Here is a 56,647-nt window from a genome sequence, read left to right as displayed (position 1 = left end):
GAGCGGTTTAGTAAAACTCTCGTGAACGAGAGAGCACTCCCCGAACGCACCTCCACCACGAACCCCTCACACGGAAAGCCGGGAGTCATGACCATGCGCAGGACCACAGCGGTATCCGCCATAGCCGTCGCCGCGACGCTGCTGGCGGGCTGCGGCGTCGGGAGCAAGTCCTCCTCCACGGACGCGAACAAGACGGTCTCCACGACCGCGGCGCTGTCCGGCTCGATCACCTTCCAGACCTGGTCGCTGAAGAACGACAAGTTCACGCCGTACTTCACGAAGCTGATCGCCGACTTCAAGGCGGCGCACCCGGGCACGGACATCAACTGGATCGACCAGCCCGGCGACGGCTACCCGACCAAGGTGGCCAGCCAGGTCTCGACCAACAGCCTGCCCGACGTGATCAACCTGCCGCCGGACATCGCGCACGCCGTGGCCAAGACCGGCAACCTGCTGGACCTGAAGCAGAACGTCCCGACGCTGCAGGCGGACTGGGTCAAGAGCGGTCTGAACGCCTACAACTACCAGGACATCTCCAGCGCCTCCCAGTTCTTCGGCTTCCCCTGGTACCTCGGCACCGACGTGAGCTACTGGAACAAGACGATGATGGCCAAGGACGGCCTGGACGCGGACAACCCGCCGAAGACCTTCGACGACCTGGTCGCGCAGGCGAAGACGATGCACGACAAGTCCGGCGGCAAGGACTACCTGATGTCGCGCGCCCCGGGGCTGTCCGACATCGCGAACACCGGCACCAAGCTGCTGTCCGACGACGGCACGAAGTTCGCCTTCAACACCGCGCCGGCCGAGGCGATGCTGGACAAGTACACCGCCGCCTACAAGGCCGGGTACCTGCCGTCGAACGTCCTGGACAACAGCTACGAGGGCAACTCCACGCTGTTCAGCAAGCAGCAGGTGGCCTGGACCACCGGCGGCGGCAACCTGATCACCAGCCTCCAGCAGGACAACCCGACCCTGGCCCCGAACGTGGTTCCGTCCCCGGCACTGGACACCGCGCCGCTGTACGTGCAGGGCCTGTCGGTGGCCAGCAAGAGCAAGAACCTCCCGTTGGCCCTGGCCTTCGCCGAGTACGTGACCGACGACGCGAACCAGCAGGCGTTCCTCAAGCTGGCACCGGGCTTCCTGCCGGGTTCCTCGGCCTCGGCCAACAACCCGATGTACAGCAAGAGCGACGGCACGCCGCAGGGCGACGCCGCGGTGATCGCGTACAAGGACATGCAGACCGCGGTGAACTTCACGCCGCCGATCTGGACCGACGCGATGAACACGATCCTGAACCAGGAGATCGCCAAGGCGATGACCGGCAAGGAGACCTCGAAGCAGGCCCTGGACAACACCGTCAACCAGGCGAACGCGCTGCTCACGCAGTGATGTGTGTCCCCCCCCGGCCTGAGTAGGAGTAGGAGTTAGAGGAAACCGATGAGGTCCCACCGGTTCTACACCCCATGGCTGCTGATGCTGCCGGCGCTGGTGTGGCTCGCGCTGTTCAGCGTGTGGCCGGCGATCAACACCGTCACGTTGTCGTTCACGAACGTGCACCAGCTCACCGGTGGGCACTTCATCGGTCTCAAGAACTACTGGCTTCTGTGGAACGACCCGCACATCCGGGACGCGGTGATCAACACCATCGTCTTCATGGTGATCTGCGTCCCGCTGCTCACGGTGCTTCCGCTGCTGCTGGCCATGCTGGTGCAGCGGAACATCCGGGGCATCGCCTTCTTCCGGACCGCGTTCTACTTCCCGGTCATCGCCTCGGCGGTGACGGTGGCGCTGATCTGGAAGTGGATGCTCGACGACCGCGGTCTGTTCAACAACCTGCTGCAGACCATGGGCGTCGTCCACAAGACGGTCCCGTTCCTCACCGACCGGTGGCTGCTGCTGCTCAGCGCCATCGCGCTGACGGTGTGGAAGGGTCTGGGCTACTACATGCTCCTGTACATGTCCGCGCTGGGCAGTGTGCGGCGGGAGCTGCATGAGGCCGCGGCCGTGGATGGCGCCGGGTCGGTGCGCCGGTTCTGGAGCGTCACCGTTCCCGGGGTGCGTGGCACCATGATCCTGATCTCGGTGCTGATCGCGGTGAACGCCATGCGGGTGTTCAGCGAGCTGTACATCCTCGGCGGCGCGACCGGCGGCGTCGGGGGCCAGGACGTGTCGATCGTGATGCTGGTGCAGCAGGCCGCCTCCGGCAGCGACGGCCGCCTCGGGTACGCCAGCGCGATCAGCGTGTTCCTGTTCTTCCTCACCGCCATCCCGCTGTTGTTCCTGACCCGCCTGAACAAGAACAGCCAGGAGGAGTCGTGACCGCGACCACCGCCGAGGACAGCCGCGAGTCGAAGACGCGCGGGAAGCGGCCGGCGCGCCGCGGCACCGCGGTCCGGCATCCGGACCGCAAGGGGCGCTCGCCCATCTTCGACGCGCCGACGCCGCACGGGCTGGTCCTGCGCTACACCGCGCTGATCGTCGTGCTGCTGGTCTCGGTCGGCCCGATGCTGTGGGAGCTGTCGACCTCGCTGAAGAGCAAGGCCGAGGATGTCTACACCCAGAACATCCAGCTGCTGCCGCACCATCCGACGCTCGGCAACTACGGCGAGGTGCAGAACACCATCCCGGTGTGGCACTTCGCACTGAACTCGCTGACCGTGGCCGTCATCAATGTCACCGGCAACGTCATCGGCGCCACGCTGGCCGGCTACGTGCTGGCCAGGCTGAAGTTCAAGGGCCGCAAGCTGCTGCTCGGGGTCTTCGTCGCGACGCTGATCCTGCCGGCCGAGGTGACGATCATCTCCAAGTTCCAGATGATCACCAGCATGGGCCTGGGCGACTCGATCCTCGGGGTCTGTCTGCCGGACATGATCGCCATGACCAACGTGCTGCTCATGCGCAACGCGTTCATGGCGCTGCCCAAGGAGGTGGAGGAGGCCGCGATCATCGACGGCGCCACCGTCCTGCAGCGGATGCGCTACGTCGGCCTGCCGTCGGTCAAGGGCACGCTGAGCGTGATCTCGATCTTCGCGTTCATCGGCGCCTGGGACGACTTCCTGTGGCCCCTGCTGGTGTTGCAGAGCCCGAACAAGCTCACCCTCACGGTCGGCCTGTCCTACCTGAACGGCCAGTGGTCGCACGACCCGCGCACCATCGCCGCCGGAACCATGATGGCGCTGCTGCCGATCCTCGCGCTGTTCCTGATCTTGCAACGGTACTTCTTCCGAGGCGTCGCCGAGGGCGCCATCAAGGGCTGATCCGCGCCCCGCGCGCATCCCGGCACCAGATCCACCCGAACACACACGAGGGAAGCCCACCCCCGCCATGACCGCAGCACCGCTGTCCGCCACGCAGCCCACGACGACGCAGCCCACGACGACGCCGGCAACCACGACGCCGACAACGCGACCCACGACGACACAAGCCTCGCCGGCGCGGCCCACACCGCGCACGCCCCGCTTCGGCGTCAACTACACCCCCAGCGCCGGCTGGTTCCACCACTGGCTCGACTTCGACCTGGACGCGGTGCGCGCCGATCTGGACTCGATCGCCGCGCTCGGCCTGGACCACGTGCGGGTCTTCCCGCTGTGGCCGGTGTTCCAGCCCAACCGCACCCTGATCCGCCCGCGCGCCGTCGAGCAGCTGGTGGCGCTGGCCGACGCCGCCGGCGAGCGCGGTCTGGACGTCAACGTCGACGGGCTGCAGGGGCACCTGTCCAGCTTCGACTTCCAGCCGTCCTGGGTCAGCACCTGGCACCGCCGGAACATGTTCACCGATCCCGACGTGGTCGCCGGGGAGGCCGAGTACCTGCGCACGCTCGCCGCGGCGCTGGCCGACCGGCCCAACTTCATCGGGATGACCCTGGGCAACGAGACCAACCAGTTCTCCGGCGACCCGCACCCGGACCCGGACCGCATCACCTCCGCGCAGGCGGCGGCGTGGTTGGACCGGCTGCTCGCGGCCTGCGAGCAGGGCGCGCCGGGCAAGTTCCACCTGCACTGCTCCTACGACGCGGCCTGGTACCTCGACGACCATCCCTTCACCCCGGCCCACTCCGCCCGCTACGGCGCCGCGACCGCGATCCACTCCTGGGTCTTCAACGGCACGCAGCAGCGCTACGGCACGGACTCCGCGGCCGTGGCGCACCACGCCGAGTACATGATCGAGCTGTCCAAGGCCTGGTCCGCCGAGCCGCACCGGCCGGTGTGGCTGCAGGAGGTCGGCGCGCCGCAGCCGCACATCCCGGCGGACAAGGCGGCCGACTTCACCCGCGCGACCGTCGCTAACGCGCTCGACTGTCCGGACCTGTGGGGCGTCACCTGGTGGTGCTCGCACGACGTGAGCAAGGACCTGGCTGACTTCCCCGAGCTGGAGTACAGCCTCGGGCTGCTGACCACCTCCGGCGAGCCCAAACCGGCCGGACTGGAGCTGGCCAAGATCGTCGGCGAGGTCCGCGAGACCTGGGAGCCGCCCGCGGCCCGGTCCGTCGGCCTGGTCCTGGACCTGCCCGAAGAGGTCACGGCGCGCGCCACGTGCGCCCCGGGGGGCCGTTTCTACGAAGCCTTCATGCACCTGTTGGAAGAAGGGGCCCGGCCAACAGCTGTACTCGCCGGGCTCGCGGGGGATAAGAATCACTTGACTGCGCGCGGCATCACCGAGGTGCTGGCCGTCGAGGACGTTTGGAGCTAAAGCGATGCACGATAACCGGTCCTTGGTGGAACACCGCCTGAAGCGCGTCCTGGAGGAGCGCATCGCTCCGGCGGTCTACCCGGAGTCGGTGCCGTTGACGGGTTCGATCTGGGTCGCGCCCGGCGAGCCGGTGCCGGTCGCCGAAGGCCTGGCCGCCCCGCGTGAGCCCGTCGCGGTCGGCGACCGGTGGGGCGCGCCGTGGGGGACGAGCTGGCTGACGGTCGCCGGGACGGTGCCCGCCGAGTGGGCGGGCAAGACCGTCGAGGCGATCATCGACCTCGGGTTCGACAAGAACATGCCCGGCTTCCAGTGCGAGGGTCTGGTCTACCGGCCCGACGGCTCGCCGGTGAAGGGTCTGAACCCGCGCAACCAGTGGGTGCGCGTGGCCGATCGCGCCGAGGGCGGCGAGGACGTGCTGCTGCACGTCGAGGCGGCCTCGAACCCGGTGATCCTGGACTACCACCCCTTCCTGCCGACGCTGCTCGGCGACAAGGAGACGGCCGGCGACGAGCCGCAGTACCAGTTGGAGAAGCTGGAGCTGGCGGTCTTCGACGAGACGGTCTGGAACCTGGTCGCCGACCTGGAGGTGCTCGGCGAGCTGATGGTCGAGCTGCCCGAGGACTCGGCGCGGCGCTATGACATCGTGCGCGCGGTGGAGAAGGCGCTGGACGCCGTCGACCTGCAGAACGTGAACGCTACGGCTGCCGCGGCGCGCGAGTGTCTGGCCTCGGTCCTGGCCAAGCCGGCCGTGCCCTCGGCGCACCAGATCTCCGCCATCGGCCACGCGCACATCGACTCGGCCTGGCTGTGGCCGCTGCGCGAGACGGTGCGCAAGGTCGCGCGCACCACGGCGAACATGACCAACCTGCTGGACTCCGAGCCGGAGTTCATCTACACGATGTCCCAGGCCGCGCAGTTCGACTTCATCAAGACCCACCGCCCCGAGGTCTACGAGAAGGTCAAGAAGGCCGTGGCCGAGGGCCGCTTCGTCCCGGCCGGCGGCATGTGGGTGGAGTCGGACACGAACATGCCCGGCTCGGAGGCCATGGCCCGGCAGTTCGTGCACGGCAAGCGCTTCTTCCTGGACGAGTTCGGCGTCGAGAACGACGAGGCCTGGCTGCCGGACACCTTCGGCTTCGCCGGCGGCCTGCCGCAGATCATCAAGGCGGCCGGCAGCAAGTGGCTGCTGACCCAGAAGATCAGCTGGAGCCAGGTCAACAAGTTCCCGCACCACACCTTCCTGTGGGAGGGCATCGACGGCACCCGGATCTTCACGCACTTCCCGCCGATCGACACCTACAACTGCTCGATGAAGGGCAGCGAGATCGCGCACGCCGCGCGCAACTTCAAGGACAAGGGCCGCGCCTCGGTGTCGCTGGCCCCGACCGGCTGGGGCGACGGCGGCGGCGGGACCACCCGCGAGATGGTCGCCAAGGCACGGCGGATGAAGGACCTGGAGGGGTCGGCGAAGGTCGCGTGGGAGAAGCCCGCGGACTTCTTCGCCAAGGCCGAGGCCGAGTATCAGAACCCGCCGGTGTGGGTGGGGGAGCTGTACCTGGAGCTGCACCGGGCCACGCTGACCAGCCAGGCCGGGACCAAGCAGGGGAACCGGCGCAGCGAGCACTTGCTGCGCGAGGCCGAGCTGTGGGCCGCCACGGCCGCGGTGCGGAACTCGTTCGAGTACCCGTACGCCGCGCTGGACCGGATCTGGAAGACGGTGCTGCTGCACCAGTTCCACGACATCCTGCCGGGTTCCTCGATCGCGTGGGTGCACCGCGAGGCCGAGAAGACCTACGCCGAGCTCGGCGCGGAGTTGACGACGCTGATCCTGGAGGCCCAGGGCCTGCTGGCCGGCGAGAGCACCGCCGAGGACGCGCCCCGCGTCGTCTTCAACGCGACCCCGCACACCCGCGAGGGCGTGCCGGCCGGCGGCGCGCGCGTGGCCGACCCGGGCCCTGGCCAGACCTCGGTCTCCGAGCGGGCCGGCGGCGGCCACGTGCTGGACAACGGGCTGCTGCGGGTCGAGATCGACAGCCGCGGCCTGGTCGTGTCGGCGTTCGACATCGAGGCCGGCCGCGAGACCGTCCCGGCCGGCGCCGCGGCGAACCTGCTGCAGATCCACCCGGACTTCCCGAACATGTGGGACGCCTGGGACGTCGACGAGTTCTACCGCAACACCGTGACCGACCTGACCGGCGTCGACAAGATCGAGGTCGAGCGCGACTTCGCGCCGGGCCAGATCCGGGTGTCGGTGTACCGCTCGTTCGGCGCGTCCAAGGTCGCGCAGCACCTGACCCTGCGGAGCGGCGCGAAGCGGCTGGAGATCGGCACCACGGTCGACTGGCACGAGACCGAGAAGTTCCTGAAGCTCTCCTTCCCGCTGGACATCCACGCCGACCGCTACGCCTCGGAGACCCAGTTCGGCCACATCTTCCGGCCGACGCACACCAACACCTCGTGGGAGGCCGCGAAGTTCGAGGCCTGCAACCACCGGTTCGTGCACTTCGAGGAGCCGGGCTGGGGCGTGGCGCTGGCCAGCGGCTCGACCTACGGCCACGACGTGACCCGGACGGTCCGCGAGGACGGCGGAACCACCACGACCGCGCGGATCTCGCTGCTGCGCGCGCCGCGGTTCCCGGACCCCGAGACCGACCAGGGCGTGCACCACTTCCAGCACACGCTGGTGCCCGGTGCCGGGATCGGCGACGCGGTGCGCGAGGGGTACTCGGTCAACCTGCCGGCCGAGCGGGTGGGCGGGACCTCGGCGGTCGAGCCGTTGTTCACCATCGACAACGACGCCGTCACCGCCTCGGCCGTCAAGCTCGCCGACGACGGCAGCGGCGATGTGGTGCTGCGCGTCTACGAGTCGCACGGCGGCCGGGCCTCGGCGGGCATCACCCCGAACTTCGGTTTCTCGGGCTTTGAGATCTGCGATTTGCTTGAGCGGCCGATCACCCGAGAAGGTGTGACCGTGGTCTCGGACAACGATGGACTCCGCCTGAGTCTGCGGCCGTTCCAGCTCGTCACACTCCGCTTCGCCCGCACCACCGGTTCGGAGGCCTGAACCCGATGAACGTCCTTCCTTCCTACGCCGCCGATCCGGCGCGCTACGACGACCGCATGCCGTACCGGCGCAGCGGTCAGAGCGGGCTGAAGCTGCCGCTGGTCTCGCTCGGGCTGTGGCACAACTTCGGCGACGGCAAGCCGCTGGAGGACCAGCGCGCCGTGCTGCGCCGGGCCTTCGACCTCGGCGTCACGCACTTCGACCTGGCGAACAACTACGGGCCGCCCTACGGCTCGGCCGAGATCAACTTCGGGCACGTGTACGCCCAGGACTTCCGGCCCTACCGGGACGAGCTGGTGATCTCCACCAAGGCCGGGTACGACATGTGGCCCGGGCCGTACGGCGAGTGGGGCTCGCGCAAGTACCTGCTGGCCTCGCTGGACCAGTCGCTGACCCGGATGGGCCTGGACTACGTCGACATCTTCTACTCGCACCGCTTCGACCCGGAGACTCCGCTGGAGGAGACGATGGGTGCGCTGGCCTCGGCGGTGCAGCAGGGCAAGGCGCTGTACGTCGGCATCTCCTCCTACAACTCCGAGAAGACGCGCGAGGCCGCGGCGCTGCTGCGCGACATGGGTGTGCGGGCGCTGATCCACCAGCCGTCGTACTCGATCCTGAACCGCTGGATCGAGGAGGACTCGCTGCTGGACGCCACCGCCGAGACCGGCATGGGCTGCATCGCCTTCAGCCCGCTGCAGCAGGGACTGCTGACCTCGCGGTACCTGGACGGGAACATCCCGGCCGGCTCGCGGGCCTCGGTCGGCCGCTTCCTGTCCAAGGACAACCTCACGCCGGAGGTGCTGGCCAAGCTGCGCGGGCTCAACGAGCTGGCCGGCAAGCGCGGGCAGTCGCTGGCGCAGATGGCCACGCAGTGGGTGGTCCGCGACCCGCGGATGACCTCGGCGCTGATCGGCGCCTCGTCGGTGGCGCAGCTGGAGGAGAACGTGGCCGCGGTGTCCGGGCCGGAGTTCACCGCCGAGGAGCTGGCCGCCATCGACGAACTGGCGCTCGGCTAGCCGTTCGGTCCACAAGGCCGGACGCAGTCTCGCAAACCGCCGCCGAGCCGGGGATCCTGAGCCCCCGGCTCGGCGGTTTCGCCCGTTCGTTGAGAACGTTCACAAGAGCACCCGGAGGAAGCGTGTACGCGGCCATCGACATCGGCGGCACCAAGATCGCAGCGGGTTTCGTCGATGCCGAGGGCGAGCTGCTCGCCCGCCACGAGCGGCCGACACCGGCCGTCGCGCCGGTCTCGGCAGTCGAGGACCTGCTGGCGGCCCTGATCGCCGACCCGCGCTGGGAGCAGGTGACGGCCGTGGGCATCGGCAGCGCCGGGCCCATCGACGCCTCCAAGGGCACCATCAGCCCGGTGAACATCCCCGCCTGGCGCGACTTCCCGCTGGTCGAGCGGGTCGCCGACATCACCGGCCGGCCGGTGACGCTGGCCGGCGACGGCGTCGCCATGGCCGCCGGCGAACACTGGCGCGGCGCCGCGAAGGGCCGCGAGAACGTGCTGTGCATGGTGGTCTCCACCGGCGTCGGCGGCGGCCTGATCCTCGGCGGCCGCCTGCGCCCCGGCCCGAGCGGCAACGCGGGGCACATCGGGCACATGTGCGTGGAGCTGGACGGCCCGCCGTGCCCCTGCGGCGCGCGCGGCTGCGTCGAGATCATCGCCAGCGGCACGGCCATCGCGGCGCGCGCCGTCCGCGAAGGCTGGCAGCGCCCCGGTGGCGGCCCCGCGACCGAGGCGACGGCCGCGGAGGTGGCGGCGTCGGCAGTGGCCGGCGACCCGATCGCGCTGGCCTCGTTCGACCTGTCGGCCAAGGCGCTCGCGGCGGCGATCGCCGGCACCGCGGCGCTGGTGGACATAGAGGCCGCGGTGATCGGCGGCGGCGTGGCGAAGTCGGGGGAGCTGCTGTTCGCCCCGCTGCGCGAGCACCTGAAGGAGTATGCGCGGCTGTCGTTCACACGGGATGTGACGGTGCACCCGGCGGCGCTCGGCGGCGATGCCGGGCTGATCGGGGCGGCGGCGCTGGTGGGGCACGCGGAGTCGATATAGCGGATAGATGAAGTGTGAGCGCGGCGGAGGCTTGCGTAGCGTGCGTGCATGCCTCCTCTCGCACATGCCTTGGTCGTGCCGGTTCAGGCGGATCGGGTGGACAGGCCACGCCTGGAGTATGTCGGCTTCGGAGCGATGCGAAGGGTAGGAACCAGGCCTGCGACGCGCTCTACTTCCCTTTGCCGTACGGCGAGGACGTCGGCCAGGGCCGGGTGACATTCGAGGGCTTGGACGCGGCGCGGGTGTGTCGCGGAGAGCACATGCCGTACCCGGGGGCAGCTCCGTATAGGCGGGGCGATTGGGTATACGAGATCTCCGATTCGCCGTGGCTGCTCGAACGCCATGAGTACGAGGTCGCGCACTATCGGACGCCGCTGTTGGAGACGTATCGGCACTACTTGTTCGTGTTCCACGGCGAGTTCGTCGAAGTCATCGCGCAGGGCATCTGGTTCGACCGGCCGGACCCGGCCGACCCGTCGGCGCTTCCCGTCGGCCATCCACTGCGCCGGCTCGACGGACGCGCCGCTCCGGAGATCCACACGTCGCCGACGGGCATCGTGTGGGAGCTGCGCCGCAATCCTGAGGCGGTGCCCGACCTCGTGGCGGGTTCGAGGCTCTGCTCGCAGCGTCTGTATCAGTTCAACTTCGTCTTCGACGGTCAAAGCAGCGAGTCGGCCAGCGTCTGGCTGCGCACGGCCGAGGGCCGTACGACAGCGCGGTTGGACCGCGACTGGGTCGGGACGTTCGCGACCTTGGACGGCGTCCCGTCGGCGGAGGACTTCTTCGAGGTGTGGGAGGCGTACGTCGCCGAAGTGGCCGCGCGGCGGCGGGAGATGGGAAAGGTCCCGTAGCCCTGGGGAGGAGACCGTCCGGATGGTCGGTGACGCACAGATTGGCGTCGCGCTGTGGAACGTCGACGACTCGTCGGACTCCAAGCCGGGATATGCGTCGACAAGCAGTTCTGCGCGGCTCTAAGATTCAGCGCCCTTATTCAGTGCCCAGCTGCGGAGTCACCAAGCCCATGGACTGCCCGACCTGCGCAAAGCCCGCCGAGCCAGGCGCGGTCGACTGCTACCGGTGCGGCGAGCGGCTCATGCCGTCCGCCGCGCATCCCGGCTACGCCGCGCCCGTTCCGCGGCTGTCGGCGGTCGCGGGTCTCGGCAAAGCCCTGACCGTCCTGCTCTCGGTCTTGGCGGTGGGGGAGGCGGCGCAGTTCGTGGTCACCCTGGCCGGTGGGCCGGCGGCTGCGCTGATCACGGTGAACCTGCTGCTCTTCGTGGGGATCGCGCCGGTGTTCCTCGTCTGGTTCTTCCGGGTCCGCAAGAACGCCGGGTTGTGGGGTCCGCAGACCCGCGCGCAGGGGTGGACGATAGGTGCCTGGTTCACCCCGGTGGTCAACTTCTGGTTCCCGGTGCAGATCATGCGGGACGTCTGGAGGGCCTCCGGCGCCGAGCCGGGCGGGCGGGCCGGCGTCGCCCGGGTGGCCGCCGGGTGGTGGACCTGTTGGAGCCTGGCCTGGCTGACCGGTTACCGCACCTTCACCGTGCACGGCACGGCGGCGGACGGGTCTATCGTGGTGACCCAGCAGGCCGGATTCTTCCTGGACGGGACCGTCGTCAGCGCGTCGTGCCTGGGGCTGGGCGCCCTTCTGATGGCGCGGATGATCGCGGGGATCACCGGGATGCAGGCGGCGCGCGGGGCGGCGTGAATTACGTCACATCCTCGTGACTTATTAGGTCTCCCTTACTTGGTACGCGGGAACGAATAAAGGCACACTGGTGTTGTGGAAAGTGTGCCGAGCCCCGTCGTTGAAGCGTCGTCGTCTGCCGACGATGCCTCTGACGTGCACGTCGGCACGCGCAACCGGGTCGCGCGCAGCATTCTGGCCAACGGCCCCTCGACCGCGGTGGACCTCGGCAAGCGGCTGAAGATGACGCCCGCCGGCGTGCGGCGTCACCTGGATGCCCTGCTCGCGGAGAACCTGGTCGAGGCGCGGCAGCAGCGGACGTACGGGCAGCGGGGCCGGGGCCGTCCGGCCAAGGTCTTCGCGCTCACCGACCGCGGCCGCGGGGTCTTCTACCAGGCGTACGACCAGCTGGCCGTGGACGCGCTGAAGTTCCTGGCCGACAGTGCCGGGCCCGCAGCCGTCGAGGCGTTCGCCCGCAAGCGGGTGGCGGAGCTGGCCGACCGGTTCCGGGAGCGGATGGACTCCGTGCCCGAGCAAGAGCGTCCCGCGCTGTTGGCGAAGCTCCTCACCGAGGACGGCTACGCCGCCGGACTGCGCGAGACCGGCAAGGCGCCCGCCGCCGGCGAGCAGCTGTGCCAGCACCACTGCCCGGTGGCCCATGTCGCCGAGCAGTTCCCGCAGTTGTGCGAGGCCGAGACCGAGGCCTTCGCGGAGCTGCTGGGGACCCACGTCCAAAGACTCGCGACCATCGCCCACGGCGACGGCGTGTGCACGACTTTCATCCCGATGACCGCTACAGCCACCGGGAGCAGCAAGAGCACCGAGGTTTCCGGAGGGAACGCGCTATGACCACCACCTCGCATGAGCAGCTCGAAGGCCTTGGCACCTACGAGTACGGCTGGGCCGACTCCGACGTCGCCGGATCCTCGGCGCGCCGCGGCCTGAACGAGGACGTCGTCCGCGACATCTCCGCGAAGAAGAACGAGCCGCAGTGGATGCTCGACATGCGGCTGCGGGGCTTGCGCCTGTTCGAGAAGAAGCCGATGCCGGTCTGGGGCGCGGACCTCGGCGGGATCGACTTCGACAACATCAAGTACTTCGTGCGCTCCACCGAGAAGCAGGCCGAGTCCTGGGACGACCTGCCGGCGGACATCAAGAACACGTACGACAAGCTGGGCATCCCGGAGGCCGAGAAGCAGCGGCTGATCGCCGGTGTCGCGGCGCAGTACGAGTCCGAGGTCGTCTACCACCAGATCAACAAGGAGCTGGAGGAGCAGGGTGTCATCTTCCTGGACACCGACACCGCTCTGAAGGAGTACCCGGAGCTGTTCCGGGAGCACTTCGCGACGGTGATCCCCACCGGCGACAACAAGTTCTCCGCGCTGAACACCGCGGTGTGGTCCGGCGGGTCCTTCATCTACGTCCCCAAGGGCGTGCACGTCCAGATCCCGCTGCAGGCCTACTTCCGCATCAACACCGAGAACATGGGCCAGTTCGAGCGGACGCTGATCATCGCCGACGAGGACTCCTACGTCCACTACGTCGAGGGCTGCACCGCGCCGATCTACTCCTCGGACTCGCTGCACTCGGCGGTCGTGGAGATCGTGGTGAAGAAGAACGCCCGCGTGCGCTACACCACCATCCAGAACTGGTCGAACAACGTCTACAACCTGGTGACCAAGCGCGCCGCCGCCCAGGCCGGCGCCACCATGGAGTGGATCGACGGCAACATCGGCTCCAAGGTCACCATGAAGTACCCGGCCGTGTGGCTGCTCGGCGAGCACGCCAAGGGCGAGACGCTGTCCGTCGCCTTCGCCGGCGAAGGCCAGCACCAGGACGCCGGCGCCAAGATGGTGCACGCGGCTCCCCACACCTCCTCGACGATCATCTCCAAGTCGGTGGCCCGCGGCGGCGGCCGCACCTCCTACCGCGGCCTGGTCCAGGTGCAGGAGGGCGCGCACCACAGCAAGTCCACCGTGAAGTGCGACGCGCTGCTGGTCGACACCATCTCCCGCTCGGACACCTACCCCTACGTGGACGTCCGCGAGGACGACGTGTCCATGGGCCACGAGGCGACCGTCTCCAAGGTCAGCGAGGACCAGCTGTTCTACCTGATGAGCCGCGGGATGACCGAGGACGAGGCGATGGCGATGATCGTGCGCGGCTTCGTCGAGCCGATCGCCCGCGAGCTGCCGATGGAGTACGCGCTGGAGCTCAACCGGCTGATCGAGCTGCAGATGGAGGGTGCGGTCGGCTAAGGCCCGCCGCGCAACTCCTCGAACAGACCTCATTACGAACCACTAGTGACGAGTACGGGACATCGATGTCTGATCCGCAGAATTTGATGGGCGCGCAGAACCAGGTCGGCTCCAAGACCGCTGCTGCCGTGACCGTGAACGAGCCCGGCGCGGGCAACCGCCTCGCCGGGCCCGGTACCGGCCGTGCCGTGAGCCAGCCGACCGACGCGCGCGTGGAGCGCCACACGTCCTTCGACCCCGCGGACTTCCCGGCCCTGACCGGCCGCGAGGAGGACTGGCGCTTCACCCCGTTGAAACGGTTGCGCGGGCTGCACGAGTCCCCGTCCGCCGACGGCAAGGTCGCCGTCGAGGTCGAGGCCCCCGAGCCGGTCCTCGTCGAGACCGTCGGCCGCGACGACGCCCGCCTGGGCAAGGCCGGCGCGCCGGTGGACCGCACCTCGGCGCTGGCCTGGGCCGGGTTCACCGAGGCCACGGTCATCACCGTGCCGCAGGAGGCCGAGGTCGCCGAGCCGGTGCGTGTGACGCTGACCGGTACCGGCGGCACCGTGTTCGGCAACGTGCTGGTGGATGTGAAGCCGTTCGCCAAGGCCGTGGTCGTCCTGGACTACCAGGGCAGCGCCACCTACTCGGAGAACGTGCACTTCCTGGTCGGCGACAGCGCCGACCTGACCGTCATCGCGCTGCAGGACTGGGCCGACGACGCCGTGCACCTGTCGCAGCAGCAGGCCCGGCTGGACCGGGACGCGCGCTTCCAGTCCATCAACGTCAGCTTCGGCGGCGACCTGGTGCGGATCACGCCGCAGGTGGCCTACACCCAGCCCGGCGGCGACGCCGAACTGCTGGGCGTGTACTTCGCCGACGCCGGCCAGCACCTGGAGGCCCGGCTGCTGGTCGACCACAGCGCCACGCACTGCAAGTCCCGCGTGACCTACAAGGGCGCGCTGCAGGGCCAGGACGCGCACACGGTCTGGGTCGGCGACGTCCTGATCCGCGCCGAGGCCGAGCAGACCGACACCTACGAGCTGAACCGCAACCTGGTCCTGACCGACGGGGCGCGCGCCGACTCGGTGCCGAACCTGGAGATCGAGACCGGCGAGATCGTCGGCGCCGGGCATGCCAGCGCGACCGGCCGCTTCGACGACGAGCAGCTGTTCTACCTGCAGGCCCGCGGCATCCGCGAGGACGAGGCCCGCCGCCTGGTGGTCCGCGGCTTCTTCGCCGACGTGATCGGCCGGATCGGCATCCCGGAGCTGCAGGAGCGGCTGATGGCCAAGGTGGAAGAAGAGCTCGCCGGAGCCGTCTCATGACCGAGACACGGCCCTCGGAGAAGACACAGCCCTGGGTCCGCGTCTGCGGTGTCTCGGAAGTGACCGAGGACCAGCCCAAGGCGGTCGTGGCCGGCGAGACCCCGGTGGCTGTCGTGCTGCACGACGGCGAGTTCTACGCGATCCACGACGTGTGCTCGCACGCCAACGTCGCGCTGTCCGAGGGCGAGGTCGTGGACTGCGAGATCGAGTGCTGGCTGCACGGCTCGATGTTCGACCTGAAGACCGGCAAGCCCTCCAGCCTGCCGGCCACCGAGCCGGTGCCGGTGTACCCCGTGAAGATCGAAGGCGATGATCTGTACGTCGCCGTGAAGGAGGCGTAACAGACATGGCGACTTTGGAAATCAAGGACCTGCACGTCACCGTCGAGGGCGAGGGCGGCCCGCGCGAGATCCTGCGCGGCGTGAACCTGACGGTCAAGGAAGGCGAGACGCACGCCATCATGGGGCCCAACGGCTCCGGCAAGTCGACCCTGGCCTACTCGATCGCCGGGCACCCGAAGTACACCATCACCTCCGGCACCGTCACCCTGGACGGCGAGGACGTGCTGGCGATGACCGTGGACGAGCGCGCCCGCGCCGGCATGTTCCTGGCCATGCAGTACCCGGTGGAGATCCCCGGCGTCACCGTCTCCAACTTCCTGCGCACCGCGGCCACCGCGATCCGCGGCGAGGCCCCGAAGCTGCGCACCTGGGTCAAGGAAGTCAACGGCGCCATGGAAGCCATCCAGATGGACAAGGCCATGGCCGAGCGCAACGTCAACGAGGGTTTCTCCGGCGGCGAGAAGAAGCGCCACGAGATCCTGCAGATGGAGCTCCTCAAGCCGAAGATCGCGATCCTCGACGAGACCGACTCCGGTCTGGACGTGGACGCGCTGAAGACCGTCTCGGAGGGCGTGAACCGGGTTCGCGAGTCCGGCGAGGTCGGCACGCTGCTGATCACGCACTACACGCGGATCCTGCGCTACATCAAGCCGGACTTCGTCCACGTCTTCTCCGACGGCCGCATCGTGGAATCGGGTGGCCCGGAGCTGGCCGACAAGCTGGAATCTGAGGGCTACGAAAGCTACGCCAAGGCTGGAGCCTGATCCTCATGGGCATTACCCCTCAGTTCCTTGATACGGATGCCATCCGCAAGGACTTCCCGATCCTGCAGCGCCTGGTGCACGGCGACAAGCCGCTCGTGTACCTGGACAACGCGGCGACCTCGCAGTCGCCGCAGCAGGTGATCGACAGCATCGTCGAGTACTACTCGCTGCACAACGCCAACGTGCACCGCGGCATCCACGTGCTGGCCGAGGAGGCCACGGCGCTGTACGAGGGCGCCCGCGACAAGGTGGCCGCGTTCATCAACGCCCCGCGCGAAGAGGTCGTGTTCACCAAGAACTCCTCCGAGGCGCTGAACCTGGTCGCCAACGTGCTGGGCTGGGCCGGCGAGCCCTACGGCATCCGCCCGGGCGACGAGATCGTCATCTCGGAGATGGAGCACCACTCCAACATCGTGCCGTGGCAGATGACCGCCGAGCGGCTCGGGGCGACGCTGCGCTGGTTCGGGATCACCGACGAGGGCCGTCTGGACCTGTCGAACCTGGACGAGCTGATCAACGAGCGCACCAAGGTGGTCTCGCTGGTCCACATCTCCAACATCCTGGGCACCGTGAACCCGGTCGAGACCATCGTCAGGCGCGCGCACGAGGTCGGCGCGCTGGTGGTCCTGGACGCCTCGCAGTCCGCCCCGCACCTGCCGCTGGACGTGCAGGCCCTGGGCGCCGACTTCGTCGCCTTCACCGGCCACAAGATGCTCGGCCCGACCGGCGTCGGCGTGCTGTGGGGCCGCCGGGACCTGCTGGAGGAGCTGCCGCCGTTCCTCGGCGGCGGCGAGATGATCCAGACGGTCACCATGGAGAAGTCCACGTACGCGGGCCTGCCGCACAAGTACGAGGCCGGCACGCCGCCGATCGCCGAGGTGATCGCGCTGGGCACCGCCGTGGACTACCTCAACGGCATCGGCATGGAGAACGTCGCGGCGCACGAGCACGCGATCACCGAGTACGCGCTCAAGCGGCTGCAGGAGGTCGAGGGTCTGCGGATCATCGGCCCGGCGACCAACGAGGACCGCGGCGCGGCCATCTCGTTCACGCTCGGCGACATCCACCCGCACGACGTGGGCCAGGTCCTCGACGAGCACGGCATCGCGGTGCGCGTCGGCCACCACTGCGCGCGTCCGGTGTGTGTGCGGTTCGGAATTCCCGCGACCACGCGAGCGTCGTTCTATCTGTACTCCACGCCCGCCGAGGTCGACGCCCTCGTCGCGGGTCTGGACGAGGTCAAGCGGTTCTTCGGAGTCTGAAAGCCTTAATCAGGAACACTGTGCAGGCGGGAAGTTAAGAGATGCAGCTGGAATCGATGTACCAGGAGATCATCCTGGACCACTATCGCCACCCGCACCACAAGGGTCTGCGTGAGCCGTACGCGACCCAGGTGCACCACGTGAACCCGACGTGCGGTGACGAGGTGACCATGCGCGTCGACCTCAAGGGCGACGTGATCAGCGACATCTCTTACGAGTCCCAGGGCTGCTCCATCAGCCAGGCCTCGGCCTCGGTCATGGCGGACCTGCTCATCGGCAAGTCGGTGGAGCAGGCGCGCGAGGTGCAGGAGACCTTCCTGCAGCTGATGCAGGCCAAGCTGGACGGTCCGGAGTTCGCCGAGGAGCACGAGGAGGTGCTGGAGGACGCCGTGGCGTTCGCCGGCGTCGCCAAGTACCCCGGGCGTGTGAAGTGCGCGCTGCTGTCGTGGATGGCCTGGAAGGACGCGACCGCGCAGGCGCTGGCAGACACAGAGAAGAAGAGTGGTGTGAAGGCATGAGCACGACCGAACTGGCGCCGATCGAGGACGTCACCGAGGCGCTGCGCGACGTGGTCGACCCCGAGCTCGGGATCAACGTCGTTGATCTGGGCCTGGTGTACGGCCTGACCGTGGACGACGCCAACATCGCCGTGGTCGACATGACACTCACCTCGGCGGCGTGTCCGCTGCAGGACGTCATCGAGGACCAGATGCGCATGGCCCTGGACGGCCTGGTCGCCGACTTCCGGGTGAACTGGGTCTGGATGCCGCCGTGGGGTCCGGACAAGATCACCGACGACGGCCGGGAGCAGCTGCGCGCCCTCGGGTTCAACGTCTGACCGATTCAACGTCCGACCGGTTCGACGTCTGATCGGTCCGGAGTCTGAGACTCCGATGTCCGAGTACTGATTCGAAAACGCCCGATCCGTTACGGATCGGGCGTTTTCGTGTGCGCACTCGCCGGATGCATGTGCATTCGCAGGCGCAGAGGTCTTGCGTAAACGACGGTACGTGTGGGTAGGTTGGTACCTGTTACAAGTAACGGGATGGTCAAGACCCGCGTACAAAGGGGGAGCCTGTGTCCGGGATCCGGAAGGCGACTGACAGCAGCCGAGAGGCGTGCATGCTCGCCGTCCACCTCATCTTGCAGCGGCCCGATGACGAGCGCGTGCTTCTGGGACTGCGCAGAGGGGCCGTGTGGGGTTCCGGACGGTGGCACGTGCCCGCCGGCCACGTCGAGCCCGGCGAGGACGCTGTGCAGGCTCTGGTCCGCGAGGCGCGCGAGGAGCTCGGCGTGCGCATCGACCCCGCCGATCTGGAGCACGCGGTGACGGTCCACCACCGCGAGGCCGACGGCGAACCGCGCATGCAGCTGTTCTTCGCGGCCAGTCGCTGGTCCGGCGGCCCGGTGAACGCCGAGCCCGGCAAGTGCGAGAAGCTCGGCTGGTTCACGGTCGACGACCTGCCCTCGGCGACGGTCGGCTACACCCGCACGGCGTTGAGCTCCTGGCGGGCCGGACGCTCGTTCGCGGTGTGCTGGCGGGACAGCCGGCGGGTGGACCGGGGTCTGGGCAGCCGTCTGATCGCGGGTCTGCAGGCGATCTGAGTCACATCGCCGCATTCGCGGGCGATGTGGGAGCACCGGTGGCGAAAACCCGTTCCGGAGCGGTGTCGCACGCACCGTAAAATGGTGCGTTGTGATCACCGCAACCGACGTCGAGCTCCGGGCCGGCAGCCGCATCCTGATCGAGAAGGCCTCCTTCCGAGTGGGGCCCGGCGACCGCATCGGCCTCGTGGGCCGTAACGGCGCCGGCAAGACCACGCTCACCAAGACCCTGGCCGGCGAGACCATCCCGGCCGGCGGCAGCATCCACCGCTCCGGCCAGGTCGGCTATCTGCCGCAGGACCCCCGCACCGGCGACCTGGACGTGATCGCGCGCGATCGCATCCTGTCCGCCCGCGGCCTGGACGACATCCTGCGCCGGATGCGCGAGAACGAGAAGCGCATGGCCTCCGACGACCAGGCCACGCACGACAAGGCGATGCGCCGCTACGCCCGCCTGGAGGACGAGTTCATCGCCGCCGGCGGCTACGCCGCCGAGTCCGAGGCCGCGACCATCGCCTCGGCCCTGGGCCTGCCCGACCGCGTGATGAACCAGCCCCTGCACACCCTGTCCGGCGGCCAGCGCCGCCGCGTCGAGCTGTCCCGGATCCTGTTCGGGGACAACGAGGTCCTGCTCCTGGACGAGCCGACCAACCACCTCGACGCCGACTCGATCGTCTGGCTGCGCGACTTCCTGAAGACCTACAAGGGCGGCTTCATCGTCATCTCCCACGACGTGAACCTGGTCGAGCAGTGCGTGAACAAGGTCTTCCACCTGGACGCCAACCGCGCCGCGATCGACTACTACAACATGGGCTGGAAGCTCTACCTCAAGCAGCGTGAGGATGACGAGCGCCGCCGCAAGCGCGAGCGGGCCAACGTCGAGAAGAAGGCCGCTGTGCTGAACGCGCAGGCCGACAAGATGCGCGCCTCGGCCACCAAGACCGTCGCCGCGCAGAACATGGCCCGCCGTGCCAACCGCATGCTGGCCGGGCTGGACGAGGTCCGTCAGTCGGACAAGGTGGCGAAGCTTCGTTTCCCCACGCCGGCGCCCTGCGGTAAGACGCCGCTGTTCGCCACCGGCTTGTCGAAGTCCTACGGCTCGCTGGAGGTCTTCACCGACGTCGACCTGGCGGTGGACCGCGGCTCCAAGGTCGTCATCCTGGGCCTGAACGGCGCCGGCAAGACCACGCTGCTGCGCCTGCTCGGCAGCGTCGAGACGCCGGACACCGGCCAGGTCGAGGAGGGCCACGGTCTCAAGCTCGGCTACTATGCGCAGGAGCACGAGACGCTCGACCCGGAGCGCACCGTCCTGGAGAACATGCGCAGCGCGGCGCCGGATCTGGACCTGGTCGACGTGCGCAAGACGCTCGGCTCGTTCCTGTTCTCCGGCGACGACGTCGACAAGCCGGCCGGTGTGCTCTCCGGCGGCGAGAAGACGCGTCTGGCGCTGGCCACGCTCGTGGTCTCCACGGCGAACGTGCTGCTGCTCGACGAGCCCACCAACAACCTGGACCCGGCTTCGCGCGCGGAGATCCTCGGGGCGCTCGGGACGTATGAGGGCGCTGTGATCATGGTGACCCACGATGAGGGCGCCGTGCAGGCGCTGAATCCGGAGCGCGTGATCCTGCTTCCGGACGGCGACGAGGATCTGTGGAGCGAGCAGTATTTGGATCTCGTTTCGCTCGCTTAGCGGCGACGGGTGGCGGGGGCGGGCGTTCGCCGCGTCCGCCACCTCAATTCGCCACGTCTCGCCAGGGCGGGACCTTCGCCCACCCGTCTCCCACCGCCGCCCGTCATGGAGACCCTTCGGGTCGCAATGTTTCATCGAGGGCTGATTCGTACAGGGAAATAGATCATGCGATAACCGGTCAAATCGGCATGATCTACTGGTCGGATCGGGCGACGTGACATTGATGTTATGGGCAACATCGCCGAATCGGTGGCCAAGAGCGCTGCGAGGGGTGATCATGTGTACCTAGAGCGCACATCCACTCCAGGAGGCACGTGTGGCCGAGACTCTCAAGAAGGGCAGCCGGGTGACCGGCGACGCGCGGTCGCAGCTCGCGATCGACCTCAAGGCGAAGTACGAGGCGGGCGAGTCCATTCGCGCCCTCGCCCAGTCCACCGGGCGTTCGTACGGGTTCGTGCACCGGATGCTCAGCGAATCCGGTGTGACGCTTCGGGGCCGGGGCGGCGCGACGCGCGGCAAGGCGAAGACTGCCTGACGAGCGTACTAGCCGGCCGGAGCTCGGGTGAGCCGACCGGTGACGAAGGGGCGGGGTGCGTGATGGGCACCCCGCCCTCTTCTGTTCTCTTCCGTCCCGTGCCGCTCCAGGCCGGCGCCGGGACACCTCCATTGTCCGGCCCCGCGCTGGCGCAACAAGTTACCCGCGGGTAGTCTCGCTCTTCGGCACCGTCCGCACGGATTCAGGAGAGCGCATGAGCTGGGAAGACACCGCACGCCAGGCCGCGGACGCGGGCATCGACGTGCTGCTGGAGGGCGAGGCCGCGACCATCGCGCTGAACCGTCCGGACAAGCGCAACTCGCAGACTCCTGAGTTCTGGGCCGCGCTGACCGCGATCGGCGCCGCGCTGCCGGGCACGGTGCGCGTCGCGGTGCTGCGCGCGGAGGGCAAGTCCTTCTCCGCGGGCCTGGACCGGTCCATGTTCGAGAACTTCGCCACCTTCGCGGCCTCCTCCGACGAGGAGGTGGACCGCACCATCGAGGGGTACCAGCAGGCGTTCACCTGGTGGCGCCGCACCGATCTGATCACCGTCGCCGCGGTCCAGGGCCACGCCATCGGCGCCGGCTTCCAGCTGGCACTGGCCTGCGACATCCGGATCGCCGCCGACGACGCGCTGTTCTGTATGAAGGAGCCGGCCCTGGGACTGGTGCCGGACCTGGCCGGGACGCAGCCGCTGGTCGACGCGGTCGGCTACTCGCGCGCGCTGGAGATCGTGGCCACCGCGCGCTACGTGGACGCCGAGGAGGCGCTGCGCATCGGGCTGGCCAACCATGTCGTGCCGCGCGAGGAGCTGCACGCCGCCGCGGCGAAGCTGGCCGCCGACCTGCTGGCCGCCCCGCGCGGCGCGGTCACGGAGTCGAAGGCTCTGCTGCGGGCAGCGTCGGGGCGTCCGTACGACGAGCAGCGAGCTGCGGAGCGGGCTGCTCAGACGCGGCGGTTCCGGGATCTGGCCGGGACGGGAGAGTCCTGACGCTCAACGCGCTCCACTCGCGCGAGCGCCAGAAGTCCGCGACCAGCATCAGCGCCATCGGGTACATCGGCACGAAGTAGCGCAGCGAGGTGCGCCCGGTGGCGTCCAGGATGCTCAGGAGCGTGCAGGCCAGCGCCGAGCCGACGACCATGGCCGCGTAGACGTTCCGGAACCGCACCACGATGGCGATCGCGGTCAGCAGCCACAGCACCTGCAGGCCGTGGTCGCCGGCGAAGGCGCCCCGGAACTCGCGCGCGAACATGTCCACGACCAGGCCGGGAATCTTGCCGAGGGTCTGGCCCGGATGCGCCTCGACGTAGGCGGTGTCGCCGAGGTGGTTCACCTCGGAGTAGTGGCGCAGCTCGTTGAACGGGAACAGGGCGCTCACCAGGCCCACGGCGAACACACCGAGTCCTCCGGCGACCAGGGCCGGACCGCTCCAGACGTTCCCCTTGCCCCAGGTCTTGGTCCGCACCGCGGTCCACAGGTAGGCGAAGACTATGGCCGCGACCGGCACCGGGACGGTCTGCCGGGTGAAGGCCAGGACCAGCAGCAGCACGCCGATGCAGATCAGATCGTTGCGTGAGGTCTCGCGGTCCAGCGGGAGCCTGGTGATGATCAGGACTATGAGAAGCGCGGCCAGGGACTCGGTGTATATGCCGGTCTGGAAGAACCAGAACGCGTAGGCGATCTGGTACAGGACCAGCATTCCCAGGGCGAGCTGCACGCCGAACAAGCGGGTCAGCAGGCGCATGGTGACGAACAGGAACGCCGCCGCGCACAGGAACGACAGGACCCAGACACCCTTGGCGCCGAACACCCAGATGAACGGAACCGCCAGCGCCGAGTAGAAGAAGCGCGGCGCCTCCAGGTTGAACTCCCCGACGCCGGGCTGGCCCGCGACGCCGGTGAGGGTGCCGCGTATTCGCCCGACGGTGGATTCCTGGTGGAAGAAGGCCCCGGTGAGCCGCAGCGAGTCGTCGGTGGAGTGCCCGGCGAACTTCAGGGCGGCCGCGACGTAGTAGAGGGCGTCGCCGTCCCACAGCTTGACCCGGCTGTGCCACCACCAGTACTCGGTGACGAACACCGCCAGCAGGATCAGCCACGCGGCGGTGGGGACGTCGCCGCGGGCCCGCTGGCCCAGTCGCCGGAGCGTATCCAATTGGGGCCCTGCCTGTCGGTCGTGGGGTGGGTTGCCGGTCCTTTGTCGCGGGATCGCGCCATTTTTGTGGACGGCGCGGCCCCGGCACAACCCCGTGCCCGACTATGCCTGAGCGGGCTCCACCACCGGGGTCGGCTCGGGCCGCTTGGCCGCGCGGCCGTCGCCGGAGGACTTGCCGGTGATCCGGCGGCCGATCCAGGGCAGCAGGTAGATCCGTATCCACCGCAGGTCCTGGCGGCGGGCCTGGAGCCAGGGCTTGGGCCGCGCCGGCGGCGGTCCGGCGCGCCAGTCGAAGCTCGGCTCGGCGCCCATGGCCTGCAGGACCGCCTCGGCGACGCGGCGGTGGCCCTCGGGGGAGAAGTGCAGGCGGTCCTCGGCCCACATGCGCGGGTCGTCGAAGACCCGGGCCGTGAACAGGTCCACGACCACCGCGCCGTGCGCCTGGCCGAACTCGTCGACCAGCTCGATCAGCCGGTTGACGGCCGGCATCAGGCGCTGCGAGCCGCGCATCCGGCGGCGCGGATCGGTGGGGCGGAACAGGACGATCGTGGCCTTGGTGGTGGCCAGCTGCCGGAAGCAGGACCGGACGCTGGCCTCGACCGCCTTCATGTCGCAGCCCGGCCGCAGCACGTCGTTCAGGCCGCCGGCCAGGGTGATCAGGTCGGCGTCCATCGTCGCCGCGAGCGGGATCTGGTCGCGCTCGATCTGGCCGATCAGCTTGCCGCGCACCGCGAGGTTGGCGTAGCGCAGGTGCGGGTCGTCGGCGGCCAGCCGCTCGGCGACCCGGTCGGCCCAGCCGCGGAACGAACCGTCGGTGCGGATGTCGTCGCACATGCCCTCGGTGAAGGAGTCCCCGACCGAGACCATGATCTTGCCCTGGCGGGCACTCAGTGCCGTGAAGTCCATGATGGCTCGATCCTAGCGGCGGTAGTTTCCAGGTTCGCCAGGGTGTCCGCGAGGTTGATCCAGCTCGCCCGCTCGTTGGCGTCGCCGAGGTGGGGGCGGCTGAAAAGGCCCAGGTAGACGGCGGTCTCGGTGAGGTCCCAGCGCAGGCTGTACAGGTCCTGCACCGCGGGGTCGCCGAGCTCGAAGTCCCACAGGTCGCGCTCCGGCGGGGCGATCAGCGCGGTGTCCCAGTCGATCAGCACCAGGCGGTCCCGGACCCGCAGGAAGTTGCCGAGGTGGGGCTCGCCGTGGGTGAGGACGAAGGTCTCCGGGCGGGCGCGGGCGGCGTCGGCGAGGGCGTCGTGGTGCGCCAGCAGCCGGCCGAGCAGCGCGGCGTGCCGGGCGACGAGATCTCCGGCCGGGCCGGCGAACGGGCCGGCCGCCGGATCGGGGAGGCGGCCGGCCAGGGCGGCGTCGAGGGTGGCGCGCTGGGGGATCGCGAAGTCCTCGGTGTCGGCGGCGCCCCAGTCGGAGCGCGGGACCGCGTGGAGTTCGCCGACGACGGCCAGGGCCTCGGCGCGCAGGGCGGGGTCGGCGCCTTCCCAGGGCTGCCAGGGGTGGCTGTCGCCGTCCAGGTGCGGGTAGACCGACACCGCGAAGCCGGGGCCGAGTCCGGCCACGACGGTGCCGTCCGGGGCCGCCACCGGGGCGACTGCGAAGGCGTGTCCGTGTTCGCGTAGGGTCCTGGGGACGGAGAGAGCGTTCCTCAACTCCCTCAGCCGCTCTGCCGCGGCCTCCGGTCCGCCGGGGAGCTCATCCACGGTGACGAACCACTGTCCGCCCTCGGCGTCCCGGATCGACCAATGGTGTGAACCGAAGCCGACCGGGGCGTATGCCGAGGCCGTCACCTGCAGCTCCCAGGTGTTCGCCAACAGCGCACGCAACTCGTCTTCAGGAAACGAGTCCGGAGGGTTCAACATGGCTGAAGGCTATGGGAATGGCCGCACCGCCTGACGGCATTTATCTCTGACGGGATCACGACAAAGGGAGCAGCACGCGTGTCGATGGGTGGTGGGATGGGCTCGCCGGGCATGGGCATGATGATGCGCGGCGCCCGTGGCCGGAACGACAAAGAGATCCTGAACCACAAGCTGGCTCCGGGGACCATCAAGCGGATCTTCACGATCGCCCGGCCCTACCGGCTGCTGATCGGCGTGTTCCTGGCGATCACGATCGTGGACGCGGTGCTGGTGGTCCTGCCTCCGCTGCTGTCCCAGAACCTGGTCGACGACGGCGTGCTCAAGGGCGACCGGGGCGTGGTGACCCGGCTGGCGCTGATCATCGCCGCAGTCGCGGTGGGCGACGCCGCGGCCTCGCTGGTGAACCGGTTCCTGTCCTCGCGGATCGGCGAGGGGCTGATCTACGACCTGCGGACCCGGGTGTTCGCGCACGTCCAGCGCATGCCGCTCGCCTTCTTCACCCGAACCCAGACCGGGGCGCTGATCTCCCGGCTGAACAGCGACGTCATCGGCGCCCAGCAGGCCTTCACCTCGGTGCTGTCCAACGTGGTGTCGAACGTCATCAGCCTGGTGCTGGTCGCCGGGACCATGTTCTACCTGTCGTGGCAGATCACCCTGCTCTCGCTGGCGTTGCTGCCGGTGTTCCTGATCCCGGCCCGCCGGGTCGGCAAGCGCATGCAGGGCCAGGTCCGGCGCCAGATGCAGCTGAACGCGGACATGTCGGCGATGATGACCGAGCGCTTCAACGTCTCCGGCGCGCTGCTGGCCAAGCTGTTCGGCCGGCCCGCCGAGGAGGACGCGGAGTTCGCCGAGAAGGCCGCCGGGGTGCGCAACGCCGGCGTCAGCATCGCCCTGACCGGCGCGTGGTTCATGACCGCGCTGACCCTGGTCGCCTCCCTGGCCACCGCGCTGACCTACCTGATCGGCGGCCGCCTGGCGATCAGCCACTCGATCACCCTGGGCACCCTGATCGCCCTGGCGGCCCTGCTCGGCCGGCTCTACGGCCCGCTGACCGCGCTGACCAACGTCCGCATCACGGTGATGTCGGCCCTGGTCTCCTTCGACCGCGTCTTCGAGGTCCTGGACCTGGAGCCGATGATCAAGGAGAAGCCGGACGCCGGCGTCCTGCCGACCGGGCCGGTCCCGGTCGAGTTCGACGACGTCGCCTTCCGCTACCCGACCGCCGACGAGGTGTCGCTGGCGTCCCTGGAGTCGGTGGCGCGCCTGGACCAGGCCCCGTCGGCGCAGGTGCTGCGCGGCGTGACCTTCACCGCGGCGGCCGGCGAGATGGTGGCCCTGGTCGGCCCGAGCGGCGCCGGGAAGACCACGATCACCTCCCTGGCCAACCGCCTGTACGACCCCCTCTCGGGCACGGTCCGCATCGGCGGCACCGACATCCGCGACGTCACCCTGGAGTCCCTGCACGCCACGGTCGGCACGGTGACGCAGGACGCGCACATGTTCCACACCACGATCCGCGGCAACCTGCTGTACGCGCGCCCCACGGCCACCGAGCAGGAACTGACCGAGGCCCTGCGCGACGCACAGATCCTGGACCTGGTCCAGAGCCTGCCCGAGGGCCTGGACACCGTGGTCGGCGACCGCGGCTACCGCCTGTCCGGCGGCGAGAAGCAGCGGCTGGCGATCGCCCGCCTGCTGCTGAAGGCGCCGAGCGTCGTCGTCCTCGACGAGGCCACCGCGCACCTGGACAGCGAGAGCGAGGCGGCCGTGCAGCGGGCGCTGGCCCGGGCGCTGCGCGGACGGACGTCGCTGGTGATCGCGCACCGGCTGTCGACGGTGCGCGACGCGGACCAGATCCTGGTGGTCGACGGCGGCCGGATCGTGGAGCGCGGGCGGCATGAGGAGCTGCTGGCCGCCGGTGGGATTTATGCCGAGCTGTATCGGGTGCAGTTCCAGGGGCAGGAAGGTGCGCGGAGCGGGGAGGGCGGCGCCGAGGCCGAGGCCGAGGTTGCCGCGGCTGCTGGGTGACATGCGGCGGCGCGGCAGGTGGTGGGGCGCGGCATTGTGTTAGGTAATTGCTACCCCTTATAGAGGTATACGCGGCGGCGCTGACATAGTCGCCGCCCCTTCGAAGCCGCTCGTCGCCTGCCCGAAGCGAGCCCTTATCGGCTCTTCCGCAGCGCCGTGAACCCGAACTCCATCGCCACCGGGCTGGGCTGCCGGATCAGCGTCGTGGACCGGGGGCGCCGGGCCACCCGGGTCTCGCCCTCGACCGCGCCGCCCTCGCCGCTGTCGATCACCCGGTCGAAGTCGATGCGGCGGGCCTCGGGGATCTCCTCGCGCAGGACGCGCGCGATGTCCGTCCAGATGCCGGCGCGCTGCCAGTCGCGCAGGCGGCGCCAGCAGGTCATGCCGCTTCCGTACTCCAGTTCCTGGGGGAGCTTCTCGAAGCCGATGCGGCGGCCGAGGACGACCAGGATGCCGTTCAGGACCGCGCGGTCGTCCAGGGGCTTGCGGCCGGGGTTGCGGCGGCGGCGGGGGCGTTCGGGGAGCAGGGCGCTGATGCGCTCCCAGGCACGGTCGGTCACCACGGGGTCCTGGTGGCCGGTGCGGCGGAGGCGTGTCAGGGTGTTGGCGCCGGAGGGGGAGGCAGCGGGGTCGCGGCGCGGGGCGGGGACACCCAGGAGGACCGCGCTGTGGACATCCGGCGGTTCTGTGTGCGGCGGGGTGTGGGGCACGTATCGCCCAACGCGGTCGAAACAGCAGACGTCACGCTTTCGGGTCGCATGTCACCCATTGGAGGCAGACGGAAGCACCGCGTGGCGTTACCCTGTCCGATGGTCCACTCGATGGGAGAGCGGGAAGGGATACGTGGCGCTTATACGGCGAAAGGACTAGCTCGGGACTAGATCGGTACTGTTCGGCAACCGAACGCGACCGGCTTTCGTCAAAATGTTGAGTGCGGGGAGCGATCGCGGGTAGCCGGGGGCTGCTTCGCAATCCGGTACGACGACTCTCTCTTGGGGGGATCCGCAGGTGGGAACGAACGGACGCCACGCCGCCGAGGCTCGCAGGAGCTGGCCGGAAGGGGACCCGGTAGCGGTGGCGATGGTGGGTCTGCTCGACGTGGAGCTGCGCCGTCGCGGCTGCGCGTGGTCGATCGTCGAGGAGGGGCTCATCGAGGTCTACGGCCCGCACCGGGGCCGCTGGCCGCTGGCCGCCCTCAAGCGCCGGATGGAGGTCGCCGAGAAGGCCGACTGGCCCGAGCTGGTCGAGGAACTGGTGCTCGCACGCGTGGACCCCTCAGGGTTCTACGCCAGCTCCGTGTCCTCCACCGGAGACCACGACTCGGAGTGGGCCTCGGTCCGCGGCCGGATCCGGGCCCGGCTGTTCGGCGGCGACGACGCCGACTCCGCGGCGCTGGCCGGGATAGAGCACCGGTTCTGCGCCGACGGTCTGGTCGAGGTGCTGGAGCTGGTCCCGCCCTCGCCGCTGCGCGACCCGCTGGGCGCCGGCGTGCGCTGGTACCGGCCCGAGGAGGGCCCGGTCGCCTACGGGGACCTGGCGCGCTGGAAGGTGACCGCCCGCGAGGCCTACCGGACCGCGCGGGAGAACGTGCGGCGCGAAGGGCTGCTGGAGACCCGGCTGCTGGAGGCCGAGGGCGTCAGCATCACGGTCGTGCGCGGCGGCTCCGGCTACGCGCCGACGCACTCCTTCTGGCTGCCCGACTACGTGTCCGTCGACGGGAATGGCGCACTGGTGGTGATACCGAACCGCGGCCTGTTCGCGGCACACCCGGTGCGCGGGCCGGAGGCGGTGGCCGCGGCCGAGGGCATGCTGCGCCTGGCCCGGCGGCAGTACGAGACCGGGCCGGGCCCGGTCAGCGATCAGCTGTTCTGGTGGCGCGACGGGGTCCTGTACCGGCAGGGCTCGCGCCGGGCCGAGGACGGGATCCGGTTCGAGCCCACGCAGGAGTTGGCGGACGTCCTCAGGGCGCTGGCGCGGTAGCGGCCGGGGCGGAGGCCGGGTCTTCGGTCTCCGCCCCGGCTGCGGTGTCCACCGCGTCTTCCGCTTCGGCGTCCTCGTACTCGTCCTCGTCGTCCTCGTCGTACTCGTCCTCTTCAGCCGCCTCGGCGGCCTCCCGGTCCCGGTGCTGGGCCTCGCGCCGGATGATCGTGATCCAGCCGCCGGCCGCGATCACGCAGAACAGCCACCACTGGAACCAGTAGGACAGGTACGGGCCCTCGTCCAGGGACGGGGCGTCGACCGGCGTGATCTGCACCCCGGAAGCGTTCGCCGCCGAGTCGGCCGGCTTCGAGGTGATCACCTCGGCGTAGCCGCCGCGCAGCTGCAGCCCGGTCTTGAGGGCCAGCGCGTCGGTGTTGATCAGGCTGATCTGCCCGGTCGGCAGCCCGGTGGTGACGTCCCGGATACCGGTGTTGCCCTTGGTCTCGGACTGCTGCAGGCGTCCGGTGATCGTGACCGTGCCGGACGGCGGCGCCGGAATCGCCGGCGACTCCTGCTCGTCCGAGCTCACGGTCGGGATCCAGCCCCGGTTGACCAGGACGGACGTGCCGTCGGCCAGGGTCAGCGGGGTGATCACGTAGAAGCCCGGGTTGCCGTTCTCCTGGTGGTTGCGGGCCAGGAACTGGTGCGCCGTGTCGAAGGTCCCGACCAGCGTGAGCTGCTTCCAGCGGTCCTGCTTCGCGACGGCGGCGCCCACGGCGTCGGCACCCTCGATCGGCACCGGCGGGGCGTTCATGGCGGTCCGGATCACCGCGTTCTCCGCGGTCCGCTCGTGATAGCGGGACCGCTGCCACATCCCCAGGCCGATGAAGGAGGGGATGAGGATCAGCCAGATCAGGACATGCAGGCGGATCCAGCGCCAGGAGAAGACGAAACGGTACCGAGACACAGCCCGACGCTACCCGACGTCGCTAAGCGTGCTGGAGGCAGGTCGCACTCAACTCAGCGCCAGCCCGACCACGATCCCCGCCACCACGACCGCCACCCCCGCCAGCTGCGCGATCCCCGGCGTCCCGACGCCGAGCGCGGCGCTGGCGGCGCAGGCCGCGACCGGCACGGTCCCGATCAACAGCCCCGCGCGCTGCGGCCCGAGGCCGCCGAGCGCGCGGTACCAGAGCAGGAACGCGCCGACGGTCAGCGGCAGCGCGAGGTACAGCAGCGCCGCGCCCTCGCCGAGCGTGGGCACGCGCAGCATCGCGGCGCCGTCCGTGGCCAGACCGGCGACCAGCAGGACCGGGACGGCGATGGCGGTGACGTACGCCGAGACCCGCAGCTCGCCGAACTTCGGCAGCAAGGGGACGGCGAGCAGCGAGAACAACGCTTCGCAGACGAGCGTCAGGACCGCGAAGACGATCCCGGCCGCGCTGCCGTGCCCGAAGCCCTGCACCATCGCGCTCCCGGCGACGACCAGCCCCGCGGCGCCGATCGCCGGGCCCTTGCGCAGCCGGTGGCCGCTCCTGCTGACCAGCGGCCCGGCGATCGCCAGGACCAGCGGTGAGCAGGCCACGACGCTGCCCAGGGTGGCGGCGTCGGTGTGCCGGAGCGCGGCCAGCACGAAGATGTTGAACAGCACCAGGCCGGTCGCCGACAGCAGCGCCAGCAGCAGCCATTCGCGCGCCGTCGGGCGGATGCGGGGCAGCCCGCGGCGCCGCACGATGACCGCGAAGACCGCGCCGGCCAGCGTGTAGCGCAGGGCTTGGCCGCCGAGGACCGGGTAGCGGGTGAGGTGGGCGCTGACCGCGGTGGAGGCGCCGAGGACTGTCATGGCCAGCGTGCCCTGGGCGACGTGGCGGGTGCCGACGCCGGCACCGGCACTGGCATGGCGGGCCGGGGTCCGCGTGGTCTCGGGGCCGAGGGCGGTGCCGGTGCCACCGCCAGCGCTGACGCCGGTGCCGGTGCCAATGCCGGTGCCACCGCCACCGCTGACGCCGGTGCCGGTGCCAATGCCGGTGCCACCGCCACCGCCGCTGCCGAGGCCGCTGCCGCTCGCCGCTTCCGTGATCGTGGACATGCTGTGAGGCTAGGATCCGATTGGTCTGCGAGTAAGAACCAATCGGCGGCACGAAAAGGGGACCAATCGATGGCCGAGATCCTGGTGACCGTGGACCGCTCGGCCGGCCGCCTGGTCGAGCAGCTGGTCGTCGGGCTGCGCGACGGCATCCGCGGGGGGCGCATCGCCGGCGGGACCGCGCTGCCGCCGAGCCGGCAGCTGGCGGCCGAGTTGCGGGTGTCGCGGGGGCTGGTGGTCGAGGCGTACCAGCAGCTGGTGGCCGAGGGGTACCTGCTCAGCCGGACCGGCGCCGGGACCTGGGTGGCCGGCGGGCACGCGGTGGGGGAGCGGGCCGCCGCCGAGCCGGATGCGGACGAGGCGGAGCCGGACTTCGACCTGACGCCGGGGCGGCCGGACCTGGGCGCGTTCCCGCGCACGGCGTGGGTGACCGCGCAGCGCCGGGTGCTCAGCGACCTGCCCAACACCGAGCTGGGGTACGGCGACCCCGGCGGCGTGCTGCGCTTCCGCGAGGAGATCGCGGCGTACCTGCGGCGGGTGCGCGCGGCCGAGGCCACGCCCGAGCGCGTGGTGGCCATCAACGGCTCGGCCCAGGGCCTGGCCCTAGGCCTGCGGGCGCTGTACGAGCTCGGACACCGGGTGCTTGCGGTCGAGGACCCCTCGGCGGACCGGCCGCGGCGGCTGCTGGAGGCCTCCGGCATGACGCTGGTCGGCGTGCCGGTGGACGAGGCAGGTCTGGTGGTCGCCGAGCTCCGGCACACGGCGGCGACGGTCGTCTTCGCGGGCCCGGCCCACCAGTACCCGACCGGCGTGGTCCTGGCCCCGAACCGCCGCGCGGAGCTGATCGCCTGGGCCCGCGCCGCCGACGGCCTGGTCATCGAGGACGACTACGACGCCGAGTTCCGCTACGACCGCGACCCGGTCGGCTGCCTCCAGGGCATGGCCCCGGACCGGGTGCTGTACCTGGGGACCACGAGCAAATCCCTGGCCCCGGCGCTGCGCCTCGGCTGGGCCGTCGCCCCGCCGCTCCTGGCGGAGCGCATGCGCGAGATCCGGCTGAACAGCGACCTCGGCGGCTCGGTCCTGGACCACCTCGCCATGGCGCACCTGATCGGCACCGGCGCCTACGACCGCCACCTGCGCACCGTCCGCCGCCGCTACCGCGCCCGCCGCGACGCGCTGGTGACGGCGCTGGCCGCGGAGCTGCCGCACTGGAAGATGCGCGGCGTGGCCGCAGGTCTGCACGTGTTGGCGGACCTGCCGCCGGGCAGCGACGAGGACGCGTTGACGGCGGCGGCTGCCGCGCACGGGGTGCGAGTGCAGCCGCTGGCGCCGATGCGCTTCGCCCCCGGGCCGCCGGGACTGGTGCTCGGCTACGCGGGGCTGCCGCCGAGCCGCCTGGTGGAGGCGGCTCGGCGGTTGGGGTCCGCGGCGCGGGAGGCGTAGGGCGATGTGCTTCAGGCCCCGGGCATCAGGGGTCAGGCATCAGCTAGGCGGCGAGGAATGGGCCGCGCAGCTTCTCCGTCTCCTGCCACAGCCGGTCGGCGTCGGCGCGGCTGGCCGCATGTGGTGACGGCGTCGCGGGGCGGCTGCCGTTGTAGTACCCGCCGTTGTCGATCGCCGGGGCCGTCGCCAGTTCGGTGAGCGGCCGGCCGCCCCGGGACGGTGAGGCGAGCATCCAGCGCGTCGCCGTGCTGAGCAGCCAGAACCCCGGGCTGTGCATGGAGCGCACGAGCCTGGTGCGCACCATGCCCGGATGTACCGCGGCGGTCTGGAAGCCGGGGTGGCGCCGGTGGAACTCCGTCGTGAACAGCAGATTCGCGAGCTTGGAGCGGCTGTACGCCAGATACGGGCTGTATCCGTGCGCTGATTGCAGGTCGTCGAAGTCGAGTCGGACGTCGCCGCCTCCGAACAGCGGAGCGCGGTGCCCCTCGGAGTTGGTGTTGACGACGCGCCCCGCCCCACGCGCGAGCAGCGGCATCAGCAGGCTGGTCGTGGTGAACGGCGCCAGGTGGTGGACGGCGAAGTTCAGCTCCATGCCCTCCTCCGTCAGCGTCCGGCGGGGGATCATGACGCCGGCGTTGTTGACCAGGGTGTCGATGCTGTCGGTCTCGGCTCGGACGCCCGCGACGACCGATTCGATGCCGGCCTTGGTGGAGACGTCTCCGCCGATGAAGACCCCGCCGGTCCGCCGCACCAGGTCCGCGCCGCGCCGGCGGTCCCGGCCCACCAGGATCAGCCGGTGACCCGCGCTCGCGAGGTGCAGTGCGCAAGCCCGGCCGATCCCCGAGGTGGCGCCGATGAGCACGATCGTGCGCCGACCGTGCTCGTGAGCCCTGCTCATCGGGCCGCGGGGATCTTGTTCAGGCCCATGACCCCGGCGAGCAGCCGGTCGCGGGTGCGCAGCGGCAGCCGGGCCAGCAGGCCGAGCAGGCGGGTGTCCGGCCCGACGGTGTAGCGGGGCTGGGGCTTGCGCGCGGTCAGGGCTTTGACCACGGCGTCGGCCACGATCTCCGGCGCGGCCGGCTTGGACTTGGCGAACGCGGCGTCGACCGCGTCGACCTGAGCCTCGTAGAGCGCCAGCTGGGCGGGGCTCAGGGCCGCCTTCGCCTTCGCGGTGGCGGCTGCCGCCTTGCTGAAGATCGTGGTGTCGATCAGCCCCGGCTCGATCACCACGACCGGCAGGCCCCAGTGCGCTAGCTCCAGGCGCTGGGCGTCGGACAGCGATTGCAGCGCCGCCTTGCTGGCCGAGATCGGGCCGAAGAAGGGGCCCGCGACGCGGGCGGTGGCGGCCGTGATGTTGACCAGGCGGCCGTGGCCGGTGCGCAGCAGCGGCAGGAACGCCTGGGTGACGGCGACCGCGCCGAAGACGTTCACGTCGAACTGATGGCGCAGGTCGTGCGGGCTGACCAGCTCCAGCGGGCCCTGCACGATGATGCCCGCGTTGTTGACGATGCCGTGCAGCGCGGTGCAGCCGTCGCTTCGGACGAGGGCGGCGGCGTCGGCTATGCCGGCGGGGTCGGTCACGTCCAGGCGCAGGGTCCGGACATCAGGGTGCCGGGGGACCTCCCCGCCGGGTTCGCGGACCGCGGCGTAGACCCGGAATCCGCGCTCGGCCAGCGCCTGTGTGGTCGCACGGCCCACGCCGCCGCCCGCCCCGGTGACCAAGACCGTGCGCGTCTGCTCGTCCTGCATGGCAGCCCCTCCCATACGTACGACTCAACATGTCTGTTCTTACATGTCATCGTCTACATGTCTCTGCCGATGTGTCAAGATGGGTCCGCAGAGCGCCCGCCGCCCCCACACCCCGCCAGGAGGACCCCGCCGATGTCGCTGCGCCACGGCCTGCTCGGCCTGCTCGCCGAAGGCCCGGCCAGCGGCTACGACCTGGCCCGCCGCTTCTCCGAGGCGCTCGGCTCGGTCTGGCCGGCCCAGCACCCGCAGATCTACTCGGAGCTGGCCCGCCTGGAATCGGCCGGCCTGATCGAGGTCGAGAGCACCGGCCCGCGCCGCCGCAAGGCGTACCGCATCACCGACGAGGGCCTGGCCGAGGTCCGCCGCTGGCTGGCGGAGGCGGAGGTGGATCACACCTTCCGCATGGAGACGCTGTTCCGCGCGTACTTCTTCTGGCTGATGGAGCCCGAGGACCTCAAGGCCCACCTGGAATCCGAGCAGGCGTTCTACGCTCAGACAGCGGAGGCGCTCCGCGGCTACGCGGCCACCAAGGACCGCGGCGACTGGGGTACGAGCGCGCAGACGCGCGCGATGCGGATAGCGCTGGAGGCGGGGATCCGCATCAACGAGGCGCTGGCGGGCTGGGCGCAGTGGGCCCATGACACCGACATCATGACGGCCGAGGACTTCGGCACGGCGAAGCCTGAAGGGGAAGCTGCCGCGGGGGACGGCGACGGCAGCTGACCAGCTGAGTCAGCCGCCTCACACACCGCCGCCTCACACACCGCCGCCGGCGGCGATCAGGTGCCCGGGGTGCGAAGCCTTGTCGACGTGGTCGGCGATGCCCTTGGCCCCGGCGGCGTTGGCGCAGTGCGCGCAGCAGTAGAACTTGCCGTCGGACTCCACGCCGTGGCCGACGATGCGGCAGCGGCAGTGCTCGCACGTCGGCGCCATGCGGTGGATCGCGCACTCGAACGAGTCGAAGGTGTGCGTCACGCCGGCGGCTACGACGTCGAACGACATGTAGTAGTCGTTGCCACAAACCTCACACACGGCCATTTCCGACTCCCGGGTCACAGTGATGGGCACGGCGGTGTGTCCCGCCGACAGGCGGCGCCTACCCGGGGTCGGAGGGCGGTAGTCGATCGCTAGGCCATGCAGGCCACCGGCGCGCTACGGCTCGCGCGGCAGAATGTGCACGACCTCGATCTGCTCCATCACGATCTGCGCCGTCAGCACCTGCGGCTCGCTGACCTTGTCGGGGTCCAGCTCGTCAGCGAACTGGGCCTCGGCCTCGGCGAAGGCCGCGTCCTCGTCGTGCTGCTCGGTGCCGGGCTGCGGCTCCTCGGCCGGGGAGGGGATCGGCACGCCGAGGGCCGGCTCCTCCGGGCCGCCTTCGAACGAGACCGTCACCGTCACCGTCGGTGTCGCCCCGTCGGCGCCGCCCGACGCCGGCTTGGCGAAGGCGTCGAACGTGTCCGTGGCCTCGGTGGCGGTGGCCTCGGCGGTCGCCGGCGCCGACGCCGCGTGTGCCCCGCCTCGGCCGCCGCCTCGCCATTCGGGCATCGTGATCGCGTACATCGCCCGGTCCTGCCACTGGCCGCCGACCAGGAAGCGGTCCAGGAGGACGCCTTCGGGGCGCATCTTCACGTGCTCGGCGACCCGCATGCCGGCGGTGTTGCGGGGGTCGACCGTGGTCTGGACGCGGTGCAGCTCCAGACGGGAGAACGCCAGCTCCAGCAGGAGGCGGGTGGCCTCGGTGCCCAGGCCCTCGGCCCAGCGGTCGGGGCGCAGGTACACGCCGATCTCGCCCTGGCGGTGCGGGAAGCTGAGGATGTCCAGCGTCGCCGAGCCGATCAGGTCCCCGTACTGCTCGACCGCCAGGTAGAAGCTGCGGCGGGGCTGGAGCTGCGCCATGCGCGCGGTCTCGGCCAGCCAGGCGCCGGCGGTGTCCGGGGTGGCCAGCGCGGGCCACGGGGTGTGCGCGGCCACGCGAGGGTCGCCGGCGATGCGCTGCCAGGCCAGCAGGTCGTCGGGGCGGAACTCGCGCAGGGACAGGCGAGGGCCCCTTGGGTAGTCGTCGAGCGGAGAAGGCACGGCAGAACGTTATGCGATCGCCGCGCCCGCGTCAGCCTGAAGGGGACAATGCTTTGAGAGTATCAGTACTTGGACAAGTGTCGTACTATCCGGGAACACCCAGCGTGAGCATGGAGAATCCGAAGTAGTCGCGGTGTCCGCGCAGCCAGATGCTCCGCTTGGTGTCGAGTTCGTCACGCACCGCCTCGGCGTCTGGGTGGTCGGGATGGGCCAGCAGCCATTCCTCGGCGTCCGAGGTCTCCAGCGATTCGTAATCGTCCCACTCCGAGCGGGTCGATGACTCTATGCGCAGCGGACGGAATCCGGCGGCGACGGCGTGGTCGACCAGGTCCGGCAGCAGTTCGTAGCGCTGGGCGGTGGTCCCCGGCCACATCGCGGCCAGCCGCTCCGGCGGCGGGACCGTCTCCCAGTGCTCGACCCCGAAGAACAGCCGGCCGCCGGGATTCACCAACGGCCGCAGCACCTCCAGCGACTGTGTCACGGTCCTGCCGAACACCTGCCAGGCCCCGCAGTTGATCACGACGTCCGCGGACCGGGTGTGCTCCTTGGCCGGGCCGTCGACGAACTCCACGCGGTCGCCGAGCCCGCGCGCCTGGGCGTTCGCCCGGCCCCGCGCGAGATCCCGCTCCGACATGTCCACGCCGAATCCCTGTGCGGACGGCGCCAGCGCCAGGATCCGCAGCATCAGCTCGCCCCAGCCGCACGCGTAGTCGGCGACCGTGGCCGGCCCGGTCGCCGCCAGGTCCGCGGCGATCCGGTTCGCGCGCTCCTCGGTCATCGGCGAGTGGAACACCATGTGCGTCGCCGGACCGACGATCTCTTCGACTGTCATGCCGATTCAGCGTAGGTGCGACGACTGAACGCAGGCTACTGATCCGCCAGGAGCGACCGCACCAGGGCCTCGGTCGACACCGCGAACAGCCGGTCGGCGTCCACCGGCGTGGCCAGCGCCCCGGCCAGGGCGGCGTCCGGGGCCGGTTCGGCCAGCCACAGCTCCTCGGCCGAGGGCCGCTGCTCCGGCGAGCGGTCGGTGTGCCGCTCGACCAGGATGAAGCCGATCACGTGGTACTGCAGGGCCCGCACCGCCTCGGCGGCCCGGGTGCCGCGCAGCCCCGCGGCCGAGATCTCCGCCACCAGCGTGCGCTGGGAGGGCAGGAACATCGCCGGGGTCAGGCCGCGCTCGTTCACCAGACCGATCAGGTGCGGGTGCTCGCGCAGCACCCGGCGCAGCTCCATCGCCAGCGACACCACGCGGGCCATCGGCGTCGTCCCGCGTGCCGGGAGCGTGTCCAGGCCGTGCACCATCTCCTGCACCAGTTCGTCGAGCAGCGCCTCGCGGTTGCCGACGTGCCAGTAGATCGAGGTGACCGCGACCCCCAGCTCGGCGGCGAGTTTGCGCATCGACAGCCCGGCCACGCCCTGCTGCTCGATCAGGCGCCTCGCGGCATCCAGCACGGCCCGCCGGGTCACGGTCTCACGCCGATCAACACTGTGCTGAGCCACGCGGCCATCCTCTCGCCCCCGATGGCCCTTTACCCTTCACGCTCCCGGGTGTAACGGTGTTACAGAAGGCTTATGACGAGGAGTCAGATATGCCGAAAGTGCGTTATGGCCCGCGCGACCTCGCAGCCGTCGCCGCCGCCCGCGAATCCGCCTCGAAGCTCCCCGACCTGTGGTCCACCGGCGTGCACGCCGTCTGGGAGACCGACCCCGACGCCCTGGCGCAGGTCCTGCCGCCGCCCCTGAAGCCCACCGCCAAGCCGTACGTGCGCGCCACGATCAACCAGGTTGACATCTTCGGCACGCCGCTTGGTGCCGCGGCCATTTCCGTCGCCTGCGCGCATGGTGACGAAGAGGGCTGGTACAGCCTGGTCATGCCGATGACCACCGAGCGCTCGCTGATCGGCGGCCGGGAGGTCTTCGGCGAGCCGAAGAAGCTGGCCGAGGTCGTCGTCGACCGGGACGGCGACCACATCGCCGGCACGGTCACCCGGCACGGTGTCACCTTCGCCGAGATCCGCGGCCGGATCGCCGGGGCGCTGGAACCGCCGGCGCCCTACGTCAAGGTTGACTGGTATCTGAAGTTCCTGCCCGCCGTGGACGGCTCCGGGTTCGACGCGGATCCGTTGCTGGTGCGGTGCCTGCGGACCGAGAAGACCAGGGCCCTGAACACCGTCGAGGGCGAGGTGATCCTCCGCGAGTCCGACCTCGACCCGATCGCCGACCTCCCGGTGCTGCGGCTGGTGGAGATCACGTTCGGGGAGAAGACCTCCGACCAGCGCGGCGAGGTCGTGGCCCGGCTGGACCCGACCGAGATCCTGCCCTACGTGCACCAGCGCTACGACGACCCGGCGCAGGTCCATGACTCGGTACTCGTCAAAGACGCAGCGGGGGTGCCCGATGCTGACTGACCTGCCCGGCAAGACCGCGGTCGTGACCGGCGCGGCCAGCGGCATCGGCCTGGCGATGGCGCGGCTGTTCGCCGCCGAGGGCATGAACGTCGTGCTCGCCGACGTCGAGGAACCCGCGCTGGACAAGGCCGTCGCCGAGGTGAACCAGCAGGCGGCCGAGGGCGCGAAGGCCATCGGCGCGGTCACCGACGTCTCGCTGCCGGAGTCCGTGGAAGCCCTGGCGGACAGGGCTTTCGCGGCGTTCCCCAGCATCGACGTGCTCTGCAACAACGCCGGCGTCGGTTCCGGCGCCGAGGGCCCGATGTGGCAGCACGAGCGTACCGACTGGCAGTGGGCCTTCGCGGTCAACATCTGGGGCGTCTTCCACGGCATCCAGGCGTTCGTGCCGCGCATGCTGGCCCAGGACACCCCCGGCCACGTCGTCAACACCAGCTCCCCGGACGGCGGCATCGCCCCGCTGCCCACGGCCAGCGTCTACGCCGTGACGAAAGCGTCGATAGTCACGATGACCGAGGCGCTGTACGCGCAGCTGAAGCAGGCCGACGCCAAGATCGGCGCCTCGGTGCTGTTCCCGGGCCCGCACATGGTCCGCACCGGACTGTGGGAGAGCTACCGCAACCGCCCCGACCGCTACGCGAAGAGCAAGCCCCGGCAGAACCCGTATCCCACCCTCGAAGGCTGGGAGAAGGCGATGAAGGACGCCGGGCTCGAAGCGAAGATGACCGAGCCCGAAGAGGTCGCGGCGCACGCCCTGGAGGGGATCAGGTCCGGGACCTTCTGGATCCTCCCGACCGGCGGCAGCTCCGACGACATGATCCGGCGGCGCTCGCAGTCGATGCTCGAGCGCGCCAACCCCGGATACCTCGAGAAGTTCATCCTCGACTGATCTGACTGAGGGGAGTCAAAGATCCCATGCCTGAACCGACAGAGTTCGACAACAGCCCGTACGTCGTCGTCTCCTCCGACTGCCACGCCGGGCTGCCGACCGAGCAGTACCGCACCTACATCGAGAGCGAGTACCACGCGGCCTTCGACGGGTTCCTGGCCGAGCAGGCCGCCCGCATCGAGGCCGCGACCAAGCTCGGGGTCCGCAACCCCGAGTTCGCGCGGAGCTGGTTCGAGGAGCACGAGGAGGGTCTGCGCGGCGGCTGGGACTCCGCGCAGCGCGACAAGGAGCTCGACGCCGACGGCGTCTGCGCCGAGGTGATCTTCCCGGACGCCGACGCCGTCGAGTCCACGACCGCCGCGCCCTTCGGCGTCGGCCTCACCTTCTCCGGCGGGCTGGACCAGGAGCTGGCGCTGGTCGGTGCCCGCGCCCACAACCGCTGGCTGGCCGAGCTGTGCGCGCAGTCGCCGGAGCGGCGCCGGGGTGTGGCCCTGGTGCCGATCACCGGCGATGTGGACGCCGCGGTCGCCGAGATCCGCCGGGCCAAGGAGTCGGGCCTGGGCGCGGTGATGATCCCGGCGATGTGGGAGGACAAGGCGCCCTATCACGACCGCCGGTACGACCCGGTCTGGGCGGTCTGCGAGGAGCTCCAGATGCCGGTCGCCACCCACTCCGGCGTGGCCCCGCGCGACGAGTACGGCGACCACCTGGGCATCTACGTCTCCGAGGTCACCTGGTGGCCGGCCCGGCCGATCTGGTTCCTGATCTGGTCCGGGGTGTTCGAGCGCTTCCCCGGCCTGAAGTTCGGCGTCACCGAGGCCGGCTGCTGGTGGGCGCCGAACCTGCTGTGGTTCATGGACCGGCTGTTCCTCGGCGCCCACGCCGCCGCCAAGCTCACGCCGTTCGAGGAGGTGAAGCGGCCGCCGAGCGAGTACTTCGACCGCAACTGCTTCATCGGCGCCTCCAACACCAAGCGCCGGGAGCTCGCGCACCGGTACGAGATCGGCATCGACAACATGCTGTGGGGCAACGACTTCCCGCACCCGGAGGGGACCTGGCCGAACACCCGCAAGTGGCTCAGGACCACCTTCCACGACATCCCGGTCGAGGAGACCCGGCGGATGATCGGCCTGGCCGCCGCCGAGGTGTACGGGTTCGACGTCGCCAAGCTGGCACCGGTCGCCGAGCGGATCAACCTGCGGCCCTCCGACCTCGGCCAGAGCGGCGGCGAGGCCGCCGGCTGGGCCGCCGCGCGCGAGGTCGGCCGGCACTGGCTGACCGGCCACGACTTCCCGGCCATCGGCTACGGCGCGAGCCTGGGCGGCCACCGCACCGAGGGCGTCGGACCGGAGGTGTCGTGATGGTCGGGAACACCGACGTCGCCGCGGCCCGCTACACCGTCGTCTCCGCCGACGGCCACGCCGGCGCCGATCTGCTGGACTACCGGCCCTATCTGGAGTCGAAGTACCACGAGCAGTTCGACGCGTGGGCCGCGACGTACGTCAACCCGTACGAGGACCTCCTGCACGGCGACGCCGAGCGCAACTGGGACTCCGCACGCCGCCTGGCCGACCTGGAGCGCGACGGGATCGTCGCCGAGGTGCTGTTCCCCAACACCATCCCGCCCTTCTACCCGAGCATGTCCCTGAGCGCCCAGCAGCCGTCCGCCGAGGAGTACGAACTGCGCTGGGCGGGCCTGCGCGCCCACAACCGCTGGATGGCGGACTTCTGCGGCCAGGCCCCGGGCCGGCGCGCCGGCACCTGCCAGGTCCTGCTGGGGAACATGGACGACGCGGTCGCCGAGGTCCGCTGGGCCCGGGAGCACGGCCTGTTCGGCGGTGTCCTGCTGCCCGGCACCCCGCCGGGGACGTCCGTCCCGCAGCTGTATTCGGACGTCTACGAACCGCTGTGGGCGGTGTGCGAAGAGCTCGACATGCCGGTCAACCACCACGCCGGCTCGGCCTCCCCGGAGATCGGCCAGGAGCCGGCCGGGCGCGCGGTCTTCATGATGGAGATCACCTGGTTCGCGCACCGGGCGCTGTGGCACCTGATCTACGGCGGGGCGTTCAAGCGGCACCCCGGCCTGAAGTTCGTGCTCACCGAACAGGGCTCCGGCTGGGTGCCCGGCGTCCTGGAGATGCTCGACTACTACCACCGTGCGCTGGTCCGCCGGATGTCCTCGGCGATGGACGACGCCGGCGCGGTCACCGCCGAGAGCCGGTTCGGCGCCGGGATCGCCGAAGCGGTGGGCCTGGCGCCGAGCGAGTACTGGAAGCGCAACTTCTTCCTGGGTGCCTCCTTCATGCGGCCCGACGAGGTGCCGCTGCGGCACGCCATCGGCCTGGAGAAGCTGATGTGGGGCAGCGACTACCCGCACGACGAGGGCACCTTCCCGTACTCGCGCGAAGCGCTGCGCAACTCCTTCGCGGGGCTGCCGCACGCGGAGATCGCCGCGATCCTCGGCGGCAACGCGGCCCGGGTCTACGGGTTCGACCTGGCCGCGCTGGACCGGATCGCGGCGGCGGTGGGCCCGACCGCCGCCGAGATCGACGAGCCGCTGCAGGCACCGCCGGCCGAGGCCACCTCGCCGACCTTCGGCGCCGACAGCGTGATCCGGGTGTGGTGAGGCCGGAGGCGGACTTTCCGAGGCGCTGATCTGCACCTTTCAGTAACCGGAGCTTAAGCCGTTGCTCGACGGGCATACGTGATCCCGTGGAACACGGCACAAGGCACCAGGCGATCCGCCGCCCTCACCCGGTCGGCGGATCTCTTTCCGTTCGGCGAAGTCCGTTCGCGCCTTCATCGCCCGCTCAGGTCCTGGAGGTTCGCTGTTCGGACCGGAGCCGGTGCTTGGTGGCGGTCGCGGGCCCGTGTTGACCTGTACGTGTGGCTTACATGCCGGGCGGCAAAGTGACCCGGGAGCGGCCGGACGGCCGGTGGACAGGTCTGGGTCTGAGGTGAGCGGAGGGTGACGCCGATGGAGGTTCCCGACCGGCTGTCGCGGGTCGCACGCAGGCGGCAGCGCGCCCAGGCCCGCAAGCGGGCGCGGGCCCGGCGTGCGGCGCTCGCCGCCGGGGCGGCCGGGATGCTGGTGATCGCCGTGATGCTCGGCGCGGCGTTCAGCAGTCCGTCCCCGGCCAAGGCGGTCGCCGCCGACGGCGCGGCGCCGGCCACGACGTCCCCGGCCGTGGTCTCCAGCAGCGTCTCGACCTCGATCTCGACCTCCGCGCGGGGCGCGGCCGCCGCCGCGTCCCCGCCGGCGGCGCTGGCGGCCGGCGTGAGCAGCGCCAACGCGCCCGGCAGCGTCACTCCGGAGCCCACCGCCGGCAACGGAACGAGCAGCGCCGTCGCGGCCGCCGGTCTGGGCTCCACGGTCGACCCGCCCGCGCAGCCGACGAGCTCGCCGAGCGGGAAGCCGTTCGGCGGCACCTCGGTGGCCGGCGTCCTGTACAAAACGGACTCTGGCGTCTCCAGTCACTTCTGCAGCGCCTCGGTCGTGCACAGCGCGGCCGGGAACCTGGTCATCACCGCCGCGCACTGCGTGTACAGCGACGGTCCCAAATCGGACATCGCCTTCGCCCCCGGGTTCCACGACGGCCAGCTGCCTTACGGCTCCTGGCCGGTCACCAAGGTCGTGGTCTCCCAGAACTGGCAGAGCTCCAACGACCCGGACGAGGACGTGGCGTTCCTTCAGGTGGCGCCGTCCTCGAGCGGGGCCTCGCTGGAGTCGGTGACCGGGGCCGACCAGATCGCGTTCGACGCGGGCTTCGGGATGCCGGTCACGGTCCCGGCCTACCCGCAGGGTTCGGACACCCCGATCACGTGTGTGGCGCCGGCGAAGAAGTTCAGCGCGACGCAGACCGAGTGGGACTGCGGCGGCTATCCGGACGGCACGTCCGGCGCGCCGTTCCTGACCGCCGTGGACTCCAGCGGCGAGAAGGGGACCGTCACCGGCGTGATCGGCGGGTACGAGCAGGGCGGCGACACCCCGGACGTGTCCTACAGCGCCTACTTCGGCTCCGCCGTCCAGGCGTTGTATCAGAACGCGACGTCGTGATCGGCGCGTTTCGGCCGATTCCAGCCCGTCGGGTGAGATAACATCCGACACACGCGCAACCACGCCTAGATCGTGTTCGGTACGATTTAGCCTCCCACCGATGCGGCGGGCCGTCGTGAGCCCGCCGTCCCCACTCGTGGAAGGCTCGGCATCTTGCTCTCCGGTTTTAAGAAGTTCCTGATGCGCGGCAACGTGGTCGACCTCGCGGTCGCGGTCGTCATGGGCGCGGCGTTCGGCGCCATCGTCAAGTCGATGGTCAGCGACATCATCATGCCGCTGATCACGGCGATCTTCGGCAAGCAGGACTACACCAAGCTCAGCTTCACGCTCAACAAGTCCACGTTCTCCTACGGCGACCTGTTGACCAACGTCATCAGCTTCGTGAGCATCGCGGCCGCGGTCTACTTCCTGATCGTGATGCCGATCAACCACCTCAACGACCGGCGCAAGGCGCGCCTGGGCATCCCGGAGCAGGCCACGGCGCCCACCGACGTCCAGCTGCTGGCCGAGATCCGCGACCTGCTCGCGGCGCAGCGCAGCGCCGAGTAGCGGCGAGTAGCTCCGCGTGACGCCGAGTGGCGCTCACGGGACTCTCACGCGGCCCACGGCCGGATCGGCCGGGAGTTCCGAGGTCAGGGACTAATCCGTGACGCCGTTCTGCGACACTCGCTCGCATGACCGCACAAGCTCAGCTCAAGACCTCGGTGAAGTCCGCCGTGAAGCACATATCCCCCGGGAGCTGGCGCCGGCATCCCGGCGTGCGCACCGGCGACCAGCTCACCCGGGGCGAGCGCGCCGCCGACTCGATGCGCAACAGCATGGGGTCGTGGGGGTTCGTCTTCGTGGCCTTGGGCTTCCTGGCCGTGTGGATGACGGTGAACGTCATCCTGGACGAGTCGACGGGGCACACGTTCGACGCGTACCCGTTCATCCTGCTGAACCTGGTGCTCTCCTGCGTGGCGGCCCTGCAGGGCGCGATCCTGCTGATCGCCGCGAAGCGCTCGGACCAGGTGGCCAGCGAGCTGGCGCAGCACGACTATGAGGCGGACTGTGCCTCCCGGGAGATGCTGCAGGTGCTCACCGAGGAGTTCGCGGCGCTGCGGACCCAGCACGCCGAGCAGAGTCAGCAGCTGGCCGAGCTGGTCGCGCGGCTGCCGAAGGCGTAGCGGCGGGCCGGAAACGGTCTGGCCGCCTGAGCCTAGTCGAGCCCTGTCGAGCCCTGCCGAACCCTACGGGTGCGGCAGCAGCGCCGGGCATCCCTGGGTCTTGTACCGGGCCTGGTACTCGAAGTGCCAGGTCTCGTCCGCATAGCGGCGGCAGAGCCCGTACTTGCCCTGTGAGGCCTCCAGCCACGAGGCGGCCGACGGCGGCGCGATGTCCATGGCGTAGCCCTGGACGTGCGCCGACTCGTTCGGCGGGAGCGCGTACTGGCGCGCGGCCTGCGGCGAGCCCAGCTGCTTGACCCAGCAGTCGAAGACCCGCTGCTGGTAGGCCGCGGAGCGGTAGCCGGAGTTGAGGACGAAACCCAGGCCGGCGGCCTTGGCGTCCTTCTGGGCGCTCAGGAACGCCGCCTGCGTTCCCCTGGTCATGCCGCTGAACTTCACCGCCTCGTCGGCGGCGGTGTCATGGCTCGTGTTCTCGCAGTCGCCGTTCTCGCCGTCCCCGGCCTCGGTCGGGGCGCCGGTCGTGCTCGGCGAGGACTTCGGGCTGGTCGCGGGGGTCTTCGGGGTGCTGGGCCTGGTGCCCGGGGTCGGGGAGGTGCCCGGGGTGGTCGGCGCGGTGGTGCCGCCCGTCGTGGTGCCGTCGGTGCCCGCGGTGCTCTGCGGGGTCGTCGGCGGGAGGGTCGGGCTCTGCTCGGTGCTCGCGGCGGCCGCGTTCAGGGCCGTGTCGTTCCGCGGGGTGTGCGAACGGCCGGCGATCGCCGTCGCGGTGCCGGCCACGGCCAGCGCGGCCACCGCGACGCCGCCCACGACCAGCCAGCGCCGGGGCTTGCGGCCGGCCGGCTCCTCGGAGCCGTAGCCGTGGCCGGAGTCGGCGCCGGGTCCGTACTCGCCGGCCCGCGCCGCCGCCTCCGCCGCGGCGCGGCCGATGTCCTCGCCGATGTCCTCGGCGGCAGGCTCCTGCGGCGTCTGATCGCGCTGTTCCATGTCAGGGAAGACGTGCGAAAGGCCCTTTCCGTTGCCATCTCCGGTGTCTCGGTTCAGTCACGACCGCCAGCGCGTGGCCGCTTGCACACGGCAGCGCACGCCGAGTTTCACGTAAGCGTGCTCCAAATGCTTGTCAACGGTTCGGGGACTGATTCCCAGCCGGGTCGCGATCTGTCGGTCCGTCAGCCCCCGGCACAGCAGGTCAAGCACGTCGGCCTCGCGCGGTGAGACCTTCTCCCGCCGGGGTGCCGGCCCGCCGAACCGGGCCAGTGCGCGGCCGATCCGGGGCCGCACGGCCTCGGCGACGGCCAGGTCGTGCTGCGTGAAGTCGGGGGAGGAGCGGTTGAAGAGCACGACGACCCGCCGCTGCTGGTCCGGCCGTACCGTCATCACCAGCTGGCGCCGGGCGCCCAGCGGGGCGAACAGCGCGGGGAAGACCGGCAGCCGGTGGAACTCGTGGTCGGTCTGCAGATCCGAGCGCCGCGTCGCCGTGCCCGCGCCGTGCCAGGCCGCGGCCATCAGCGGATCGTCGGCGTGCGCGGCGAGCACGGCGGCCTGTTCGGCGCTGACCGACCCGGGCGGCTCGGCCCGGCAGGATCCCGGATGCCGCCGCTCGGAGTCCAGCCACAGCACGGTGTCGGCGGGGACCGAGCGGCGCAGCACCGGCAGCAGCCGGTCCACCAGCTCGCCCTCCTCGACCGCGCCGAGCAGGACGTCCGCCACCGCCAGGACCCGGCGCAGCCCCACTTCGCCCGGAGTCGGGACGCGGGTTCCGGGGGCGGATCGCGGACGGGGCGGGAGCTGGGCCGGGGAAGTTTGCTGAGCCGGAGAGGGCATGGAGTCACCTGCGATCGCTACGGGTGCGGCGGCTTCGGTAGCGGGGGATGCCCGAGGTGGTGCTGCTCGGCAGGACATCACCGTCAAAGTGGACACCATGCACACTAGCGAGCATCAGCGGCCTCGGAAACGGCCATCCTCCGGTCCGTGGACGGGAACAACCTGTGCTTCTGAGAAGCTGGGATCGTAAGGCGGGATGATCCCGAAGCTCGGCGGAAGAGGGGCGCACATGCTGGTCGACACGTTCGGCAGAACGGCGACGGACTTGCGGGTGTCCCTGACCGACCGCTGCAACCTGCGCTGCACCTACTGCATGCCCGCCGAGGGCCTGCCCTGGCTGCCCAAGGCGGAACTGCTCACCGACGAGGAGATCCTGCGCCTGATCGGCATCGCGGTCCGGTTCCTGGGCGTGGACCAGGTGCGCTTCACCGGCGGCGAACCGCTGATCCGGCCGGGCCTGGCGGCCCTGGTGGCCGAGGTGGCGCGGCTGGAGCCCCGGCCGCGCATCTCGCTGACGACGAACGCGCTCGGACTGGCCCGCCTGGCCCCGACGCTGAAGGACGCCGGCCTGGACCGGGTCAACGTCTCGCTGGACACCCTGGACCCGGCGGTGTTCCGCGAGCTGACCCGCCGCGACCGGTTCGCCGACGTGGTCGCCGGCCTGGAGGCCGCGGCCGCCGCCGGGCTGACCCCGGTGAAGGTGAACAGCGTGCTCATGCGCGGTGTCAACGACGCCGAAGCCCCGGCCCTGCTCCGGTGGTGCCTGGAGCGCGGCTATGAGCTGCGCTTCATCGAGCAGATGCCGCTGGACGCCCAGCACGGCTGGGACCGCTCGCAGATGGTGACCGCCGACGAGATCCTGACGGCCCTGCGCCGGGAGTTCGAGCTGACCCCCGAGGGCGCGGCGGTCCGCGGCGCGGCGCCGGCCGAGACCTGGCTCGTGGACGGCGGCCCCGGGCGGGTCGGGGTGATCGCGAGCGTGACGCGGCCGTTCTGCGGGGCCTGCGACCGGGTGCGGCTGACGGCCGACGGCCAGGTGCGTACCTGCCTGTTCGCGCGCGAGGAGTCGGATCTGCGCGGCGCGATGCGCGACGGCGCGGGCGATGAGGAACTGGCCGAGCGATGGCGGGTGGCGATGCTGGGGAAGAAGCGCGCGGCCGGGATCGGCGAGCCGGGGTTCGTGCAGCCCGAGCGGCCGATGTCGGCGATCGGCGGGTAGGCGGCGCGTTCCGCGGCGCCACAGGATTCAGGTAGAGCCGAATCCAGTGCGCGTGTCGGCGGTGTCTGATTCGCTGGCCGCATGACATCTCAGCACGACAAGGCCACCAGCTTCCACGCCCTGCACGTCCCCGGCACCCCCCTCGCCCTGGCCAACGCCTGGGACGGCGCCAGCGCCCGGATCGTCGCCTCCACCGGCGCGCCCGCGGTCGCCACCACCAGCGCCGGCGTGGCCTGGGGCCTGGGTGCTGCCGACGGCGGCCACCTGGACCGTGATCGCGCCGTGGCGCTGATCCGCCGGGTCGTGGACACGGTGGGCGTGCCGGTCACCGCCGACATCGAGGACGGCTTCGGCCAGGACGGCGACGCCGTGGCCGCCACCGTCGCCCAGGTGATCGCGGCCGGCGCGGTCGGCATCAACATCGAGGACGGCCCGCGCGACCCGGCCGAGCTCGCCGCGCGCATCACCGCCGCCCGCCGGGCCGCCGACGAGGCGGGGATCCCGCTGTTCATCAACGCGCGCATCGACGTGTTCCTGTTCGGGTTCGGCGTCGAGCAGGACCGGCTCGGCGAGACCCTGGCCCGGGCCGAGCGCTACCTCGCGGCCGGCGCCAGCGGGATCTTCGTGCCCGGGGTGGCGGCCCCGGAGACGATCGGCGCCCTGGTCAAGGGCATCGACGCGCCGCTGAACGTGATGGTCGGGCCCGGCGCGCCGGCGGTCGCGGAGCTCGCCGCGCTCGGCGTGGCGCGGGTCAGCCTGGGCGCCGCCGTCGCCGAGGCCGCGTACGGGCTGGTCCGGCGGGCCGCCGAGGAGCTGGCCAAGAGTGGCACCTACACGGCGGTCGAGGGCGGGATGCCCTACCCGGAGCTCAACGGTTTGATGAGCTGAGGTTTTTAAGGCTCGCGCCCAGACAGCGTTGTCAGCGCTCCGCCCCGGGCCGGAAGGGCTCCACCTCGATGAGGAACCCCCGGACATCCAGGAAGTCGGCCAGGTGCTGCCGGTGGTCCTCGCAGGCCAGCCACGCTTTCCGCCGCTCCGGGGTGTGCAGCTTGGGGTTGTTCCACACCACGCTCCACACCGCCGGATTCCGGCAGCCCTTGGCTGAGCAGATGGCGGTGGTGGAGGAGTCGTCCGAGGTCACGAAGCCACCATAGAACAGCCTCGGAGAGGAAAGAGACGCGGCGTCGAACGGCCACGGGGGGAGCCGCTCGACGCCGCAAGTGGCGCCCCGACGGGGGTTCAGGGCGCAGGTAAGAAGTATGACATGCGTAGACCCGCTAAGGGAATGGGCCCCTTACTTTTCCCGGTCGGTGCGGCGATGCCGTCGAAGCCGCCGCCGGGGCTCAGTCGTCGTCGCTGACGATCCGGCCGGAGATCGGTTCCCCGGACCCGGCCCGGCTGTCCGCTCCCGGCTCTCCGACCTGGTCGGAGCGGGTTTCCTGCTCGTCGTTCCCGGACAGCAGCGCGCGCCGTTCGGCCTGGCTGTACGGGGAATCCGCACCCGGTTGCGGCTCGCGTCCGCCGTTCGCGTAGACCACCGCGACGTAGGGGAGAACCAGCGCCAGCACCGCCAGTCCGATCTTCCACGGCCAGGCGATCGGCAGGATCACGATCAGCAGGAACGCCGCGATCCTTATCCCCATCGCCATCAGGTACTTCGACTCGCGGGACCGGATGTCCTGGCTCAACGGCTTCGGGGCGTCGGTGATGCCGTACACGACGTCCTGCTGCCCGTTCTTGTCCCGCCCGATCCGCATACCTCCAGGCTACGCCCGCCGTCCCGCCGCAGGACAGGACCCCGCCGACAGCGGTCCGGCGGGATCCTGATATGGCGTCGGGACGGCGTTGACGCAGCGTCGCCGCAGGCTAGGAGGCCGGGCTCACCGAGGACATGTTGAAGTCCGGGATCCGCAGCGCCGGCATCGCGGCCCGGTTGAAGTAGTCGCCCCACTCCCGGGAGAACGTCCGCTCCGTCCGGCCCGCCTCGGCGATCCGCGACAGGAGCGAGACCGGCGACTCGTTGAACCGGAAGTTGGTGACCTCGCCGACCACCTCGCCGCCCTCGACCTTGTACACGCCGTCCCGGGTCAGCCCGGTCAGCAGCAGGGTCTGCGGGTCCACCTCGCGGATGTACCACAGGCTGGTCAGCAGCAGGCCGTCGCCGGTGGCGGCGGTCATCTCGGCCAGCGACGGACCGGTCGCGCCGGGCGCCGCCTCCAGGATCAGGTTGTCGACGAACGGCGTCAGCGGCGCGTCCGCGGCCGCCGCGGTCCGCCGGGTGGCCGGCAGCGCGGCCAGCACGCCGTCCTTGACCCACTCCGTCGGCGCGAGCGCGAGCCCGTTGTCGAACACGGAGGTCTCCGCGCTCGAGGAGTAGGCGTCGACGTAAGGAGCGCACTCCAGACCCGGAGCACTCGGGTCGCTACGCAGCGTCGCCTTCACCGGCGAAGCGCCCGCCAGGCTCTCGCCGATCCGGGACCCGCCGCCGCTCTTGCTGAACACCGAGCGGCCGTCCACCGCGTCCCGCAGCGCCGCCGACCAGTAGGCGTAGATCATCAGGTCGGCGACCGAGCTCGGCGGCAGCAGCGTCTCGTACCGGCCGGCCGGCAGGTCGATCCGGCGCTTGGCCCACTCCAGGCGGCGCGCCAGGTCCTGGCCGGCGGCCACGACGTCCACGTCGGAGAAGTCCGCGGTCGGCACCCCGGTCCAGGCCGAGCGGGACCGGTCGCCGGACTTGGCGTTGAGCTGCACCGAGCCGGTGGGCTGCGCGTGCCGCAGCCGCAGGCCGGTGGAGGAGCCGAGGTACTGGGTGGTCAGGCTGTGCTCGGCGTAGCCGAACAGCAGGTTGCCCTCGGCGCGCGCGGCCGCCAGGGTCTCGCCGAGCGCCGGGGCGAACGAGGCGAACACCGAGACGTCGGTCTGCGCCGGCGCCTGGTCCCAGTCCGCCGAGGCCCGGCCCGGGATCAACTCGTTGGCGTCCTCGGCCGGGCCGGACTCCTCGGCCGCCTTCTCGCTGGCCCGGACCAGGTCCTCCAGGGTGGACAGGTCCACCCCGGAGCGGCCGACCACGCCGCTGGCGGCCGAGGCCGCGCCGGTCGCGCCGTTCTTCATCGAGATGACCGTGACCTGCTGCCCGGCCGAGACGCCGTTGGTGGTCAGGGTGTTGTTGGCCCAGCGCAGGTTGGCGTCGGTGCCGGCGTCGACCAGGACCACGGCGCCGTCGGCGCGGGAGAGCTCCAGGGCCTTCTCGACCAGCTGCTGAGGGGTCGCTTGCTGACTGGTCACTGCCCGGCCTCCTGGACGGTGTTGAGGATGCGGATGCCGCGGAACAGCGCGGTCGGCGCGCCGTGGCTGACCGGCGCGACCTGCCCGGGCTGGCCCTTGCCGCACTGGAAGGAGCCGGCCACGACGTAGGTCTGCGGTCCGCCGACCGCCTCCATGGCGCCCCAGAAGTCGGTGGTCGTGGCCTGATAGGCGAAGTCCTTCACCTGGCCCTTGAGCTCGCCGTCCTCGATCAGGAAGGCGCGCTGGCCGGTGAACTGGAAGTTGTAGCGCTGCATGTCGATCGACCACGACTTGTCGCCGACGATGTAGAGCCCGCGCCGCACGCGCGAGATCATCTCCTGGACGGAGGGGCCGTCCTGGGCCGGCTGGAGCGAGACGTTGGCCATGCGCTGGATCGGCACGTGCGCGGCCGAGTCGGCGAAGGCGCAGCCGTTGGAACGGCCGCCGTTGAGGCCCTTGAGCTGGGCGATGCGGCGGTCGAGCTGGTAGCCGGCCAGGATGCCGTCCTTGATGATGTCCCACGCTTGCGTCTGCACGCCTTCGTCGTCGAACCCGACGGTGCCCAGGCCGTGTTCGGAGACGCGGTCGCCGGTGACGTTCATCACGGGGGAGCCGTATTTCAGGGTCCCGAGTTTGTCGAGCGTGGCGAACGAGGTCCCGGCGTAGGCGGCCTCGTAGCCCAGGGCCCGGTCCAGTTCGGTGGCGTGGCCGATGGACTCGTGGATGACCAGCCACAGGTTCGAGGGATCGATGACGAGGTCGTACTCGCCCGGCTCCACCGACGGCGCGGCGAGCTTGTCCCGCAGCAGGCCCGGCAGCGCGTCGAGCTCGGCGTCCCAGTCGTGGATCTCGTTCCCGGTGAAGAACTCCCAGCCGCGCCCGACCGGCGGGGCGACGGTGCGCATGGTCTCGAAGGCACCGGTCTCCTCGTCGACGGCGACCGCGGTCAGCGCGCCCTCGGTCCGGATGCGCTGCTGGGTGAGGCGGTTGCCGGCCAGGTCGGCGAAGTACTTGCACTCCTGCACGGCCTGGAACTCGGCGTCCACGTGCGCCACGCCCTCGGCCCCGAGCAGCCGCTCGGACCAGCGCTGGAAGTGCGCGATCTTCTCGGTGTCCGGCACGTCGAAGGGGTTGACCCGGTAGCTGGAGACCCACACGTGCTCGCCGTGCGCGGGCTCGGGCGCCAGCACCACCGGCTCGGAGTTCACCGGCTTGGACACCCTGGCCACCTCGACGGCCTGCTCGGCCAGCGCGGCGGCGCTGGCCGGGGTGAGCACGACGCCGGCGGCGAAGCCCCAGGTGCCGTCGAACACGACGCGCACGCTCAGCCCGCTGTCCGAGGAGTCGCTGACGCCGTCGACGTTGCCGTCGCGCAGGTTGATGTGCTGGGAGCGGACGGTCTCGACGCGGAAGTCGGCGTGCTCGGCGCCCAGGTCGCGGGCCCGGGACAGCGCCGCCTCGGCGAGATCGCCCAAGGGGAGCGAGGTGAAGGACTCGTCTACGGTCATACCGCCCAACCTAACGGGAACCAGGGCCCCGAGGCGGGTTGTGGAGGTCCTACAAACCAGACGCCCGATGATCTAGCCCTGCGGCGGTTGCGGCTACCGCCGGGTAGCCCGATAGCTTGGCACGGACGTCTTGAAGAAGAAGAACACCGCGGAAACAGGAGTGCTGAATTGAGCCGGTCCGTACTGGTCACCGGGGGAAACCGGGGAATTGGCCTGGCCATCGCGAAGGCCTTCGCCGCGAACGGGGACAAGGTCGCGATCACCTACCGCTCCGGCGAGGTCCCCGAGGGGCTGTTCGGGGTGAAGTGCGACGTGACCTCCGCCGAGGACGTCGACCGCGCCTTCGGGGAGGTCGAGGCCCAGCACGGCCCGGTCGAGGTGCTGGTCGCCAACGCCGGCATCACCCGCGACACGCTGCTGCTGCGGATGAGCGACGAGGACTTCGGGGCCGTGCTGGAGACCAACCTGGTCGGCTCCTTCCGCGTCGCCAAGCGCGCCAGCAAGGGCATGCTGCGCCTCAAGCGCGGCCGCATCGTCCTGATCTCCTCGGTGGTCGGGCTGTCCGGCTCGGCCGGGCAGGCCAACTACGCCGCCAGCAAGGCCGGCCTGGTCGGCTTCGCGCGCTCGGTGGCCCGCGAGATCGGCTCGCGCGGCATCACCTGCAACGTGGTCGCCCCGGGCTTCGTCGAGACCGACATGACCGCGGTCCTGTCCGACGACCGCAAGGCCGAGATCCTCAAGCAGGTGCCGCTGAACCGGTACGCCTCGGTCGAGGAGATCGCCGGAGTGGTGCGGTTCCTGGCCTCGCAGGAGGCCGCGTACATCACTGGAGCCGTCATCCCGGTTGACGGCGGACTGGGAATGGGGCACTGAGCATGGGAATCCTCGAAGGCAAGCGCATCGTCGTCACCGGCGTGCTCACCGACGCCTCCATCGCCTTCCACGCCGCGCGCATCGCGCAGGAGCAGGGCGCGCAGGTGGTGCTGACCGCGTTCCCGCGGCCCTCGCTCACCCAGCGCATCGCCAAGAAGCTGCCCAACGGCGACGCGCCGGTGATCGAGCTCGACGTCACCAACGCCGAGCACCTGGCCGGGCTCGCGGACAACGTGAAGCAGTACATGGACGGCGTGGACGGCATCGTCCACAGCATCGCGTTCGGCCCGCAGGACGCACTCGGCGGCAACTTCCTGAACACCCCCTGGGAGTCGGTCGCCACCGCGGTCCACGTCTCGGCCTACTCGCTGAAGTCGGTGACCATGGCCCTGCTGGACCTGTTCCCCGAGACCGGCGGCTCGGTGGTCGGCCTGGACTTCGACGCCCAGGTGGCCTGGCCGGGCTATGACTGGATGGGCGTGGCGAAGGCGGCGCTGGAGTCCACCTCCCGCTACCTGGCCCGCGACCTCGGCCCGCGCGGCATCCGCAGCAACCTGATCTCGGCCGGCCCGATCAAGACCATGGCCGCCAAGTCGATCCCGGGCTTCGAGAAGTTCGACGGCGTGTGGAACGAGCGCGCCCCGATCGGCTGGGACCTGTACGACGCCGACGCCACGGCGCGCGGCATCGTCGCGCTGCTGTCGGACTGGTTCCCGCGGACCACCGGCGAGATCATCCACGTCGACGGCGGCATGCACGCGATGGGTGCCTGAGCTTCGCCGAACGCTGTGGCCGGACAAAGCGGCCGGGCCCGGAATCCCAAGGACGACTTGGGATTCCGGGCCCGGCCGCTTCTCGATTCGTGCCGTCTTGCGCGCAGCCGCCCGCACGCCGCCAAATTCAGGCGAACCTGTCGGTGGTCTCGGATAAAAAGGTGTTGTACCCGCCGCGGAGGGCGGGGACACCATCAATCTGAGGTTGCCGGACCCGGCGAGATTCGCGATATAGCTTGACGGTCGCGGCACGCGCTATATCGTGTGCTGCGAGCGAATGGGACGCCAGGACCTGTGGTCGGCGCGGAGGGGAAACATGAGTGAGGCGGTGAGCGGTACCCAGGACGTGGTCGTCCCGGCTGCCGACGCGGTGCCCGGGGTTGGCGCGCCCGTGAAGGAGAAGGACCCGAAGCTCTCGGCGATCCCGAAGGGCGCCTGGGCGGTGATGTTCACCGTGCTCGGCGCCTCGATGATGGACCTGCTGGACGCCACGGTGATGAACGTCGCCGCGCCCTCGATCCGCAACGGGCTCGGGGCGTCGAACACCGAGTACCAGTGGATCAGCACCGGCTACGTGCTGTCGTTCTCCGTGCTGCTGATCGCCGGCGGACGCCTCGGCGACATCGCCGGGCGGCGCCGGATGTTCCTGATCGGCCTGACCGGCTTCACGATCATGTCCGCGGTCTGCGCCCTCGCGCAGAACCCCGGCGAGCTGATCGCCGCGCGTCTGCTGCAGGGCAGCGCCTCAGCGATGATGATCCCGCAGGGCATCGGCATGATCCGGGAGAAGTTCGGCCGGGAGAACAGCCAGAAGGCCTTCGCGATCTTCGGGCCCTTCATGGGCCTGTCCGCAGCCCTGGGCCCGGTGCTCGGCGGCGCGCTGATCACGTACGCGTCGTGGCGCTGGGTGTTCGTGATCAACCTGCCGGTCGGCGTGATCGCGCTGTACTTCGCGGCCAAGGTGCTGCCGACGGTGCACCACCGCGAGGGCGACCGGCCGAAGCTGGACTACATCGGCCTGGTCCTGTGCTCGATCGCGGTCGGCCTGCTGGTCTACCCGGTCATCCAGGGCCGCGAGCACCACTGGGACACCGGCATCTGGCTGATGCTGGCCGGTTCGGCGGTGGTGATGGGCCTGTTCGCCTTCTACGCCCGGGCGCGGCACAAGAAGAACCTGGACCCGTTCCTGGAGACCAGCCTGTTCCGCAAGCGCGCCTTCACCACGGGCACGATGACCATCTTCCTGTTCTTCGGCGCCTGCGCGGCGGCCTTCACCGTCAGCCCGCTGCTGCTGCAGGTCTCGCTCGGCTGGTCGCCGCTGCGGGCCGGTCTGACCGGCGCGTGGTGGTCGCTGGGCACGATCATCTCGATGGGCGCCGGCCAGGCGTTCGTGAAGAAGACGCCGCGCCGGGTGCTGCACGCCGGACTGCTCACGCTGGCCGTGGGCATGGCGCTGAGCGGGTACATCATCAAGCACTACGCGGGGACCACGTCCACCCTGAACGCCGAGCACCAGCCGATCTGGCACAGCGGCATCACCAGCTGGAACCTGGCGCCCGCGCTGCTGGTGTCCGGGATCGGCATGGGCCTGGTGTTCGCGCCGTTCTTCGGCCTGGTCCTGTCCGCGGTCGACGACCACGAGCTCGGCTCGGCCAACGGCGTCATCAGCTCCTTCAACCAGCTCGGCAACGCGGTCGCCGCGGCGCTGTTCAGCACCCTGTTCTTCAACCGGGTCGAGAGCGGCGGCTCGCCGTTCCCGGCCGCCGAGCTCGTCTACTGGCTGGCCGCCGGGATCCTGGTGCTGACCTGGCTGCTGGCGTTCACGGTGCCGAAGACGGCGCGCAGTGAGGACGAGATCATGGTGTGACGCCGAGCGGCGTCCCACCCGAGGACTGCGGGGGATTCGGGGGAGCAGGAGGGGAACGGGGATCGGGGACGAAGGTGGCTCGGCGCTTCACGCGCCGGGCCACCTCGTTTGTGCGCCCAGCATGGGTGGTTGTTTGGGGGTGGAAGTCCCCTGGAGGAGGAGGCGGTCCTAACTCCGAGCCGGAGGCAAGGGCGTCATCG

54 protein-coding genes are annotated in these 56,647 nt (G+C 70.5%); 37 read left to right on the top strand and 17 right to left on the bottom strand.

The genetic code is table 11. The annotated features are described in order from the left end of the window. Positions 1–93 precede the first annotated feature (93 nt). The 21 genes from ABIA35_RS28850 to ABIA35_RS28750 all read left to right on the top strand — a co-directional run bounded on the left by ABIA35_RS28850 (position 94) and on the right by ABIA35_RS28750 (position 22,252). Complete coding sequence (locus ABIA35_RS28850) at positions 94–1,392, top strand: ABC transporter substrate-binding protein (protein ID WP_370342312.1); 1,299 nt, start codon at positions 94–96, stop codon at positions 1,390–1,392. A 48-nt stretch (positions 1,393–1,440) separates the two neighbouring features. After that, on the top strand, positions 1,441–2,322 hold the full coding sequence (locus tag ABIA35_RS28845) for a carbohydrate ABC transporter permease (protein WP_370359942.1): 882 nt from the start codon (positions 1,441–1,443) through the stop codon (positions 2,320–2,322). A gap of 104 nt (positions 2,323–2,426) precedes the next feature. Beyond that, a complete protein-coding gene (locus tag ABIA35_RS28840) occupies positions 2,427–3,260 on the top strand; it encodes a carbohydrate ABC transporter permease (RefSeq protein WP_370342385.1) in 834 nt (277 codons plus the stop codon). 67 nt (positions 3,261–3,327) lie between these two features. Further along, entirely contained in the window at positions 3,328–4,692 is a 1,365-nt protein-coding gene (locus ABIA35_RS28835) for a glycosyl hydrolase (protein ID WP_370342315.1), read from the top strand. A gap of 4 nt (positions 4,693–4,696) precedes the next feature. Beyond that, complete coding sequence (locus tag ABIA35_RS28830; protein WP_370359941.1) at positions 4,697–7,756, top strand: alpha-mannosidase; 3,060 nt, start codon at positions 4,697–4,699, stop codon at positions 7,754–7,756. Positions 7,757–7,761: 5 nt separating this feature from the next. Then, positions 7,762–8,772, top strand: coding sequence for an L-glyceraldehyde 3-phosphate reductase (mgrA, locus tag ABIA35_RS28825; protein WP_370359940.1), 1,011 nt, complete (start codon positions 7,762–7,764; stop codon positions 8,770–8,772). Positions 8,773–8,894: 122 nt separating this feature from the next. Then, complete coding sequence (locus ABIA35_RS28820; protein ID WP_370359939.1) at positions 8,895–9,812, top strand: ROK family protein; 918 nt, start codon at positions 8,895–8,897, stop codon at positions 9,810–9,812. A gap of 260 nt (positions 9,813–10,072) precedes the next feature. Then, positions 10,073–10,663, top strand: coding sequence for a hypothetical protein (locus ABIA35_RS28815; RefSeq protein WP_370359938.1), 591 nt, complete (start codon positions 10,073–10,075; stop codon positions 10,661–10,663). 170 nt (positions 10,664–10,833) lie between these two features. After that, positions 10,834–11,520, top strand: a complete 687-nt coding sequence (locus ABIA35_RS28810; protein WP_370359937.1) for a DUF4328 domain-containing protein — start codon at positions 10,834–10,836, stop codon at positions 11,518–11,520. Between the two features lie 135 nt (positions 11,521–11,655). Continuing rightward, positions 11,656–12,348, top strand: a complete 693-nt coding sequence (locus tag ABIA35_RS28805) for a helix-turn-helix transcriptional regulator (RefSeq protein ID WP_370342323.1) — start codon at positions 11,656–11,658, stop codon at positions 12,346–12,348. Beyond that, positions 12,345–13,757 carry a Fe-S cluster assembly protein SufB gene (gene sufB, locus ABIA35_RS28800; protein WP_370342324.1) on the top strand — a complete coding sequence of 471 codons (1,413 nt, stop codon included), beginning with the start codon at positions 12,345–12,347 and terminating at the stop codon, positions 13,755–13,757. Before ABIA35_RS28805 ends, sufB begins: the two co-directional genes overlap by 4 nt. 65 nt (positions 13,758–13,822) lie before the next feature. Then, the gene (sufD, locus tag ABIA35_RS28795) at positions 13,823–15,064 is read left to right on the top strand and encodes a Fe-S cluster assembly protein SufD (protein ID WP_370359936.1); all 1,242 of its coding nucleotides are present in this window, start codon (positions 13,823–13,825) and stop codon (positions 15,062–15,064) included. Then, entirely contained in the window at positions 15,061–15,405 is a 345-nt protein-coding gene (locus tag ABIA35_RS28790) for a non-heme iron oxygenase ferredoxin subunit (RefSeq protein ID WP_370342327.1), read from the top strand. Before sufD ends, ABIA35_RS28790 begins: the two co-directional genes overlap by 4 nt. 5 nt (positions 15,406–15,410) lie before the next feature. Beyond that, on the top strand, positions 15,411–16,169 hold the full coding sequence (gene sufC, locus ABIA35_RS28785; RefSeq protein ID WP_370342328.1) for a Fe-S cluster assembly ATPase SufC: 759 nt from the start codon (positions 15,411–15,413) through the stop codon (positions 16,167–16,169). A 5-nt stretch (positions 16,170–16,174) separates the two neighbouring features. Further along, positions 16,175–17,431 (top strand): cysteine desulfurase, encoded by a 1,257-nt coding sequence (locus ABIA35_RS28780; protein WP_370342329.1) that lies wholly within the window; start codon positions 16,175–16,177, stop codon positions 17,429–17,431. Between the two features lie 41 nt (positions 17,432–17,472). Then, the gene (sufU, locus tag ABIA35_RS28775; RefSeq protein ID WP_370342331.1) at positions 17,473–17,949 is read left to right on the top strand and encodes a Fe-S cluster assembly sulfur transfer protein SufU; all 477 of its coding nucleotides are present in this window, start codon (positions 17,473–17,475) and stop codon (positions 17,947–17,949) included. Then, positions 17,946–18,269, top strand: a complete 324-nt coding sequence (locus ABIA35_RS28770; protein ID WP_370342333.1) for a metal-sulfur cluster assembly factor — start codon at positions 17,946–17,948, stop codon at positions 18,267–18,269. The genes sufU and ABIA35_RS28770 overlap by 4 nt, the downstream gene beginning before the upstream one ends. A 239-nt stretch (positions 18,270–18,508) precedes the next feature. Then, complete coding sequence (locus tag ABIA35_RS28765; protein WP_370342334.1) at positions 18,509–19,036, top strand: NUDIX domain-containing protein; 528 nt, start codon at positions 18,509–18,511, stop codon at positions 19,034–19,036. 91 nt (positions 19,037–19,127) lie between these two features. Then, positions 19,128–20,726, top strand: a complete 1,599-nt coding sequence (locus ABIA35_RS28760) for an ABC-F family ATP-binding cassette domain-containing protein (RefSeq protein ID WP_370342336.1) — start codon at positions 19,128–19,130, stop codon at positions 20,724–20,726. 316 nt (positions 20,727–21,042) lie between these two features. Further along, positions 21,043–21,261 carry a helix-turn-helix domain-containing protein gene (locus ABIA35_RS28755; RefSeq protein WP_344665843.1) on the top strand — a complete coding sequence of 73 codons (219 nt, stop codon included), beginning with the start codon at positions 21,043–21,045 and terminating at the stop codon, positions 21,259–21,261. Between the two features lie 214 nt (positions 21,262–21,475). After that, positions 21,476–22,252 (top strand): enoyl-CoA hydratase/isomerase family protein, encoded by a 777-nt coding sequence (locus ABIA35_RS28750; RefSeq protein WP_370359935.1) that lies wholly within the window; start codon positions 21,476–21,478, stop codon positions 22,250–22,252. A 1,264-nt stretch (positions 22,253–23,516) separates the two neighbouring features. On the opposite strand, the gene ABIA35_RS28745 is transcribed toward ABIA35_RS28750, so the two are convergent. Both ABIA35_RS28745 and ABIA35_RS28740 read right to left on the bottom strand, forming a co-directional pair. Further along, entirely contained in the window at positions 23,517–24,320 is an 804-nt protein-coding gene (locus ABIA35_RS28745; RefSeq protein ID WP_370342339.1) for an SGNH/GDSL hydrolase family protein, read from the bottom strand. Next, positions 24,302–25,279 carry a phosphotransferase family protein gene (locus ABIA35_RS28740; RefSeq protein WP_370359934.1) on the bottom strand — a complete coding sequence of 326 codons (978 nt, stop codon included), beginning with the start codon at positions 25,277–25,279 and terminating at the stop codon, positions 24,302–24,304. Before ABIA35_RS28740 ends, ABIA35_RS28745 begins: the two co-directional genes overlap by 19 nt. 96 nt (positions 25,280–25,375) lie before the next feature. Between ABIA35_RS28740 and ABIA35_RS28735 the strand changes: the two genes are divergently transcribed. Then, the gene (locus ABIA35_RS28735; RefSeq protein ID WP_370342386.1) at positions 25,376–27,307 is read left to right on the top strand and encodes an ABC transporter ATP-binding protein; all 1,932 of its coding nucleotides are present in this window, start codon (positions 25,376–25,378) and stop codon (positions 27,305–27,307) included. Between the two features lie 134 nt (positions 27,308–27,441). Here the strand turns inward: ABIA35_RS28735 and ABIA35_RS28730 are convergent, their stop codons facing one another. Continuing rightward, the gene (locus ABIA35_RS28730) at positions 27,442–27,867 is read right to left on the bottom strand and encodes a transposase (protein ID WP_370342341.1); all 426 of its coding nucleotides are present in this window, start codon (positions 27,865–27,867) and stop codon (positions 27,442–27,444) included. 448 nt (positions 27,868–28,315) lie between these two features. On the opposite strand from ABIA35_RS28730, the gene ABIA35_RS28725 reads away from it, so the two are divergent. Further along, the gene (locus ABIA35_RS28725; protein ID WP_370342342.1) at positions 28,316–29,287 is read left to right on the top strand and encodes a hypothetical protein; all 972 of its coding nucleotides are present in this window, start codon (positions 28,316–28,318) and stop codon (positions 29,285–29,287) included. Here ABIA35_RS28725 and ABIA35_RS28720 read toward each other — a convergent pair. After that, on the bottom strand, positions 29,268–30,194 hold the full coding sequence (locus ABIA35_RS28720; RefSeq protein WP_370359933.1) for an SURF1 family protein: 927 nt from the start codon (positions 30,192–30,194) through the stop codon (positions 29,268–29,270). The two genes, ABIA35_RS28725 and ABIA35_RS28720, sit on opposite strands and share 20 nt — an antisense overlap. Before the next feature lie 48 nt (positions 30,195–30,242). Further along, entirely contained in the window at positions 30,243–31,316 is a 1,074-nt protein-coding gene (locus ABIA35_RS28715) for a DMT family transporter (RefSeq protein ID WP_370359932.1), read from the bottom strand. Positions 31,317–31,385: 69 nt separating this feature from the next. On the opposite strand from ABIA35_RS28715, the gene ABIA35_RS28710 reads away from it, so the two are divergent. Continuing rightward, positions 31,386–32,759 carry a PLP-dependent aminotransferase family protein gene (locus ABIA35_RS28710; protein ID WP_370342345.1) on the top strand — a complete coding sequence of 458 codons (1,374 nt, stop codon included), beginning with the start codon at positions 31,386–31,388 and terminating at the stop codon, positions 32,757–32,759. A 43-nt stretch (positions 32,760–32,802) separates the two neighbouring features. Here ABIA35_RS28710 and ABIA35_RS28705 read toward each other — a convergent pair whose 3' ends face one another. Then, positions 32,803–33,657 carry an SDR family NAD(P)-dependent oxidoreductase gene (locus ABIA35_RS28705; protein WP_370342346.1) on the bottom strand — a complete coding sequence of 285 codons (855 nt, stop codon included), beginning with the start codon at positions 33,655–33,657 and terminating at the stop codon, positions 32,803–32,805. Continuing rightward, positions 33,654–34,508, bottom strand: coding sequence for an SDR family NAD(P)-dependent oxidoreductase (locus ABIA35_RS28700; protein ID WP_370359931.1), 855 nt, complete (start codon positions 34,506–34,508; stop codon positions 33,654–33,656). Before ABIA35_RS28700 ends, ABIA35_RS28705 begins: the two co-directional genes overlap by 4 nt. A 132-nt stretch (positions 34,509–34,640) precedes the next feature. On the opposite strand from ABIA35_RS28700, the gene ABIA35_RS28695 reads away from it, so the two are divergent. Beyond that, complete coding sequence (locus ABIA35_RS28695) at positions 34,641–35,231, top strand: PadR family transcriptional regulator (protein ID WP_370342349.1); 591 nt, start codon at positions 34,641–34,643, stop codon at positions 35,229–35,231. Positions 35,232–35,264: 33 nt separating this feature from the next. Here the strand turns inward: ABIA35_RS28695 and ABIA35_RS28690 are convergent, their stop codons facing one another. From ABIA35_RS28690 to ABIA35_RS28675, 4 genes are all read right to left on the bottom strand, one after another. Continuing rightward, a complete protein-coding gene (locus ABIA35_RS28690) occupies positions 35,265–35,546 on the bottom strand; it encodes a hypothetical protein (RefSeq protein ID WP_370342350.1) in 282 nt (93 codons plus the stop codon). A gap of 114 nt (positions 35,547–35,660) precedes the next feature. Further along, positions 35,661–36,584: a GNAT family N-acetyltransferase gene (locus tag ABIA35_RS28685; protein WP_370359930.1), complete on the bottom strand. Its 924-nt coding sequence runs from the start codon at positions 36,582–36,584 to the stop codon at positions 35,661–35,663. 85 nt (positions 36,585–36,669) lie between these two features. After that, positions 36,670–37,416: a cyclopropane-fatty-acyl-phospholipid synthase family protein gene (locus ABIA35_RS28680; RefSeq protein ID WP_370359929.1), complete on the bottom strand. Its 747-nt coding sequence runs from the start codon at positions 37,414–37,416 to the stop codon at positions 36,670–36,672. A 35-nt stretch (positions 37,417–37,451) separates the two neighbouring features. Continuing rightward, a complete protein-coding gene (locus ABIA35_RS28675; protein ID WP_370359928.1) occupies positions 37,452–38,087 on the bottom strand; it encodes a TetR/AcrR family transcriptional regulator in 636 nt (211 codons plus the stop codon). An 89-nt stretch (positions 38,088–38,176) separates the two neighbouring features. Between ABIA35_RS28675 and ABIA35_RS28670 the strand changes: the two genes are divergently transcribed. The 7 genes from ABIA35_RS28670 to ABIA35_RS28640 all read left to right on the top strand — a co-directional run bounded on the left by ABIA35_RS28670 (position 38,177) and on the right by ABIA35_RS28640 (position 45,104). Next, positions 38,177–38,995: an acetoacetate decarboxylase family protein gene (locus ABIA35_RS28670; protein ID WP_370342356.1), complete on the top strand. Its 819-nt coding sequence runs from the start codon at positions 38,177–38,179 to the stop codon at positions 38,993–38,995. Next, positions 38,985–39,881, top strand: a complete 897-nt coding sequence (locus ABIA35_RS28665; RefSeq protein WP_370342357.1) for an SDR family NAD(P)-dependent oxidoreductase — start codon at positions 38,985–38,987, stop codon at positions 39,879–39,881. The genes ABIA35_RS28670 and ABIA35_RS28665 overlap by 11 nt, the downstream gene beginning before the upstream one ends. A gap of 26 nt (positions 39,882–39,907) precedes the next feature. Continuing rightward, positions 39,908–41,242, top strand: coding sequence for an amidohydrolase family protein (locus ABIA35_RS28660; protein ID WP_370342358.1), 1,335 nt, complete (start codon positions 39,908–39,910; stop codon positions 41,240–41,242). Then, a complete protein-coding gene (locus ABIA35_RS28655; RefSeq protein WP_370359927.1) occupies positions 41,242–42,507 on the top strand; it encodes an amidohydrolase family protein in 1,266 nt (421 codons plus the stop codon). Before ABIA35_RS28660 ends, ABIA35_RS28655 begins: the two co-directional genes overlap by 1 nt. A gap of 351 nt (positions 42,508–42,858) precedes the next feature. Beyond that, entirely contained in the window at positions 42,859–43,938 is a 1,080-nt protein-coding gene (locus ABIA35_RS28650) for a serine protease (RefSeq protein WP_370342360.1), read from the top strand. 153 nt (positions 43,939–44,091) lie between these two features. Then, positions 44,092–44,487: a large conductance mechanosensitive channel protein MscL gene (gene mscL / locus ABIA35_RS28645; RefSeq protein ID WP_370342361.1), complete on the top strand. Its 396-nt coding sequence runs from the start codon at positions 44,092–44,094 to the stop codon at positions 44,485–44,487. A 125-nt stretch (positions 44,488–44,612) separates the two neighbouring features. Next, positions 44,613–45,104, top strand: coding sequence for a DUF1003 domain-containing protein (locus ABIA35_RS28640; protein WP_370359926.1), 492 nt, complete (start codon positions 44,613–44,615; stop codon positions 45,102–45,104). Between the two features lie 63 nt (positions 45,105–45,167). On the opposite strand, the gene ABIA35_RS28635 is transcribed toward ABIA35_RS28640, so the two are convergent. Together ABIA35_RS28635 and ABIA35_RS28630 are read right to left on the bottom strand one after the other, a co-directional pair. Continuing rightward, a complete protein-coding gene (locus ABIA35_RS28635; protein WP_370342363.1) occupies positions 45,168–46,085 on the bottom strand; it encodes a D-alanyl-D-alanine carboxypeptidase family protein in 918 nt (305 codons plus the stop codon). Between the two features lie 57 nt (positions 46,086–46,142). Then, on the bottom strand, positions 46,143–46,922 hold the full coding sequence (locus tag ABIA35_RS28630; protein WP_370359925.1) for a LuxR C-terminal-related transcriptional regulator: 780 nt from the start codon (positions 46,920–46,922) through the stop codon (positions 46,143–46,145). A gap of 229 nt (positions 46,923–47,151) precedes the next feature. Here ABIA35_RS28630 and moaA point away from each other — a divergent pair, with 229 nt between their 5' ends. Both moaA and ABIA35_RS28620 read left to right on the top strand, forming a co-directional pair. Beyond that, positions 47,152–48,141: a GTP 3',8-cyclase MoaA gene (moaA, locus tag ABIA35_RS28625; protein ID WP_370342366.1), complete on the top strand. Its 990-nt coding sequence runs from the start codon at positions 47,152–47,154 to the stop codon at positions 48,139–48,141. An 81-nt stretch (positions 48,142–48,222) separates the two neighbouring features. Further along, positions 48,223–49,029 carry an isocitrate lyase/phosphoenolpyruvate mutase family protein gene (locus tag ABIA35_RS28620; RefSeq protein WP_370359924.1) on the top strand — a complete coding sequence of 269 codons (807 nt, stop codon included), beginning with the start codon at positions 48,223–48,225 and terminating at the stop codon, positions 49,027–49,029. A gap of 31 nt (positions 49,030–49,060) precedes the next feature. On the opposite strand, the gene ABIA35_RS28615 is transcribed toward ABIA35_RS28620, so the two are convergent. The 4 genes from ABIA35_RS28615 to ABIA35_RS28600 all read right to left on the bottom strand — a co-directional run bounded on the left by ABIA35_RS28615 (position 49,061) and on the right by ABIA35_RS28600 (position 52,934). Continuing rightward, positions 49,061–49,282 (bottom strand): hypothetical protein, encoded by a 222-nt coding sequence (locus tag ABIA35_RS28615; protein WP_370342368.1) that lies wholly within the window; start codon positions 49,280–49,282, stop codon positions 49,061–49,063. Positions 49,283–49,484: 202 nt separating this feature from the next. Beyond that, positions 49,485–49,898: a DUF3099 domain-containing protein gene (locus ABIA35_RS28610; RefSeq protein WP_370359923.1), complete on the bottom strand. Its 414-nt coding sequence runs from the start codon at positions 49,896–49,898 to the stop codon at positions 49,485–49,487. Positions 49,899–50,007: 109 nt separating this feature from the next. Continuing rightward, on the bottom strand, positions 50,008–51,426 hold the full coding sequence (locus tag ABIA35_RS28605; protein WP_370359922.1) for a metallopeptidase TldD-related protein: 1,419 nt from the start codon (positions 51,424–51,426) through the stop codon (positions 50,008–50,010). Continuing rightward, positions 51,423–52,934 (bottom strand): TldD/PmbA family protein, encoded by a 1,512-nt coding sequence (locus ABIA35_RS28600; protein ID WP_370359921.1) that lies wholly within the window; start codon positions 52,932–52,934, stop codon positions 51,423–51,425. Before ABIA35_RS28600 ends, ABIA35_RS28605 begins: the two co-directional genes overlap by 4 nt. A 168-nt stretch (positions 52,935–53,102) precedes the next feature. Between ABIA35_RS28600 and fabG the strand changes: the two genes are divergently transcribed. The 3 genes from fabG to ABIA35_RS28585 all read left to right on the top strand — a co-directional run bounded on the left by fabG (position 53,103) and on the right by ABIA35_RS28585 (position 56,447). Beyond that, on the top strand, positions 53,103–53,807 hold the full coding sequence (fabG, locus tag ABIA35_RS28595) for a 3-oxoacyl-[acyl-carrier-protein] reductase (protein ID WP_370342372.1): 705 nt from the start codon (positions 53,103–53,105) through the stop codon (positions 53,805–53,807). A 2-nt stretch (positions 53,808–53,809) separates the two neighbouring features. Then, positions 53,810–54,580: an enoyl-ACP reductase FabI gene (gene fabI / locus ABIA35_RS28590; RefSeq protein ID WP_370342374.1), complete on the top strand. Its 771-nt coding sequence runs from the start codon at positions 53,810–53,812 to the stop codon at positions 54,578–54,580. Between the two features lie 316 nt (positions 54,581–54,896). After that, positions 54,897–56,447, top strand: a complete 1,551-nt coding sequence (locus ABIA35_RS28585; RefSeq protein ID WP_370342375.1) for an MFS transporter — start codon at positions 54,897–54,899, stop codon at positions 56,445–56,447. Positions 56,448–56,647: the final 200 nt, after the last annotated feature.

It is taken from the genome of Catenulispora sp. MAP12-49 (genome assembly GCF_041262705.1).
GTDB lineage: Bacteria > Actinomycetota > Actinomycetes > Streptomycetales > Catenulisporaceae > Catenulispora.
The sequence above is the reverse complement of the archived record's forward strand: the minus strand, read 5'-3'. Positions and strand labels throughout refer to the sequence as shown.

Coding starts and splice junctions, on each gene's coding strand:
- ABIA35_RS28650 (WP_370342360.1), top strand. CDS start 42,859: ATGGAGGTTCCCGACCGGCTGTCGCGGGTCGCACGCAGGCGGCAGCGC.
- sufD (WP_370359936.1), top strand. CDS start 13,823: ATGTCTGATCCGCAGAATTTGATGGGCGCGCAGAACCAGGTCGGCTCC.
- ABIA35_RS28635 (WP_370342363.1), bottom strand. CDS start 46,085: ATGGAACAGCGCGATCAGACGCCGCAGGAGCCTGCCGCCGAGGACATC.
- ABIA35_RS28680 (WP_370359929.1), bottom strand. CDS start 37,416: ATGACAGTCGAAGAGATCGTCGGTCCGGCGACGCACATGGTGTTCCAC.
- ABIA35_RS28610 (WP_370359923.1), bottom strand. CDS start 49,898: ATGCGGATCGGGCGGGACAAGAACGGGCAGCAGGACGTCGTGTACGGC.
- sufB (WP_370342324.1), top strand. CDS start 12,345: ATGACCACCACCTCGCATGAGCAGCTCGAAGGCCTTGGCACCTACGAG.
- fabI (WP_370342374.1), top strand. CDS start 53,810: ATGGGAATCCTCGAAGGCAAGCGCATCGTCGTCACCGGCGTGCTCACC.
- ABIA35_RS28700 (WP_370359931.1), bottom strand. CDS start 34,508: ATGCAGGACGAGCAGACGCGCACGGTCTTGGTCACCGGGGCGGGCGGC.
- ABIA35_RS28850 (WP_370342312.1), top strand. CDS start 94: ATGCGCAGGACCACAGCGGTATCCGCCATAGCCGTCGCCGCGACGCTG.
- ABIA35_RS28660 (WP_370342358.1), top strand. CDS start 39,908: ATGCCTGAACCGACAGAGTTCGACAACAGCCCGTACGTCGTCGTCTCC.
- moaA (WP_370342366.1), top strand. CDS start 47,152: ATGCTGGTCGACACGTTCGGCAGAACGGCGACGGACTTGCGGGTGTCC.
- ABIA35_RS28815 (WP_370359938.1), top strand. CDS start 10,073: ATGCCGTACCCGGGGGCAGCTCCGTATAGGCGGGGCGATTGGGTATAC.
- ABIA35_RS28640 (WP_370359926.1), top strand. CDS start 44,613: ATGACCGCACAAGCTCAGCTCAAGACCTCGGTGAAGTCCGCCGTGAAG.
- ABIA35_RS28750 (WP_370359935.1), top strand. CDS start 21,476: ATGAGCTGGGAAGACACCGCACGCCAGGCCGCGGACGCGGGCATCGAC.
- ABIA35_RS28620 (WP_370359924.1), top strand. CDS start 48,223: ATGACATCTCAGCACGACAAGGCCACCAGCTTCCACGCCCTGCACGTC.
- ABIA35_RS28735 (WP_370342386.1), top strand. CDS start 25,376: ATGGGCTCGCCGGGCATGGGCATGATGATGCGCGGCGCCCGTGGCCGG.
- ABIA35_RS28600 (WP_370359921.1), bottom strand. CDS start 52,934: ATGACCGTAGACGAGTCCTTCACCTCGCTCCCCTTGGGCGATCTCGCC.
- ABIA35_RS28745 (WP_370342339.1), bottom strand. CDS start 24,320: ATGGACTTCACGGCACTGAGTGCCCGCCAGGGCAAGATCATGGTCTCG.
- ABIA35_RS28810 (WP_370359937.1), top strand. CDS start 10,834: ATGGACTGCCCGACCTGCGCAAAGCCCGCCGAGCCAGGCGCGGTCGAC.
- ABIA35_RS28655 (WP_370359927.1), top strand. CDS start 41,242: ATGGTCGGGAACACCGACGTCGCCGCGGCCCGCTACACCGTCGTCTCC.
- ABIA35_RS28845 (WP_370359942.1), top strand. CDS start 1,441: ATGAGGTCCCACCGGTTCTACACCCCATGGCTGCTGATGCTGCCGGCG.
- ABIA35_RS28585 (WP_370342375.1), top strand. CDS start 54,897: ATGAGTGAGGCGGTGAGCGGTACCCAGGACGTGGTCGTCCCGGCTGCC.
- ABIA35_RS28690 (WP_370342350.1), bottom strand. CDS start 35,546: ATGGCCGTGTGTGAGGTTTGTGGCAACGACTACTACATGTCGTTCGAC.
- ABIA35_RS28790 (WP_370342327.1), top strand. CDS start 15,061: ATGACCGAGACACGGCCCTCGGAGAAGACACAGCCCTGGGTCCGCGTC.
- ABIA35_RS28710 (WP_370342345.1), top strand. CDS start 31,386: ATGGCCGAGATCCTGGTGACCGTGGACCGCTCGGCCGGCCGCCTGGTC.
- ABIA35_RS28665 (WP_370342357.1), top strand. CDS start 38,985: ATGCTGACTGACCTGCCCGGCAAGACCGCGGTCGTGACCGGCGCGGCC.
- ABIA35_RS28695 (WP_370342349.1), top strand. CDS start 34,641: ATGTCGCTGCGCCACGGCCTGCTCGGCCTGCTCGCCGAAGGCCCGGCC.
- sufC (WP_370342328.1), top strand. CDS start 15,411: ATGGCGACTTTGGAAATCAAGGACCTGCACGTCACCGTCGAGGGCGAG.
- ABIA35_RS28630 (WP_370359925.1), bottom strand. CDS start 46,922: ATGCCCTCTCCGGCTCAGCAAACTTCCCCGGCCCAGCTCCCGCCCCGT.
- ABIA35_RS28835 (WP_370342315.1), top strand. CDS start 3,328: ATGACCGCAGCACCGCTGTCCGCCACGCAGCCCACGACGACGCAGCCC.
- ABIA35_RS28740 (WP_370359934.1), bottom strand. CDS start 25,279: ATGTTGAACCCTCCGGACTCGTTTCCTGAAGACGAGTTGCGTGCGCTG.
- ABIA35_RS28780 (WP_370342329.1), top strand. CDS start 16,175: ATGGGCATTACCCCTCAGTTCCTTGATACGGATGCCATCCGCAAGGAC.
- sufU (WP_370342331.1), top strand. CDS start 17,473: ATGCAGCTGGAATCGATGTACCAGGAGATCATCCTGGACCACTATCGC.
- ABIA35_RS28715 (WP_370359932.1), bottom strand. CDS start 31,316: ATGTCCACGATCACGGAAGCGGCGAGCGGCAGCGGCCTCGGCAGCGGC.
- ABIA35_RS28770 (WP_370342333.1), top strand. CDS start 17,946: ATGAGCACGACCGAACTGGCGCCGATCGAGGACGTCACCGAGGCGCTG.
- mgrA (WP_370359940.1), top strand. CDS start 7,762: ATGAACGTCCTTCCTTCCTACGCCGCCGATCCGGCGCGCTACGACGAC.
- ABIA35_RS28830 (WP_370359941.1), top strand. CDS start 4,697: ATGCACGATAACCGGTCCTTGGTGGAACACCGCCTGAAGCGCGTCCTG.
- ABIA35_RS28670 (WP_370342356.1), top strand. CDS start 38,177: ATGCCGAAAGTGCGTTATGGCCCGCGCGACCTCGCAGCCGTCGCCGCC.
- ABIA35_RS28705 (WP_370342346.1), bottom strand. CDS start 33,657: ATGAGCAGGGCTCACGAGCACGGTCGGCGCACGATCGTGCTCATCGGC.